Annotated in this window: 55 protein-coding genes and 4 riboswitches (1 of these 59 running past the window's edge); of the genes, 8 read left to right on the forward strand and 47 right to left on the reverse strand. The window is 38.7% G+C overall.

Annotated elements, in window-relative coordinates:
• Positions 1–282 precede the first annotated feature (282 nt).
• Both ACIQVU_RS02405 and ACIQVU_RS02410 read left to right on the forward strand, forming a co-directional pair.
• On the forward strand, positions 283–648 hold the full coding sequence (locus ACIQVU_RS02405) for a BlaI/MecI/CopY family transcriptional regulator (protein ID WP_327037041.1): 366 nt from the start codon (positions 283–285) through the stop codon (positions 646–648).
• Between the two features lie 451 nt (positions 649–1,099).
• Entirely contained in the window at positions 1,100–1,426 is a 327-nt protein-coding gene (locus tag ACIQVU_RS02410) for a hypothetical protein (protein ID WP_340804886.1), read from the forward strand.
• Positions 1,427–1,477: 51 nt separating this feature from the next.
• Here the strand turns inward: ACIQVU_RS02410 and ACIQVU_RS02415 are convergent, their stop codons facing one another.
• Positions 1,478–2,146, reverse strand: a complete 669-nt coding sequence (locus tag ACIQVU_RS02415; RefSeq protein WP_340804885.1) for a hypothetical protein — start codon at positions 2,144–2,146, stop codon at positions 1,478–1,480.
• A gap of 505 nt (positions 2,147–2,651) precedes the next feature.
• Here ACIQVU_RS02415 and ACIQVU_RS02420 point away from each other — a divergent pair.
• On the forward strand, positions 2,652–3,131 hold the full coding sequence (locus ACIQVU_RS02420) for a JAB domain-containing protein (RefSeq protein WP_402893693.1): 480 nt from the start codon (positions 2,652–2,654) through the stop codon (positions 3,129–3,131).
• A gap of 121 nt (positions 3,132–3,252) precedes the next feature.
• Here the strand turns inward: ACIQVU_RS02420 and ACIQVU_RS02425 are convergent, their stop codons facing one another.
• The 3 genes from ACIQVU_RS02425 to ACIQVU_RS02435 all read right to left on the reverse strand — a co-directional run bounded on the left by ACIQVU_RS02425 (position 3,253) and on the right by ACIQVU_RS02435 (position 6,588).
• Complete coding sequence (locus tag ACIQVU_RS02425) at positions 3,253–5,328, reverse strand: InlB B-repeat-containing protein (RefSeq protein WP_402893696.1); 2,076 nt, start codon at positions 5,326–5,328, stop codon at positions 3,253–3,255.
• Positions 5,312–6,049, reverse strand: a complete 738-nt coding sequence (locus tag ACIQVU_RS02430; protein ID WP_402893699.1) for a hypothetical protein — start codon at positions 6,047–6,049, stop codon at positions 5,312–5,314. The genes ACIQVU_RS02425 and ACIQVU_RS02430 overlap by 17 nt, the downstream gene beginning before the upstream one ends.
• A gap of 380 nt (positions 6,050–6,429) precedes the next feature.
• Positions 6,430–6,588 (reverse strand): hypothetical protein, encoded by a 159-nt coding sequence (locus ACIQVU_RS02435; RefSeq protein WP_402893702.1) that lies wholly within the window; start codon positions 6,586–6,588, stop codon positions 6,430–6,432.
• On the opposite strand from ACIQVU_RS02435, the gene ACIQVU_RS02440 reads away from it, so the two are divergent.
• The 3 genes from ACIQVU_RS02440 to ACIQVU_RS02450 are packed head-to-tail and all read left to right on the forward strand — an operon-like array spanning position 6,539 to position 7,905.
• On the forward strand, positions 6,539–6,847 hold the full coding sequence (locus ACIQVU_RS02440; protein ID WP_402894095.1) for a hypothetical protein: 309 nt from the start codon (positions 6,539–6,541) through the stop codon (positions 6,845–6,847). The two genes, ACIQVU_RS02435 and ACIQVU_RS02440, sit on opposite strands and share 50 nt — an antisense overlap.
• 2 nt (positions 6,848–6,849) lie before the next feature.
• Positions 6,850–7,149 carry a hypothetical protein gene (locus tag ACIQVU_RS02445; RefSeq protein ID WP_340804880.1) on the forward strand — a complete coding sequence of 100 codons (300 nt, stop codon included), beginning with the start codon at positions 6,850–6,852 and terminating at the stop codon, positions 7,147–7,149.
• Positions 7,150–7,209: 60 nt separating this feature from the next.
• Positions 7,210–7,905, forward strand: coding sequence for a hypothetical protein (locus ACIQVU_RS02450; protein ID WP_340804878.1), 696 nt, complete (start codon positions 7,210–7,212; stop codon positions 7,903–7,905).
• Positions 7,906–8,041: 136 nt separating this feature from the next.
• On the opposite strand, the gene ACIQVU_RS02455 is transcribed toward ACIQVU_RS02450, so the two are convergent.
• From ACIQVU_RS02455 to ACIQVU_RS02515, 12 genes are all read right to left on the reverse strand, one after another.
• On the reverse strand, positions 8,042–9,115 hold the full coding sequence (locus ACIQVU_RS02455; RefSeq protein WP_340804877.1) for a PQQ-dependent sugar dehydrogenase: 1,074 nt from the start codon (positions 9,113–9,115) through the stop codon (positions 8,042–8,044).
• A 449-nt stretch (positions 9,116–9,564) separates the two neighbouring features.
• Positions 9,565–10,029, reverse strand: a complete 465-nt coding sequence (ribH, locus tag ACIQVU_RS02460; protein WP_340804875.1) for a 6,7-dimethyl-8-ribityllumazine synthase — start codon at positions 10,027–10,029, stop codon at positions 9,565–9,567.
• A gap of 12 nt (positions 10,030–10,041) precedes the next feature.
• A complete protein-coding gene (locus ACIQVU_RS02465) occupies positions 10,042–11,229 on the reverse strand; it encodes a bifunctional 3,4-dihydroxy-2-butanone-4-phosphate synthase/GTP cyclohydrolase II (RefSeq protein ID WP_340804872.1) in 1,188 nt (395 codons plus the stop codon).
• A 12-nt stretch (positions 11,230–11,241) separates the two neighbouring features.
• A complete protein-coding gene (ribE, locus tag ACIQVU_RS02470; protein WP_340804871.1) occupies positions 11,242–11,874 on the reverse strand; it encodes a riboflavin synthase in 633 nt (210 codons plus the stop codon).
• 9 nt (positions 11,875–11,883) lie between these two features.
• Positions 11,884–12,915, reverse strand: coding sequence for a bifunctional diaminohydroxyphosphoribosylaminopyrimidine deaminase/5-amino-6-(5-phosphoribosylamino)uracil reductase RibD (ribD, locus tag ACIQVU_RS02475; RefSeq protein WP_340804869.1), 1,032 nt, complete (start codon positions 12,913–12,915; stop codon positions 11,884–11,886).
• 96 nt (positions 12,916–13,011) lie between these two features.
• A riboswitch (FMN riboswitch) is annotated at positions 13,012–13,129 on the reverse strand.
• Between the two features lie 84 nt (positions 13,130–13,213).
• Positions 13,214–13,331: riboswitch (FMN riboswitch) on the reverse strand.
• A gap of 83 nt (positions 13,332–13,414) precedes the next feature.
• Positions 13,415–13,532: riboswitch (FMN riboswitch) on the reverse strand.
• Positions 13,533–13,768: 236 nt separating this feature from the next.
• A complete protein-coding gene (locus ACIQVU_RS02480) occupies positions 13,769–14,695 on the reverse strand; it encodes a CAP domain-containing protein (protein WP_340804867.1) in 927 nt (308 codons plus the stop codon).
• A 126-nt stretch (positions 14,696–14,821) separates the two neighbouring features.
• A complete protein-coding gene (locus ACIQVU_RS02485; protein ID WP_402893707.1) occupies positions 14,822–16,177 on the reverse strand; it encodes a YjiH family protein in 1,356 nt (451 codons plus the stop codon).
• Positions 16,178–17,015: 838 nt separating this feature from the next.
• Positions 17,016–17,348: a hypothetical protein gene (locus tag ACIQVU_RS02495; RefSeq protein ID WP_340804863.1), complete on the reverse strand. Its 333-nt coding sequence runs from the start codon at positions 17,346–17,348 to the stop codon at positions 17,016–17,018.
• Positions 17,345–18,172, reverse strand: a complete 828-nt coding sequence (locus ACIQVU_RS02500) for an ABC transporter ATP-binding protein (protein WP_340804861.1) — start codon at positions 18,170–18,172, stop codon at positions 17,345–17,347. The genes ACIQVU_RS02495 and ACIQVU_RS02500 overlap by 4 nt, the downstream gene beginning before the upstream one ends.
• 39 nt (positions 18,173–18,211) lie before the next feature.
• The gene (locus ACIQVU_RS02505; protein WP_340804859.1) at positions 18,212–19,252 is read right to left on the reverse strand and encodes a FecCD family ABC transporter permease; all 1,041 of its coding nucleotides are present in this window, start codon (positions 19,250–19,252) and stop codon (positions 18,212–18,214) included.
• Positions 19,245–20,261, reverse strand: coding sequence for a FecCD family ABC transporter permease (locus ACIQVU_RS02510; protein ID WP_340804858.1), 1,017 nt, complete (start codon positions 20,259–20,261; stop codon positions 19,245–19,247). The genes ACIQVU_RS02505 and ACIQVU_RS02510 overlap by 8 nt, the downstream gene beginning before the upstream one ends.
• A 126-nt stretch (positions 20,262–20,387) precedes the next feature.
• Complete coding sequence (locus tag ACIQVU_RS02515) at positions 20,388–21,392, reverse strand: ABC transporter substrate-binding protein (protein WP_340804856.1); 1,005 nt, start codon at positions 21,390–21,392, stop codon at positions 20,388–20,390.
• Between the two features lie 413 nt (positions 21,393–21,805).
• On the opposite strand from ACIQVU_RS02515, the gene ACIQVU_RS02520 reads away from it, so the two are divergent.
• Positions 21,806–22,117, forward strand: a complete 312-nt coding sequence (locus ACIQVU_RS02520) for a CotD family spore coat protein (protein ID WP_340804854.1) — start codon at positions 21,806–21,808, stop codon at positions 22,115–22,117.
• A gap of 63 nt (positions 22,118–22,180) precedes the next feature.
• On the opposite strand, the gene glnA is transcribed toward ACIQVU_RS02520, so the two are convergent.
• From glnA to ACIQVU_RS02535, 3 genes are all read right to left on the reverse strand, one after another.
• Complete coding sequence (gene glnA, locus ACIQVU_RS02525; protein ID WP_340804852.1) at positions 22,181–23,515, reverse strand: type I glutamate--ammonia ligase; 1,335 nt, start codon at positions 23,513–23,515, stop codon at positions 22,181–22,183.
• Between the two features lie 55 nt (positions 23,516–23,570).
• A complete protein-coding gene (locus tag ACIQVU_RS02530) occupies positions 23,571–23,948 on the reverse strand; it encodes a MerR family transcriptional regulator (protein ID WP_340804851.1) in 378 nt (125 codons plus the stop codon).
• A gap of 153 nt (positions 23,949–24,101) precedes the next feature.
• Entirely contained in the window at positions 24,102–25,355 is a 1,254-nt protein-coding gene (locus ACIQVU_RS02535; protein WP_340804849.1) for a methionine gamma-lyase family protein, read from the reverse strand.
• A gap of 212 nt (positions 25,356–25,567) precedes the next feature.
• On the opposite strand from ACIQVU_RS02535, the gene ACIQVU_RS02540 reads away from it, so the two are divergent.
• Complete coding sequence (locus ACIQVU_RS02540) at positions 25,568–26,173, forward strand: trimeric intracellular cation channel family protein (protein ID WP_402893716.1); 606 nt, start codon at positions 25,568–25,570, stop codon at positions 26,171–26,173.
• A gap of 46 nt (positions 26,174–26,219) precedes the next feature.
• Here the strand turns inward: ACIQVU_RS02540 and cobT are convergent, their stop codons facing one another.
• From cobT to ACIQVU_RS02680, 28 genes are all read right to left on the reverse strand, one after another.
• Positions 26,220–27,284: a nicotinate-nucleotide--dimethylbenzimidazole phosphoribosyltransferase gene (gene cobT, locus ACIQVU_RS02545; protein WP_402893718.1), complete on the reverse strand. Its 1,065-nt coding sequence runs from the start codon at positions 27,282–27,284 to the stop codon at positions 26,220–26,222.
• Between the two features lie 83 nt (positions 27,285–27,367).
• A riboswitch (cobalamin riboswitch) is annotated at positions 27,368–27,544 on the reverse strand.
• 106 nt (positions 27,545–27,650) lie between these two features.
• Positions 27,651–27,953, reverse strand: a complete 303-nt coding sequence (locus ACIQVU_RS02550) for a rhodanese-like domain-containing protein (RefSeq protein ID WP_340804846.1) — start codon at positions 27,951–27,953, stop codon at positions 27,651–27,653.
• Between the two features lie 98 nt (positions 27,954–28,051).
• Positions 28,052–28,279, reverse strand: coding sequence for an RNA chaperone Hfq (gene hfq / locus ACIQVU_RS02555; protein ID WP_340804844.1), 228 nt, complete (start codon positions 28,277–28,279; stop codon positions 28,052–28,054).
• A gap of 79 nt (positions 28,280–28,358) precedes the next feature.
• Positions 28,359–29,261 (reverse strand): tRNA (adenosine(37)-N6)-dimethylallyltransferase MiaA, encoded by a 903-nt coding sequence (gene miaA / locus ACIQVU_RS02560; RefSeq protein WP_340804843.1) that lies wholly within the window; start codon positions 29,259–29,261, stop codon positions 28,359–28,361.
• Positions 29,248–30,165: an alpha/beta fold hydrolase gene (locus tag ACIQVU_RS02565; RefSeq protein WP_340804841.1), complete on the reverse strand. Its 918-nt coding sequence runs from the start codon at positions 30,163–30,165 to the stop codon at positions 29,248–29,250. Before ACIQVU_RS02565 ends, miaA begins: the two co-directional genes overlap by 14 nt.
• A gap of 3 nt (positions 30,166–30,168) precedes the next feature.
• Complete coding sequence (locus ACIQVU_RS02570) at positions 30,169–31,815, reverse strand: glycerol-3-phosphate dehydrogenase/oxidase (protein WP_402893723.1); 1,647 nt, start codon at positions 31,813–31,815, stop codon at positions 30,169–30,171.
• 680 nt (positions 31,816–32,495) lie between these two features.
• Positions 32,496–34,340 carry a DNA mismatch repair endonuclease MutL gene (gene mutL, locus ACIQVU_RS02575; protein WP_402893726.1) on the reverse strand — a complete coding sequence of 615 codons (1,845 nt, stop codon included), beginning with the start codon at positions 34,338–34,340 and terminating at the stop codon, positions 32,496–32,498.
• 15 nt (positions 34,341–34,355) lie between these two features.
• Positions 34,356–36,926, reverse strand: a complete 2,571-nt coding sequence (gene mutS / locus ACIQVU_RS02580; protein WP_340804836.1) for a DNA mismatch repair protein MutS — start codon at positions 36,924–36,926, stop codon at positions 34,356–34,358.
• Positions 36,927–37,054: 128 nt separating this feature from the next.
• Positions 37,055–37,705: an outer spore coat protein CotE gene (gene cotE, locus ACIQVU_RS02585; protein WP_340804834.1), complete on the reverse strand. Its 651-nt coding sequence runs from the start codon at positions 37,703–37,705 to the stop codon at positions 37,055–37,057.
• Positions 37,706–37,805: 100 nt separating this feature from the next.
• Positions 37,806–38,243, reverse strand: a complete 438-nt coding sequence (locus ACIQVU_RS02590) for a YlbF/YmcA family competence regulator (RefSeq protein WP_340804832.1) — start codon at positions 38,241–38,243, stop codon at positions 37,806–37,808.
• Complete coding sequence (miaB, locus tag ACIQVU_RS02595; protein WP_340804831.1) at positions 38,244–39,788, reverse strand: tRNA (N6-isopentenyl adenosine(37)-C2)-methylthiotransferase MiaB; 1,545 nt, start codon at positions 39,786–39,788, stop codon at positions 38,244–38,246.
• A 250-nt stretch (positions 39,789–40,038) separates the two neighbouring features.
• Positions 40,039–40,416 (reverse strand): 2-oxoglutarate ferredoxin oxidoreductase subunit beta, encoded by a 378-nt coding sequence (locus ACIQVU_RS02600; RefSeq protein ID WP_340804829.1) that lies wholly within the window; start codon positions 40,414–40,416, stop codon positions 40,039–40,041.
• 260 nt (positions 40,417–40,676) lie between these two features.
• Positions 40,677–41,543, reverse strand: a complete 867-nt coding sequence (locus tag ACIQVU_RS02605) for a 2-oxoacid:ferredoxin oxidoreductase subunit beta (RefSeq protein WP_340804828.1) — start codon at positions 41,541–41,543, stop codon at positions 40,677–40,679.
• On the reverse strand, positions 41,543–43,282 hold the full coding sequence (locus ACIQVU_RS02610; protein ID WP_402893733.1) for a 2-oxoacid:acceptor oxidoreductase subunit alpha: 1,740 nt from the start codon (positions 43,280–43,282) through the stop codon (positions 41,543–41,545). Before ACIQVU_RS02610 ends, ACIQVU_RS02605 begins: the two co-directional genes overlap by 1 nt.
• A 261-nt stretch (positions 43,283–43,543) precedes the next feature.
• Positions 43,544–43,810 carry a stage V sporulation protein S gene (locus ACIQVU_RS02615; protein ID WP_004224903.1) on the reverse strand — a complete coding sequence of 89 codons (267 nt, stop codon included), beginning with the start codon at positions 43,808–43,810 and terminating at the stop codon, positions 43,544–43,546.
• Between the two features lie 168 nt (positions 43,811–43,978).
• Entirely contained in the window at positions 43,979–44,776 is a 798-nt protein-coding gene (locus ACIQVU_RS02620) for a TIGR00282 family metallophosphoesterase (RefSeq protein WP_340804818.1), read from the reverse strand.
• A gap of 176 nt (positions 44,777–44,952) precedes the next feature.
• Complete coding sequence (rny, locus tag ACIQVU_RS02625; RefSeq protein WP_340804817.1) at positions 44,953–46,512, reverse strand: ribonuclease Y; 1,560 nt, start codon at positions 46,510–46,512, stop codon at positions 44,953–44,955.
• A gap of 645 nt (positions 46,513–47,157) precedes the next feature.
• Positions 47,158–48,219: a recombinase RecA gene (gene recA, locus ACIQVU_RS02630; protein WP_340804816.1), complete on the reverse strand. Its 1,062-nt coding sequence runs from the start codon at positions 48,217–48,219 to the stop codon at positions 47,158–47,160.
• Between the two features lie 163 nt (positions 48,220–48,382).
• On the reverse strand, positions 48,383–49,642 hold the full coding sequence (locus tag ACIQVU_RS02635; RefSeq protein ID WP_340804815.1) for a competence/damage-inducible protein A: 1,260 nt from the start codon (positions 49,640–49,642) through the stop codon (positions 48,383–48,385).
• A 17-nt stretch (positions 49,643–49,659) separates the two neighbouring features.
• Complete coding sequence (pgsA, locus tag ACIQVU_RS02640) at positions 49,660–50,238, reverse strand: CDP-diacylglycerol--glycerol-3-phosphate 3-phosphatidyltransferase (protein WP_340804814.1); 579 nt, start codon at positions 50,236–50,238, stop codon at positions 49,660–49,662.
• Positions 50,239–50,285: 47 nt separating this feature from the next.
• Complete coding sequence (locus tag ACIQVU_RS02645) at positions 50,286–51,212, reverse strand: helix-turn-helix domain-containing protein (protein WP_340804813.1); 927 nt, start codon at positions 51,210–51,212, stop codon at positions 50,286–50,288.
• Between the two features lie 16 nt (positions 51,213–51,228).
• The gene (locus ACIQVU_RS02650; protein ID WP_340808539.1) at positions 51,229–52,014 is read right to left on the reverse strand and encodes a DUF3388 domain-containing protein; all 786 of its coding nucleotides are present in this window, start codon (positions 52,012–52,014) and stop codon (positions 51,229–51,231) included.
• A gap of 217 nt (positions 52,015–52,231) precedes the next feature.
• A complete protein-coding gene (locus ACIQVU_RS02655) occupies positions 52,232–52,489 on the reverse strand; it encodes a DUF3243 domain-containing protein (RefSeq protein ID WP_340804812.1) in 258 nt (85 codons plus the stop codon).
• 44 nt (positions 52,490–52,533) lie between these two features.
• The gene (gene ymfI, locus ACIQVU_RS02660) at positions 52,534–53,262 is read right to left on the reverse strand and encodes an elongation factor P 5-aminopentanone reductase (protein ID WP_340804810.1); all 729 of its coding nucleotides are present in this window, start codon (positions 53,260–53,262) and stop codon (positions 52,534–52,536) included.
• Positions 53,259–54,560: an EF-P 5-aminopentanol modification-associated protein YfmH gene (gene yfmH / locus ACIQVU_RS02665; RefSeq protein ID WP_340804809.1), complete on the reverse strand. Its 1,302-nt coding sequence runs from the start codon at positions 54,558–54,560 to the stop codon at positions 53,259–53,261. Before yfmH ends, ymfI begins: the two co-directional genes overlap by 4 nt.
• Positions 54,557–55,828: an EF-P 5-aminopentanol modification-associated protein YfmF gene (yfmF, locus tag ACIQVU_RS02670; protein WP_340804807.1), complete on the reverse strand. Its 1,272-nt coding sequence runs from the start codon at positions 55,826–55,828 to the stop codon at positions 54,557–54,559. The genes yfmH and yfmF overlap by 4 nt, the downstream gene beginning before the upstream one ends.
• Before the next feature lie 179 nt (positions 55,829–56,007).
• Positions 56,008–56,967 (reverse strand): ABC transporter permease, encoded by a 960-nt coding sequence (locus tag ACIQVU_RS02675; RefSeq protein ID WP_340804806.1) that lies wholly within the window; start codon positions 56,965–56,967, stop codon positions 56,008–56,010.
• A 1-nt stretch (position 56,968) separates the two neighbouring features.
• Positions 56,969–57,671 carry the 3' portion of an ABC transporter permease gene (locus tag ACIQVU_RS02680; RefSeq protein WP_340804804.1) on the reverse strand. 344 nt of this gene lie beyond the right edge of the window, so only the last 703 of its 1,047 coding nucleotides appear in the window; the start codon falls outside the window, past its right edge — the gene reads right to left on this strand; the stop codon is at positions 56,969–56,971.

Consider the following 57,671-nt stretch of genomic DNA (forward strand, 5'->3'; position numbering starts at 1 on the left):
CGTCAGATGGAAAAGAAACTTCGAAAAAAGATGGTAACGGTAATAGCATTTTGATAAACTTGGAGTACAAAGCGAAAACTCCTCTCGTGGTTTGTTTCGACAACAATTACGATACGTGAGTTTTCGCTTTTCTTCTATAGAAAATATGAAATTATTGAATTAATAGGAAGTCAACCACAAGTTATGGTGAAGAACCAAAACTATGAAGTTATAGTAATATTTACCATATCATTGAAGTTTATAAAATAAAGGGTTCATAGAAAAGAGGTGAATTATTTGTCTGTGTTCCATAAATTAACGAATACCGAAATGGAAATTATGCAAATCATTTGGGAACTGAATCGTTCTGTTACATCAAGTGAATTATTAGAAATCTTTGTAGAAAAAGCTTGGAAAGGACAAACCATCAATACCTTTTTATCTCAATTAGTTGATAAAGGATTATTATCTGTAACAAGAGGAAAATGGCGCATGAATCATTATAGCCCTTGTATAACATTTAGAGAATACAAGAAAAGGGAAGCTAAAAGTATATTAGATACAATGTATCAAGGGTCTGTGAAAACCTTTTTAACGACACTCTACGGTGAGAGAGTAGTAGATGATGAATTGGAACAATGGCTTTCAGAGAAGCAGGTGAATAGATAGGTTAATGATAGGACTATAGGGCACTTCTCATATTATCACTATTTTGCCTGCGTTTTCGTAATAGTTAAATTTTCTTGGTCATCCTAAATCCACCATTTTCTTAAGGTGAAATAATTAATAGAATAGCTTTAATAAATGGTATATTTCACAAGTTATTTAACAATAATATTTATTGAATAATTTAGAAATTAATGATAAATTAGGAATATGTATTTGCAAAGAAAAAATACATAGTATTGCAATTACACAATGTTTTAACTTGACATGGAGCCTCTGTGGTTATGAGTACCAAGCTAAAAAGCTAGCTATATCAATGGCTGGCTTTGCCGAACAAGGCTATCATATGCCTACCACTCCAAGTAAAGTCACAACGCCAAGTTAGATTGCAATACTCTGCACTTTTATTTTGCAATACACAAATATATAGAATAAGGAGGTATTCAAGAGATTTATGAGCGATTCTAAATATTTGAGTGAAAGTGAAATTACAGAAATATTAGAAAGTAGACCTAGAAACATAGAAGGATTTGTGCAAAAAATAGAGGTTACTGATAGAGTTGCTTTAAGAGAATCATTAGAAAAAACACTAGAGGTATTTAAATTAGAAGAAAATTTTAATCGTATTGAGTTTTTTAATAATGTATTGAATAATTTTGAAAACACAACTTTTTTTATAGATTTTGCAGAGGGTAATTTTATGTTTTATTCTTTTGAAACGGTTAAAAATTCTACACACTACGAAATAAAAGACACTGGTTTTTTTAAACTTCCAAAATAATATAAAACATCTTATGAATGAATAGTTCATAAGATGTTTTATTAACATTATTTATTTTATACCAAGGAAGGTAACACCAGCAGGGGTAGGCGTAACAGTTTTGCTTCCATCTCTTACTACATATTCAGCCATAAATGAGGCTTTATTTTTGTAGTGAGGAATATTGTAATCTCCTATTTTTCTGTCTATAAATGGTTTGATACTTGTTTCATTAAAAAATTGTTTAACAACTGGTGTATAATAATTCGTATTTGGTAATATTGCATAACCATAAAGATTGCCACCTATTTGGTCAATGCTATCTACACCAATATTTCTAGCGTACAGTGTAGCATAGAAAAGTGTATCAGAATGGCTAACATTACGGAACATTACCATACCAGCGTTAGGTAAAAATGGTTGAATACTAGTAGCATTTATTAACGGCTCGATTTCTTCGGCAGGTATTACTTCAACATCTTCTAAATCTAATTTTTTTAATACCTCTTCAATGTTTTCAACTTTTGCATTAGCATTTTCTTCAAAGTAATTGTCTATTATCTCCAATTCTTCAAGAGTAGTAACTCTATTTGTTGTTGATAATATACCTTCATTTTCTAAGATGCTCTCTATTTCTTGCTGGCTAAGGTTATCTGATGTTTTAGCAAGTCCAGAAATAGGTAAAAAAGTGAAGATTGTTAACATCAATACCGCTAATAAAATGGATATTTTTTTCTTCATGTTATATTTCCTCCTTTAATGTAATTATATGTATTATATAATCGCTTATATGTCGAATTTTGTAAAATTATGAAGTGATAAAAAGTTTTTTTGTTTTCTGTAACATTTTAGACACATCCTAATATAATTATTAAATACATTGATAGTAAATCATTTATGCAAAAAAAGAAAAGATGAGAGGAATGCGTCAAGCATTCCTTTTATTATGAGAATTTATTCGATTTCTTTCGCCACTGTAAATTCGGCAGTTCAACTAAGAAAAGAACATGTCAGATTCTGCCTAACACGTCCTTTTCTAAGTTTCACCCACTACATGGCAAGAACCATCAAAATTTTTTGTCAACAGGCTATCGCCACAAAAATTTTTGAGTTATTGTTCCACAATTTCTTGCCATGTAGTGGATGCCGAATTTCTGTGGTCTACCAAGAAATCGGAAAAAATTCAGCCTTCCGACTTCGAGATTGCGGCTTCAAGCAATCGAAAAAATTCGAGGAGGGAAAGAAAATGACAGAAAAACAATTATTCCAACCTATCTATGAAATCATTCGATTAAGGGCAGAAAGACGCAAGTTACCAAAGAAATACCTTGCTGAGCAGTTAAATCAGCATACGGTAAGAAGTCCAGAAGATTTTGCGAGTAGTGCTATCAAGTTTATGAGTGATGAGGGGAGAGAAATATTTTTAGTGGCTTGTCTGTCTACTCAAAATGAATTGTTATCTTTGCATCGCTGTCACATAGGTACACTCGATATGAACCTTGTATCACCAAGAGAAGTCTTTAAAACAGCAATAATGCAAAATGCGGCGTCTATCATCGTGGCACATAATCATGTGCGTTCCAATTGTACGCCAAGTCCAGAGGATGAAGTAGTGACAGAACGCTTGCAACAAGCAGGGGAAATAATAGGGGTGGAATTACTCGACCATTTAATCGTGACAAGTAATCAGTTTATCTCGCTAAAAGAAAAAAGCTACTTCTACTAGACAAATAAACAATCTTTTCACTTGATTGAAAATGCTTAACAAGTGAAAATACGGCACATGTTCATGCCATCCTCCTCCATGAACATGTGACGATAATTATTCAGGTTTTCTTATGAAATGGTTATTTTTCTATTCGCATAATCCGATATAAAAAGGCAACAAACTGCGCTCTTGTAACAGGTTCATTTAGGCGGAAATTGCCATTATCGCCTAATGCAATGCCTTCACGCTCTAACACCGCAATATAGCCTGCACTCCAATGTTGGCTATCTACATCTTTAAATGAACTTGTGCCTTGTGGTGTTAGCCCTAGTACGCCCACAAGGACTTTCGCTAATTGTGCTCTTGTCATATTTTCGGTTGGATGGAACGCACCATTTGCCCCATCGACAATGCCTGCTTGTTGTAATGTCGCAATTGCCTCATAGTAAGGATGATTTTTCGGTACATCTGAGAAATTCTCAGCGGTTCTTACTGTTTCGAGGGAAAAGGCTCTCGTCAATAACACTGCCACATGCATACGACTAATCGGTGCGTTTGGACGGAAAGACCCATCCTCATAGCCTTGGATAATACTGCGTGCTGCCAGTTCCTCAATCATGTCTTTTGCCCAATGGCTTTCTACATCATGAAATGTCACGTTTGGCTTTGGTAATGGCGGTTCTTGTGGCTGCTTCGGCTCTTCCACAGGCAATGCTGTCCACTTCGCATAAAGCGTACTATTTTCTCGCACAACCATTTCCTCTGTCAACGGCTTTGTCAGTGCTTCATCTTGATACCAACCATCAAAACGATAGCCTTCTCTTGTTGGGCGAGGTATCTCACTTATTTTTGTGTTGTAGGGTATTTCGATTGGTTGTAAAGCTGTGCCACCGTTCGTTTGCAAGGTGATGGTTACTTTTGTTGGTGGTGAGTAGTCGTTGTCATTCGATACAGATGATGGATTACTGCCTCCGCCTGTTGCGGGTGGGTTCGCTGTCCACTCGGCATACAGTGTCACATTGGTTTTTCCCATTAGAAATGTTGCATTTTCAGCATAGGATGTTCCTTTACCATCTGCTTGCGTGTTCCAACCCTTGAATATATAGCCTGTTCTGACGAGCTGACCGCTATTGCCTTGTACGGTTACATGGTCATTTTCTTCGTAGACTCCATTGTCTTTTGGCACAGTACCGCCTGTTGCGCCATTTTTATCGTAGGTCACTGTATAGGTTGGGTTTGTTGTCCATTTTGCATAGAATGTCTGATTTTGTGCGTTCATTGTGAAAGAGGCATTTTCAGCATAGTCCTGTCCTTGACCATCTGCTTGTGTATTCCAGCCTGTAAATGTAAAACCTGTTCTTGCTAAGTTGCCACGATTTTGTATGTTTACAGCACCGCCTTGTTTATAAGTCAGTTTATCAACAGGTATATCACCTGTTGCGCCATTTGCTTCATACATTACATGGTAAGCGAATTCCGATTCATACGCGCCTAAATCGATGAAGCTACCTTGCCTACGTGGGTTGCCTAAAAGGTCAGTCGATTGTGTATTGAGCGCATTGTTTCCTTTATTAATCGCGGGCGACCCTGCTCGTAGTTGATAATCTTGCTGATTTGGGTCAATGAAAATAGCGTCTGGTGTGTACGTATCAGGTTGTATATCCGTTGTTGACTGATGAAATTTGGCTAGCACCTGCCCATTTTCTTCTACATCCAATAAGCTATTTTCAATCGTACCACTATAGTTAGCAAGTGCTGGGTTGCCAGCATTACCTACGATAATACTATTGTGAATTTTACTGTTTGCACTGCCGCCATAAATAGCGTTTGTGCCTTTATTGCCAATCATTGTGACGTTTGTTAGGGTGGGGCTACTACTATAGGAATTGTACATGCCCCCTCCAAAAGCTGCGGCATTGCGATCAAACGTCACATTTGTGAGAGAGGGGCTACTATTAACATTGTACATGCCCCCACCTACGCTATAAGATGCGGTATTGCTACTGAACATCACATTCGTGAGAGAGGGGCTACTATTAGCATTGTACATGCCCCCGCCACCGCTGAGGACAGAAGATACGGTATTGTTACTAAACGTCACATTCGTGAGAGAAGGGTTACTATTAGCATTATACATGCCACCTCCATAAGATAATGCGGCATTGCTACTGAACATCACATTTGTGAGAGAGGGGCTACTATAAGTATTGTACATGCCCTCCATAATAAGATGCGGTATTGCTACTGAATATCACATTCGTAAGTGAAGGGCTACTATTAGCATTGTACATACCGCCCCCATTCCTTTCTGGAGTATCTGGATGATCCGCATTTCCTCCTGTAATGGTTACACCATCTAAAATCGCCGTATCATTTAAATTCAAGCCAGATGGATGATAAAAGACACGATAAGCATTTCCTGTATTATCCGTTGGGGTATTATCAATATCCCCACTTAACATCGTTTTATGATTCTTCCAATCTCGTTCTGTAACAGTGGTTTCTGTGCCATTAAAGCCCCCGTAAATCGCAACATTATTTTGCATTTGGAAGGTATTATAACGGTCTGTTGTTCCACCAACTTTTTCCGATGGTATATACGTCCCTTGTGCCAGCCAAATTTGTACAGTTGTTGCTCCTGCTGTTAATTTAGTGGATGCTTCGTCAAGTGCTGACTGTAAATCGCCAAAGGCATTTGCCCAGCTTGTACCATCTCCACTTGCTCCTTGTTTCACATAAATCACCGCACTATCCGCTGTCGTTGTCTGTTGTGTGATGGCTGCACTATCTGCGGAGGTCGTAGGTATTTGTGTGACGATAGAGCTTATTGTATTATTCTCATCTATCGCCATTACTGGTAGACTACCAAATAGCATTTGCATGAATAAGACCATTATTGCTAGAAAAGCAAGGGGTTGTTTGGTTTTTCGTTGCATGTGCATGGTTCCTTTCCATTGATTTTGTTTTACGTGGATAAATTATACAGAGCGAAGGTTAAAATTAGGTTAAACAATAAAAATTAATCTAAAAAAGGTTGATTAACTTAGCTCAATACATATAAGACTGTTCTCAAAATAAAATAGTAGGGTAGCTATTAAAAAGGAAAAACGGAAAGTTCGTTATCTCTGTGTCAGGCAAAACGAAATAGTCAGTCACCCATTCTATTATTTGTGCTTCCAATTCATGGTTTCTCAGAACAATCTACGTCTATTCATTTTGTTTGGTCAAAGAAAATGACCACTTAAAAACGCCATCTGTCGGTAACATACCGTTCAAATGACACTTTATGTGTGATTATAGATGTGTTTAATTGTCTTTAGATTTCTATAAAGCCTTGTATATCAAGGGTTTCAAACGGTTGTCTATATGTACATGCTCCGAATGGCGCTGGTAAAACGACCTTTTTAAATCTTTTAGCAGGACTTATTGCCCCAACAAACGGCACAATTTTAGTCAATGGGGACAATGTTTTCAACGCCCCTTCTACTTTACGTGATATTTACTTTATCGCTGAGAGCGGCAACTTTCAAGAAGATATGACCATTGCGCAAGCATTAAAGGCAAACAGCTTTTTCTATCCAAAATGGGATGAGGAGCTTGCACATGAATTGCTGCAAGCATTTGCGCTAAATCCAAAGGATAAAGTGCGGAGCCTATCAAAGGGTATGGTATCTGCACTTGGCATTATTACAGGCTTTGCAAGCAATGCAGCCATTAGCCCTATATTGGCTTAGATGTGGCAGCACGTAGTATGTTTTATGATTTGCTAATCGACCAGCAAATTGATAATCCACGATTATATATTTTATCGACACATTTAACTGACGAAGCTAGTGAATTATTTGAGGAATTTTTTATTTTACAAGAAGGGCAGCTATTACTTCAAAAAACGGCTGATGAATGGTATCAGCATATTGTTGCGGTTAAGGTTAATGCTACTGATGTTGTAGCGGCCATTGGTGAATTAGCCATTATCCATCAACATATGTTTATGCAAGAAATGGTTGCAATTGTCCATACAAAATGTCAAGCTTGAATCGGTTTCTCTACAAGATATGCTGGTGTATTTAAGTAAACAGAAGGCGAGGTCAGGAAAATGACAACATTAAAGGGTAGCTTTTATATTCTCATTCAAAGCTATAAGAAAAATATTATTATTTTTTGGGGCATTTTATGTTCCATTATACTATTGGCATTTTTTATAGATGCATTTTTTGGTCAATATGTAACATTTGCTATGACGATATCCATTCCCGTCTATATTTTCTATAGTTCAATGGCAGCTAAGTTTTTAAATAAAACTTTACCTTATTTTTTAAAGCTTGATGTTAGCCGCCAGCAATATATGTTGAATATTGGACTATTTTTTATTAGCTGGAGCCTTATAGGTGTGTTTATCATTGCTTGTGCACATAAAATTATTTCTTACGTTTCAAGCTTATTACATGTCAAAGATGTACTTATTATCCATCCAATTTTATTTTTTGGTACATCCCCTTCATTTTTACAAATGATGGCTTTGGATACTGTTTTACTATTATTCTGCCTTAGCTCTGGTCTTCTTTTAAATGTTGTGTTTTATCGTTTAGGGATATTAGGCGGCTATAGTTTTCTTGGCTTGCTTGCGTTTATTCCGATTTTAATGGTGATTTTCGAGTGGTATTCCCCATTGTTTGACTTCCTAACAGCATCATCCATTGCAACACTTATTAGCGGGCTACTTCTTTTTAGCATCTTACTGTATCTTATTATTGCAGCCAGTATGCGTAAAGTTTCGGTAAATCCTGCATAAAAAATAATAGACAAAGTCGATTTTTTCGATTTTGTCTATTATATTTAAATTAGGTTGCTATAAACCCAATTTTTTTAGATTTTAGCTTGCTGCTACTCTGTGGCTAGGGCAATATTTTGATGCCTCAGCCTTATTATTACTCCAATGCAGACAGTGGAATACGATAGAGCTTATCATCATGCTCTTGTGGATTTCCCCGACCATCCGAATTATTGCTAATAAAATAAAGAAAGTCATCTTCAATCAAGACATCCCGAATTCTACCTAAGTTCGTGATGACCTTATGTATTTCTTTCGTATCTAAATTAAATTGTAGGACGGCTGTCCCTCTTAATGCCGCTACATATAAATGACCATTATAATAAGCCATACCAGATGGTGCCCAAGTTGTATCGCTTCCTGAAGTAAACAGTGGTGCAATTAAATTTTCTTGTGCCTCCTTGCCTTCAATAATCGGCCAGCCGTAATTTTGACCCGCATGAATTACATTAACCTCATCATTCGCCTGGTTTCCATGTTCACTTGCATACATTGTTTCATCTGTTGACCAAGTAAGCCCTTGAGGGTTGCGGTGTCCATAGCTATAAATAAAGGATTCTGGAATAGGATTATCACTTGGAATGGTTCCATCCAAATTCATTCTTAAAATTTTCCCACCTAATGATGCAAGATTTTGTGCAATATCGCGATTAGATGCATCTCCCGTTGTTGCATAAAGCTTTTCATCTGGTCCTATTTTCAATCTTCCTCCATGATGATAAGTACCACTTGGAATTTGATCTACAAGCACGCTTTCTTCTATCCACCTATTATCCTCAAGCTGTAACGTAACAATGCGATTAAATTGACCGTCAGCATCTTCATACGTATAGTACGCATACGCTTTATTGGACGTTAAAAAATCTGGTGCTACAACAAAGCCAAGCAGCCCCGCCTCTGATGCTGTTGATAGCTCTTTGTCAAGCTTTACACTTTGTCGTTGTACTTTTTCTCCCTCTATTTTGACAATACTACCTGATCTCTCTGTTAGATAAAATGTATTGTCGATTTTATGAATGGACCAAGGTGCATCTAAATTTTCTGCAATCACCTCTATCTTCTCATCAGATAGCTGTTGCTCCTTTTCTGTATCATTTGCTTGTGGCGTATTTGCAGAACAACCTACGAGTAAAGCGATTATCAGCAAGTAGAGTGCTAATGTCTTTTTCATCGTTATCCTCCCTAAGCTTTTCAATTTTTTCTACTATATCCTAAATCAATGCTACAATCATCCTACCAAACCTCTCTTAAGGCGATTATAGAATGGGATGGTAAGGTTAGCAAATACCTATATCGAATAAATATCTATAGCAAATAAGCATAGAAAGCAGACCATATGCTATATTCTTGTAGTGGCAACGCAAGAGCCTATGTCTGCTACAGCTAATCCATTGCATTGATCGTAGCCTACATGATTAAGACAATGAACAAATCTTACAGAAGAAGAGCATCAGGCAATATTAGTAGTGAGCTTTGCTTTCAACCATTTAACCTTATGCTAAAGGCTGTGTTTTCAAGTTCAGCAAACATTTTTTATAATTTACAAGAGCGTATTTTTCTATAGGTAGGAGAAGCTCCATTCATGAAGCTGGGGTTTCTCTCTAAACTATGAGCTAATAGCTATAACATTTTCGTTAAATTTGCCATCTCAATAGCAGCAATAGCAGCATCATAGCCTTTATTGCCTGCCTTTGTACCAGCTCGCTCGATGGCTTGCTCAATCGTTTCTGTTGTGACAATGCCAAAAATCGTTGGTACACCTGTTTGTAAGCCTACGTTAGCAATACCTTTTGCTGATTCATTACATACATAATCATAGTGTGTTGTTGCTCCACGGATAACCGTACCAAGCCCAATAACAGCATCATATTTTTTAGACTCTGCCATTTTTTTCGCTATAAAGGGCACTTCAAATGCGCCCGGCACCCAAGCAACTTCAATAGCATCGTCCTCTACACCGTGACGCTTTAAGCCATCAATGGCACCTGCCAATAATTTATCATTAATAAACTCATTAAAACGTCCAACAACAATCCCTATTGTTAATCCAGTACCTACCAGCTGTGCTTCCAATGTTTTAACCATACTTCATTCCTCCTATAATAAATGCGCCATTTTTTCTTTTTTTGTATCCATATAATGAGCATTTTCTGCTACTAAACCAGCGATAAGTGGTACACGCTCCACCACTGTAATACCATATCGTTCAAGCTGTGCTACTTTATCAGGATTGTTCGTCATTAAACGAATAGATGTGACACCTAAATCTTTTAGCATTTGTGCACATAAGCTGTAATCACGCAGCTCACTCGCATAGCCAAGCATTTCATTTGCCTCTACTGTATCGTAGCCTTGCTCCTGTAATTCATAGGCTTTTAGTTTATTGAATAAGCCTATACCTCGTCCTTCCTGTCGCATATAAAGAACTGCCCCTACCCCTTCCTGCTCAATCGTAGCAAGCGCTGTTTGTAGCTGCGCACCGCAATCACAGCGTTTGGAGCCAAAAACATCACCTGTTAAGCATTCTGAGTGAATACGAATAAGTGGTGCTGTGACATGCTGTAAATCTCCTTTAATAATGGCAACATGCTCCTTAGCATCAATAGCGTTCGCGTAGCCAATCATTGTAAAGTCACCATAATGAGATGGTAATTGAATGCTCGCTTCGCGTGAGATAATTTGCTCTGTTGCAAGGCGATAATGGATTAAGCTTTCAATTGTTATAAGCTTCATTTGAAAGCGTTGAGCAAGCTCTTTTAATTGCGGTAGACGAGCCATCGTACCGTCCTCATTCATAATTTCGCAAATAACACCCGCTTGCTTACTGCCACAAAGCATGGCTAAATCAACGGCTGCTTCTGTATGTCCAGGTCTTGCAAGAACGCCATTGTCCTGTGCAATTAATGGAAAAATATGCCCCGGGCGGCGAAAATGCAATGGCTGTGCATGTTCATCCAGCATTTTTTCAATCGTTAATGCCCGTTGAAATGCACTAATCCCTGTAGTTGTATCAATATGATCAATGCTTACTGTAAAGGCAGTTTGATGATGATCAGTATTATGCTGAACCATTGGCGCTAGCTTTAGCAATTGCGCTATTTGTGTACTAACAGGGGTACAAATTAGCCCTTTTCCATATGTAGCCATAAAATTAATAACCTCTGGTGTTGCATATTCCGCTAATACAACAAAATCTCCTTCATTTTCGCGATTCTCATCATCGACAACAATAATTACTTTTCCCTGCTTTAAGTCAGCTAGTGCTTCTTCAATTGTGTTAAACATACTATCCCACCTTTAAAATCCATGTTGTTGTAAAAACTCTGCCGTTAATGTTGTTGATTTTGCCTGTAGCTGTTTCGCAATATACTTTCCTAGCACATCTGTTTCGATATTTACAAGGTCCCCTTCCCGCTTAAAGCCCAGTGTTGTTTCATGGATTGTATGAGGAATAATAGATACTGTCACAAGCTCCTTTTGTAACCCAAAAATCGTTAAACTAATACCATCAATTGCAATTGAGCCACGGGGTATGCATAACGCACTTGCCTCTTGAGAAACTCTTATATCAAAATAAACTGCATTGGCAAACGGACGTTTACGCAAAATCGTGCCTACTTCATCAATATGTCCCGATACAAAATGTCCACCAAATCGACCATTGGCACTCATCGCACGCTCTATGTTAACCGTAGCACCTATTTGTAATTGTGAAAGGGCTGTTGCACGTATTGTTTCTGGCATTACATCAGCTGTAAATTGCATATTCGTAAAGCTTGTTACCGTTAAACATACGCCATTAACAGCAATGCTATCGCCGATTTTTAAATCGTGCGTAATCTTTTGAACACCAATCGTCAAAGCAATGGATTCTTGCCCTTTTGCCATTTGCTTAATCGTCCCAAGCTCCTCAATAATTCCTGTAAACAAATGCTCACCTCATTTCATTGTTAGCGTTAATTTAATATCCTCACCTATTTTTTCAACTTCAGTAAAAGTAAATGCTCCTGCTAAAGCCTCTGTTGCCATTGAAAGTGCCTCAGCGCCCAATAATTTCGGAGCGATATACACTATCATTTTTTGGACAAGCCGTTGCTGTAAAAAGGCATCTGCCATTTGACAGCCAGCTTCAACATATACTGTCATAATGCCTTCAGCTGCCAGTATTCTTAAAATATTGCGCAAGGAGCAATCTGCTATTACAAATGTACGAACTCCTGCAAAATAACGTGGCTTTGCTGTAAAAAGCCATGTTGGAGCTATATTGTCATTCAATACTTTCGCCGAACTTGGAACTTTCCCCTCTCGATCAATCACAACTCGAATCGGCTGCTTCATTGATGTACCTAACCGATTTGTTAAACTTGGATCATCTATACAAACAGTGTTTGAGCCAACTAAAATAGCATCATGCACTGCACGCGCATTATGAACATCTTCTTGAACTTGTCGACCTGTAATGGCTGTTTGCTTCCCCTTTTCAGCAGTAATTTTGCCATCTAATGAAATAGCTTGCTTTAATGTCACATAGGGTAAGCGCTGTGAGATATAGTAGAAAAATGCTTCATTTAATGCTCTTGCTTCATGCTCACATAATCCCACACTTACTGTAATACCTGCCTCCTCTAACCTTTGGACACCTCGTCCAGCAACAAGTGGATTCGGATCAAGCGTGGCAATAAAAACATGTGTTACCTGTGCTTGAATAAGTGCCTCTACACAGGGACCAGTTTGTCCAATATGGCTACAAGGCTCAAGCGTGACATACACAGTTGCCCCTTGCGCTTTCTCACCTGCAATTTTTAACGCATTGATTTCTGCATGTGCCTCACCTGCCTTAAGATGTGCTCCAAAGCCTATAATCTCCTGATCTTTTGTAATAACACAGCCCACTAATGGATTGGGAGCGGTTTGATTGCTTCCTGATTTCGCCAAATCTATAGCAAATTGCATAATTTGTTTGTCATTCATTTCCTCACCTCCTTTAAAAATAAAAAGCCACCTTAAAATAAGGGGCTTTTACGGAAAAGGCATCACTAAATAAACCAGCATAATTGCTAGCTTTTTGCCTACCTTCTCTCATCCAGACTGTTACTGTCGGCTTCGGAATTTCACCGAATCCTGCTTATTTAAGCTCGCGGGCTTTACCGCCGATTGGGACTTGCACCCGACCCCGAAGGACTTTTATTCAATTAAAAAATGACCCTACATTCTACTGCGGGGTCATTTTTGGCATTGTCAAATAAAGCCACATCTCTGTCGCTTTTTTGCCTACCTTCTCTCATCCAGACTATTACTGTCGGCCTCGGAATCTCACCGAATCCTGCTTATTTAAGCTCGCGGGCTTTACCGCCGATTGGGACTTGCACCCGACCCCGAAGGACTTTTATTCAATTAAAAATGACCTCACATTCTACTGCGGGGTCAAAATAAGCATCATCAAATAAAGCCACATCTCTGTCGCTTTTTTGCCTACCTTCTCTCATCCAGACTATTACTGTCGGCCTCGGAATTTCACCGAATCCTGCTTATTTAAGCTCGCGGGCTTTACCGCCGATTGGGATTTGCACCCGACCCCGAAGGTACTATTCATATTGCGTCTAATTATACAGCAATCATTAAAAAAATCTAGCCATTTTCTAAAAATACTTTATAGCTAAAAAGTTATTGCTGCTCTAAACTTTACAAAGTAAGCCTTCAATTAGTGAAAGTTTCCTTCATCCTATACTGATTCATACAGAATAAAAAAGCACTGAACTATTGAATGAGAACAAGGCACTTTCCTTCTCAGCCCTTTCTTTTTTCAATAAGTTCAGTGCTTTATTTACCTAGGTGTATAAAATCCAATTGTGTAGTATGGAATATTTTTATTTGAGAATTGTACACCTACAAATGCATGCGTAAATTTAGCCTGTAAAATATTTTGACGATGTCCTAATGAGTTCATTAGTGCTTCATGTGCATAAATAGCACTATATTGACCATATGCAATATTTTCACCCGCATAGGAATATTCTATACCGCCAGCCTTCATACGATCCCAAGGCTCTTGCCCTTTCAGATTTGTATGATCAAAATACTGATTAGTAACCATATCAAGGCTATGAAGACGACCAATCTGATTATACTGTGATGCGTAGGAAAGTGCAGCTATGCCTTCTGATACACGTGCTTGATTCATCAAATGTACTGTTAATTCCTCAAAGCTTTTTTGACGTGCTTGGGATGCTTGTGCGTAGAAGCCATTTTTCGATAGTTCTATTTCCTTCGTTACCCATAAAATCGAACGAACCGTATTTTTAGCATGTACATCATAGAAAAATGTTACATATTTACCATCAATAAGATATGTACCGTGTGTTGTTTGACCATACGCATCTTTATAAGATTTCGTATACTTAGTCATACCCTTTAAAATAGCGTCCACTGGTGTACCATATTTTTTCGTCACAGTTGTGCTTGATTCACCAATTTTAATGCCAAACAAAGACTGACCTTTACGTGTATCATAGCCACCAACAATTTTATTATTTTTACGACCAACTAAATAAAATTGCCGATAGTTTTTAGATGCCATTTCCCATTCCATATCATATTCTGATGCAAATGTTCTATATGGCTTTTTCTGAATTACCGACTTTTTTATCGCTGCAACCGCTGTATCCCCACTTGCACTAGCATGCGTTATAGGCGTTAAGACAGGAAATATTAGTAACACTATCGCAAATATAGCAAACCATTTTTTTAGCATAAGTAACACCCTCCTTGTCCATTTATAGTTATTCTTACCCTAATTTTACTATTTAATTTTCTATGAATCTATAGTCGAATATATATATTAGACAAGGAAGGTATCGTAATATCTTGATCATTTTTATTAAAATAGCAAGTGCCCCACCGCTGCTGCAATTGGTAATGAAATCAATGTACGTAATATAAATAAAATAACTAGGTCAAAAAATTTCAGTGGAATTTTTGTTCCTAAAATAAGACCACCTACTTCTGACATATAAATGAGCTGTGATACAGAAACAACCGCAATCACAAATCTTGTTACTTCTGACTCAATACCTGCACCTAAAATTGAAGGTAGGAACATATCTGCAAAACCTACAACCATTGTTTGTGCTGCCTCTGCTGCCTCTGGTAAACCAAGCACTGTTAAAATCGGCTCAAATGGTTTCCCTAAGACAGAGAAAATACTTGTAAACTCAGCTAGCATTAAGGCAGTTGTACCAAAAGCCATAACAATCGGTGCAACACCAATCCATAAATCAATAACATTTCTTGAGCCATCCTTTACAAATTGGCGTGGATCACGATTTGCCTGTGCAACAGCAAGTGCATGTTCTAAACCATGCGATGCAGCACTATAGCCCTCTGGTAACTTCTCACGTGAATAGTCTACCGGTGTACCATCAATATAAGTATCTTCTTTCTGAGCAAGTGGATAAATTCGTGGCATAATAATGGCTAGCACAAGACCACAAAGAACAACTGTTAAATAGTATGGGATAAAATAGTTTGCTAAACCTACTGTTTCCAATACAACAATACAAAATGTAATAGATACAACAGAGAAGCTTGTTGCAATAATAGCCGCTTCTTTTTTTGTGTAGTTCCCCATCTCATATTGCTTACTTGTCATTAATACCCCAATTGTTCCATCACCAACCCATGATGTAAGGGCATCAATGGATGAACGTCCTGGGCTTTTAAAAAGAGGTCGCATAATACGAACCATCATTGTACCGAAAAACTCAAGCAGTCCGAAATTTGTTAAAAAAGGTAGAAGGAACCCTGCGAATAAAAATATGGTAAATAAAAACGTCACAAGTCCACCATTTGGGTCCATTAGCAAGCCACCTGTATTTTCATTATTAATAGCAGCAGGCCCAAAATTAAAAACGACCATTGATGCAAACACTAAACCAAGACAGCGTACAATCGTCCAAAACCAATTCACATAAAATAATGTATCTAAAATACTGGGCTCTTTAGCATTTCTACGAGGAATAAATTTCGCAATAAGCGCTCCAATGGCAGAAATGGCGAACATTATAACAGTGAAATAACTTATTATAGGTGCAACTATACCTGCAAATTGATTCGCTAAAATAGCTATTGGTACTTTCCAGACACCATCTGATAAAACTGGTGTCATAAATAAAAATATACCGATTAAAGATGGAATAATAAAATAAAAATACGTGGAAGTAGCATACTTTTTCATTTTTGACAAAACCTCATTTCTTGTTTTACTAGTACAAATTTTTGCTAAACAATTACAATCGACATTATATGGAAAATAACTACTTTATTATCATATTCCTTCTATGTGGTACAAACTGTCTAAACATGCCCCCTTTGTTTATGATAAAAAATATCGGTTACAATCATCCCTTTTCATTCAATACAGCATTCCTCCCGCTATTATAAAACTTTTACAAAAACTTTGAAGTTTAATGTTTAATCCAGAAAAAAACTAACTTCATTCATGTTTTTATAACAAATCTACTTTGTAGAACTATTGTAAACGCTAACATAAGCTCGGTTCAACCTCACATTTTTATGCATATTTATGCATTCATATTTCTCATGATATTTAACGGAAATGATAGTGGGAAAAAGAAAAGTGAATAAACGGAACCGTCTATTCACTTTGGGGAGTTGTAAATACTTCATGGGGTTAACTTGGCATTTTTATTTTCGGGCAGGAGATACAAAAGTCATTCGCTTCTTCAGAGGTGTGATAATAAAAACAGCATGTTTTGCTCAAGCGTATTGGTTGCTCCAATTCTTTGATTGTCACTTTAGGTCTACAATAGTTCGTTAAAGGATTCTTTCTTTCACCAAAAAGGGAGCCTGGCGCTTCGTTTACAATATACTGATAATCCTCTTGTATACGAGCTATTTCTTGCTCACTGGTTCCTTCTTTTATTTTTGTTTTATAGAGCCAATTTACATAAATCGTTGTATTTTCCCATAGGATTGTTTTTGGAACTTTACTTATTGCCGTTAATGATTGTCACACCTTCGCTAAATTATTTGCAAAGATTTCTTTGAGAACCTCATTCACAATCTTCTACTAGTACTGACACCGTGCTATCTATTAGCCGAATATTATTAATTCTACAATGTAGCCTTTTATCGTATTTTGACATAACGTAGAATGCTGAGGTCATCGTTAGGACGCTATAGCGCTTCGCAAATAACGATGCTGTCACTAATGTAGATAGTAACTGAAAGAAGTGAGCAATTTTTTGTAAATATGCTAGAGCTTGTTCATTGTCCAATAAATTTTTGGCACATAGAGAGTAAGTAGTATCTTCAGTTGGCTCTATCGTTAAGCGATAATCTCGTAGCAAAACTGATATTTCTTCAGCTGACAGTGTTAAGCTCAACTAATCCCTACCTGCTCTAATTCCTCCGTTTGGACGGTTCGTCCCTTGCCATGTGGAACACATAATGGTGTACCGAATAGCGGGTCGTTAATAATTGTACAATCCATACGAAAAACTGCTTGTACCATTTCAGCTGTCACTACCTCCTCTGGCCTACCTTGCGCATAAACCTGTTTATTACGCACCGCCACAATATGATGGGCATAGCGACAGGCCAAGTTTAAATCATGTAATACCATAACGACTGTACGTCCTTCATTTTCATTTAACTCAAATAGTAAATCTAAAATTTCTACTTGATGAGCCATATCTAAATAGGTTGTAGGCTCATCTAGTAAAATAAGGTCTGTTTTTTGAGCTAATGTCATGGCAATCCATACACGTTGCCGCTGACCGCCTGATAATGCATCTACTGGTCGATCAGCAAATTCAGTCATCTGTGTTACCTCAAGTGCATTGTTTACAATTTTTTCATCCTCTGTAGACCATTGCTTTAACCAGCTTTGATGAGGATAGCGACCTTGTTTAATCAATTGCTGAACGGTTAATCCTTCTGGCGCAACAGGACCCTGCGGTAAAATAGCTAAACGTTTTGCCACCTCTTTAGTTGGAATGGCATCGAGTTTATTATCATCTAAGAAAATTTCACCTGACTGTGCTTTTTGTAGTCGTGCAAATGTTCGAAGTAGTGTGGATTTCCCACAACCGTTAGCCCCTACTAATACTGTAATTTTGCCTTTTGGTATTTGAAGATTCAAATCCTCCAAAATAAAATTTTCACCATAGCTTACATGTAAATTTTGTGCTTCTAAGATATTTTTCAAAATTCTGTCACCCTCTTCTCACCCTTTTATCCTATAGCTTTATTGATTACGTGTTCTAAATAGTAAATAAATAAAGAACGGTGCGCCAATGGCAGCTGTAAATACGCCTGTTGGTAAATCCTTCGGTAAAAAGGCTGTTCGTGCCACAATATCAGCTACAATAACAATGATTCCACCTATAATAGCTGTCACAGGAATTAATCCTGCAAAGGAACGCCCGACAAGCATTCTGCTCATATGAGGGGCCACTAATCCAACAAAGGCAATGCCACCAGCAAAAGCGACAGCAGAGCCAGCTAGCATCACACTAATGAGTAGAAAAAGCAAACGATACACTTGCACTTTTACACCTAGCCCTATCGCTATGTCATCTCCTAACTCCTTTACATTCACTGTTCTTGCCAAAATAAACGTTAGTGGCAATAAAATAACTAGCCATGGTAATAGCAAATAGACATCCTGCATATTCGCCCCATACAAACTACCTGTCAGCCATAAATAGGCCTTTGTTGTTGCGGCTACTTCACTGATGACAAGGAGCATGGTCACAACTGCCTTGGCTAAGGCAGAAATCCCGATACCAATAAGCACCATCCGAATAGGTGTGACCCCTTTTCTCCATGATAGGAGATAAATAATAAAGGAGATAATGGCAGCACCTAAAATAGCAGCTAAAGGTAAAAACTGAATGCTGACAGACCCCATAAAATATACGATAAAGACAATCGCACCCATTGACGCTCCACTCGTTACACCAATAATGTCTGGAGCAGCAAGAGGATTACGAATAATTCCTTGTAAAATTAAACCAGCAACCCCTAACGCAGCACCAACTAATAGTGCCATTAATACACGTGGCAGCCTTAATGTATGTAAGACAAAATCGTAATCTTCATTCCCATAGCCTAATAATTCTTTCACCACTGTGATAGGGTGGATAAACTCACTGCCTACAGATAAACTAAGAATCGTAATAATCACTAATAATAAGCTTAATAGTAATAGAATCCAGCAAGTTCTTTTGGCAATTTGAAACGATATACGATTAGATTTTGTCCGTACCGTCATATAATTAGGCATTTTTCGCTAACCCCTTTCGTGCAATATAGATGAAGAAGGGAGCTCCGATTAAGGCAGTCATGACGCCAATCGGCATTTCTAATGGCATAATTACATATCTCGCTGCTATATCAGCTAATAGTAGCAATATTGCTCCCAATACGGCACTATACGGAATAATCCAGCGATAATCCATCCCAACAAGATGAATGGCAAGATGAGGGACAATCAAACCAATAAAGCCGATTGAACCTGCAACAGCTACTGAACTGCCTGCAAGTATAATAATTATTATACCTAGTGTAATTTTCGTAATCATTGTTCGTTGTCCTAATCCTTTGGCAATATCATCACCTGATTGTAGAATATTGATAGAACGTCCCATAAATATTGCTACGACTGTGACCACCAAAATAAACGGTAGGACAGGTACAAGCATGTCAATGCTACGACCCGATACAGAACCTGCTAGCCAAAACAAGACGCTTTGTAAACCCTGTTCATCAATAACTAAAAGCCCTTGCGTAAACGAGATAAATAGAGCTGTAATCGCTGCACCAGCTAATACTATCTTAATCGGTGTTAAACCATCTCGTCCTAATGAGCCAAGGAAAAATACCATAGCACCCGCTACACCTGCCCCTAAAAAGGCAATCCACATATAGCTCATTAAAGAACTAATGGAAAATAGCGTAATCGCGCTGACAATAAAAAATATAGCTCCTGCATTAATACCTAAAATATCAGGGGCTGCTAGAGGATTTCTTGTTAATGCTCGCATTAACGCCCCTGCTATAGCAAGACCTGCGCCAACTACTGTAGCAATCACAGCTCTTGTAAATCTAGATGTTCGAATAATAACATGCTCCTTGTTAGTAGCATCAAAATGAAAAATGGCATCATAGATTGACGAGAAAGGTATGGACGTTTGACCAATAGCTGTGCTGATGATAAATGCCAGCAAAAGAATCAAACAACTGATGAATAAGCCTATTTGTTTCATCGAGGTACTAGAAAGAATAATTCTCATTTTACGCCAACTTTCTTGCTCTACAATTTATCTTACGCATATAGTTGTAGGTTTCAAAAATGCTCAAACACTACAATAAGAGGGCTGTGTTAAGCATGCTCTCACACTTTAAACAGCCCTTATTTACTATCTTTCTAATTCAAATTTGTCATAAATATCATCTAACATTAAATTAGCACTAATGATTCCACCAGCTAGATTCCAATTAATTTCATCTACCTGATAAACCTGATTTGCCTTCACAGCATCCAGCTCTTTCCATAGTGGATGGCTTGTCCATTCCTCGTAAGTTTTTTTGACTGTGTTATCATTTTCCATAAACATATAAATAACATCTGCATTCATTTGTGTGATGCTTTCCTTGTCAGTTAGCTTCACAATTTCTAAAGAATCATCTGTTAAATTTTTAGGACCTTGGAAGCCAAGCTCAGATAAAATAGAACCTGCATACCCTGTTACATAAATACGAGCATGGTCTGCTCTAAAGTTAACAACAGAAACATGGAATGGCCATTTATCGCCAAGCTTCTCTTTGATTTTTGTTTGGAAATCAGCAACTCGTGTATCCCAATCTTCTAATAACACTTTGACCTTGTCTTCCTGCTGCATTGCTTGTCCCATCATTTCAGCCGTCCCTTTGAAATCAAATACTGTTTCATGAGCTACTGTTGGTGCAATTTGTGATAACTGATCATAAATTTCCTCATGACGTACTTTCGAAGCAATAATTAAATCTGGTTTAAGCTTTGCAATTTCTTCAAGGTTTGGTTGTGTTTCTTGTCCAACAATCGCAACGCCATCAAGATCATTTTTTAAATAATTATAAACAGGCGCTTCAGCCCAAGATTCTACTACCCCAACTGGCTTAATGCCCATTGCTACTGCAACATCTGTAGCACCTTGATATAGTGTAACAATTTTTGTAGGTGTGCCTTCAATCGTTGTAGTACCCATTGCATGTGTAATTTCACGACTAGAAGATTCTGTATTACTTTCTTCTGCTGTATCATTTTGTTGTGTACTACTGGAATTCGATGTTTTCTCCCCACACCCGACTAATAATAACGCGAAGGTTAATAGCAGCGTGAAAAGTACAAAAAAATTGTTTTTTTGTAGTGGTAATTTTGACATACATATCCTCCTAAGAAGTAATCGACAACGATAATCATTATCAATTAAAGAGTATACTGTACGATTGTTTTATTGACAATATCAATTTTTTAAAAAACATGCTTTTTTAATCAATCGCTGATGCTCTTCGCTTTTGATACAAAAAGAATTTGCTGAGCCTAGATAAAAATTTATTTTAAATTAAACATTCATGGCATTTAACCAATTCGATTGCTCTATACAATAAGCTTATGACTCTACAAAGAGCGTTTTAAAAAAACGTTCATTTCATTCAAAGGTGTAGATAAGTTTTCTATTATTTTAGTTACTTATTAGATTTACCTATGTATTAGTAGGCAAATAAATAGTCCCCACTCAAACAGATTTCATATGTTAGTAATGAACTACAACTTATCAAAACAGGAGGTAATAACATGTTTCAACGAAGACGCCATTCGGCAAAAGGTCCACACTGCTGTCCACCACAAATGATGCCAACGCAATTTGATCCACCACAAGTTTTACCAACAGAACAATATGTACGTACAAATTATATTCATACAGTTGTGCCACATGTACAACCTGCACATATTACAACAGTAAACAAACATATGATTGACCATCAATACTATTTCCCATATACAGAATCAGTTGTCAATGAATGCTGTGAAAACCATACGCTTTGCGGCACACCACATAACCACTGCCATATGCCACCATGCCATCATAGATCTAAAGGCTATTAACTAAAACCGAGCCAATAGAAAAAGGGCGACTCAAAGTTATATTTGAGTCACCCTTTTGAATGATTAATACATTTTTAAATACTGATCGCGCTCCCACTGATGGACAGTTGTGCGGTACATATCGAATTCGATTTCTTTTGCTTCTTTAAAGTTTGCGTAAATATGCTCACCTAAAGCTGCTTGTGCTACTTTATCTTTTGCAAGTAATGCTAAAGCATCGTCAAGTGCTGGTGGTAAGTTTTCAATACCATTCGCTTTACGCTCTTCCTCTGACATTACATAGATATTGCGGTTAATCGCTGCTGGTGGTGTTAATTGTTGACGGATACCTTCTAGACCCGCTTCTAAAATAACAGCCATCGCTAAATATGGATTTGCAGATGGGTCCACAGAACGTACCTCAACACGAGTAGAAAGACCACGTGCTGATGGGATACGAATTAATGGTGAACGGTTTTGTGCAGACCATGCTACATAACATGGTGCTTCATAACCAGGTACTAGACGTTTATAAGAGTTAACTGTTGGATTTGTGACAGCTGTAAAGCCTTGAACATGTGCAAGAACGCCTGCCATAAACTGCATAGCTGTTTCAGAAAGTCCTAATTCAGTAGATGCATCGTAGAATGCATTTTCCTTACCTCTAAATAATGACACATTAAAGTGCATACCAGAACCAGCTTCGCCAAATAAAGGCTTCGGCATAAATGTAGCATGCAAGCCGTGCTTACGTGCAATTGTTTTTACAACAAGCTTAAATGTTTGGATATTGTCACAAGCTGTTATAGCATCTGCATATTTAAAGTCGATTTCATGCTGCCCAGGTGCTACCTCATGGTGAGATGCTTCGATTTCAAAACCCATTTCTTCCAACTCTAATACAATATCACGACGGCAGTTTTCACCAAGGTCAGTTGGCGCTAAATCGAAGTAACCGCCATGGTCATTTACTTCTAATGTTGGTTCGCCTTTTGCATCTAATTTGAATAAGAAGAATTCTGGCTCAGGCCCTAAATTGAAGCTTGAGAAGCCCATTTCTTCCATTTTTTTCAGAATTCGTTTCAGGTTATTACGTGGGTCACCAGCAAACGGTTCGCCTTTAGCTGTATATACATCACAAATAAAACGTGCAACTTTTCCTTTTTCAGAAGTCCAAGGGAATACTACGAAAGAATCAAGATCAGGATATAAATACATATCTGATTCTTCAATGCGAACGAAGCCTTCAATAGATGAGCCATCAAACATCATTTTATTATCTAATGCTTTGTCTAGTTGACTTACAGGAATCTCAACGTTTTTGATTGTGCCAAGAATATCTGTAAATTGTAAACGAATAAAGCTTACATGTTTTTCTTCGATAAGACGTTTAATGTCCTCTTTTGTGTATTTACCCACAGTTTTCCACACTCCTATAATTTGTCTAGCTTATATGTTTACTCACTCCTATTAATTAATAGAAACGAGATAAATCCCCGCGTCGGATGGATGCTTTTTGCATGCGCTGTGCTTGACGCATTTCCTCACGCATAATCTTGCGTAATTCTGAATCACTTAAATCTTGTTCATCAATCGTTGCAGCAGGATTGTTCTTTTTCGCAAAAATCTTTTTAATTTTTGCCATATTCATACCCTGCTCTAAATAATCTTTAATTTCAAGCAATGTGTCGACATCGTTTAATGAAAACATGCGACGGTTGCCCTCTGTTCGGTGCGGCTCAATTAAATGGTGTTCTTCATAATAACGAATTTGTCGTGCCGAAAGTTCTGTTAATTGCATCACAATACTCATCGATAATAACGGCATCGTTCGTCTAATTTCACGACTCATTTAAGTCCTCCTCCAATACCCGCTAATCATATAACGAAATTTTTGCACTGTCAACCAATCATGTAAGGTTACCTAACATGATTGGTTATATTTTTTAAAAACCGATGAAAAATTGTAAAAAACTATTCAATTTTATAGTTTATAACGTTTTATTTAGCTATTTTGAATCGCCTGCACCGCACTGCAAATGGCAAATTTTACATGCTCATACGTTAATCCTCCTTGGATAAACGCTGTAAATGGTGGGCGTATTGGGCCATCTGCTGTTAGCTCAATGCTGGAGCCTTGTATAAATGTGCCTGCTGCCATAATGACATCATCCTCATAGCCCGGCATATAGGCTGGTTCAGGTGCATAGTGGGCATTAATCGGTGAATTTGCTTGGATTTCACGACAAAAGGCAATCATTTGCTCAGCTGTTTGGAATGAGACCGATTGAATTAAATCTGTACGACTTGCATTGTAGCTTGGCGAGGTGCTCATTCCAATTTCCTCTAGCATCGCTGCGGTAAAAATAGCACCCTTTAATGATTGTGATACCACATGTGGCGCTAAGAAAAACCCTTGATAAAAATCAGCCAATGTATTTAAGGTAGCGCCCGCTTCTGCCCCAATCCCTGGAGATGTCATACGATAAGCACATTTTTCCACTAAATCTGCACGCCCTGCAATATAGCCACCGATTTTTGCTAAGCCACCACCTGGATTTTTAATAAGTGAGCCTGCCATTAAATCAGCCCCAACCTCTGTTGGCTCCTGTGCCTCTACAAACTCACCATAACAATTATCAACAAAAATAACAGCGTGTGGTGCTAATTTACGCACTGTCGCACACATATCCGCAATATCAGCAACTGTAAAAGATGGACGTGTCGCATAGCCCTTAGAGCGTTGAATAGCAATCATTTTCGTGCGCTCGGTAATGGCTGCTGCTACTCCGTCCCAATCAATGGCTTGATTATCCAATAAATCAACATGTCGATAGCCAATATTGTAATCCTTTAATGAGCCGGTATCTCGGTCACCACCATCGACAATGGCTTGCAATGTATCATATGGCTGACCTGAAATATACAGCAGTTCATCGCCAGGTCGTAGTACACCGAATAGACTAAGTGTAATCGCATGTGTTCCTGAAATAATTTGTGGTCGTACAATGGCTGCCTCTGCGCCAAATACCTCCGCATAAACACGCTCTAAATTATCGCGCCCCTCATCATCGTAGCCATAGCCATTTGATGGATGTAGATGATAGTCGCTCACCTGATGCTTACGAAAAGCCCCTAATACTTTTTGCTGATTATAAAATGCCATTTCCTCCACTTTTGCATGATAGGGTTGAACTTTTCCCTCTATTTTTGCCGCTAATGCTAGCGTTTGTGCTGATAAATTTGTCGTAAACGTCATTCTTTTCTTCTCCATTTCACAGTTGTCCCGTATATTTACGCTGACGGATGTTTTACTTTATTCCAATATTATCTTAACAATTTGTTTGTCTACCTGCAAAACTTGCCTATTGTTTCTTTGCGCAATTTACGCTAAGCTAATGTGCGGACTATTTAGCAGCTAAATTTTGCTAGAAAATTCATATATTTTGTTACTAAGAAGGGATGAAGGAGATGGCTTGGGAAGTTTTTAGTATTATTGGAACAATTGCCTTTGCTATTTCAGGAGCAATTATTGCAATGGAAGAGGAGTACGATTTATTCGGTGTTTATATATTGGGAATTGTGACAGCCTTTGGGGGCGGAGCTATCCGAAATTTATTGATTGGTCTGCCTGTTACAACATTATGGGGGCAAGATATGATGTTCCAAATTGCACTTGCAGCCATTACAATCTTTTTTATTTTTCCGCATCACCTTATCCAGCACTGGCATCGCTGGGGTAATTTCACAGATGCCATTGGTTTATCCGCATTTGCAATTCAGGGTGCGCTCTATGCGGTCAAACTCGATATGCCCATCAGTGCCGTTATTGTCGCTGCTGTTTTAACAGGCTCAGGTGGAGGCATTGTGCGCGATTTATTAGCACGACGAAAGCCTTTAGTGCTTCGTGATGAAGTCTATGGCGTATGGGCTGCACTTGCAGGTCTAATTATTGGGCTTGAAATGTTTGCAGGAGATATTTTTCTCTATATTTTATTTGCTATCATTACAGCATTACGTATTCTTTCTTATATGTTGAAATGGCGTTTACCCTTACGTAAATTAAACAGAGCATAATTTTCCTATTAGCTATCCGTCACTAATAAAAAACCAAACAATGCTATCACACATTGTTTGGTTTTTCTAATTTCATCGTTTCCTCTAATGTCGCCATATTTTTCATCATTGAGCAAGCCGCATCCAAAATCGGGAAGGCTAAGGCTGCGCCAGAGCCTTCTCCTAAGCGCATATTCATATGTAGCATCGGCTCAATGCCAAGCAATTCAGCAGCCATTTTAGCACCCGGCTCCTCTGAGGCATGAGAAGGAATCATATAATCCTTTACTTTCGGCTCAAGCTTATAGGCAATAAGTGCAGCAATAGTCGAAATAAAACCATCAATTACAACAGGCTTACGATGTGCAGCAGCAGCAAGTATAACACCAGCCATCGCTCCTATCTCTAGCCCTCCAACTTTAGCCAGTACATCAATTATATCTTTAGGATTTGGTTGATTAATCGCAATGGCTTTTTTAATAACAGCTACTTTATGTACAATGCCCCCTTGACCAACACCTGCACCAAACCCTGTAACATCAATAGGATCACAGCCCGTCAAAACAGCTAATATAGCAGCGCTTGGTGTTGTATTACCAATCCCCATTTCCCCTGTTCCAAGTACAGTAGCTCCCTGTGCTATTTCCTCCATTGCCACATGAATCCCGACTTCAATAGATTGAATCGCTTCCTCTCTGGACATAGCAGAACCTCTTGCCATATTAGCAGTGCCATATTTAATTTTCTGCATTATAACACCAGCATCAGGCGGAATATCCCCTTTAACACCAACATCTACTGTGACAACCTTTGTATTCGTTATACGGGCAATCGCACAAACACCTGTACCACCCTTCGGAAAATTTAATGTTTGAAGGAGCGTAACATCTTGTGGATTGGATGTAACACCCTCCTCACAAACACCATGATCTGCCGCACAAACAATCATGACCTTTTGTTCAAGGCTTGGCACTAACTGTTCTGTTATTCCAGCAAGCTGTACAGCAATGGACTCCAGTTTCCCTAAACTTCCCGGAGGCTTACATAGTGTATCGATTCGCATTTTTGCTTGCTCCATCATCTCCTTCTGAACACCCTGAATGTTATGAATTGTACTTTGTAATAATTGCATCATTATTTCTCCCTTCATTTAAACAAAAAAGTCTGTAGTTTATTGTCATGACAAATAAACTACAGACTTTTCCATCATCTATATCTTCCCAAAGCAAGCAGGCAGGTCTTCTGGCTCAAGTTCAACATTTCATAACACCTTCCCAGCTATTCACCAGTGGTATTCGCTATGAAACTCCCTTATACAGTGGCGGGTCCGCTAAAGCTTTTCACTTTATTCCCTATTCTCCCGTAATGGGCACCTAATGCTTTTATATAATTGAAACTTCTATTTCTACCTTCTATCCATCAGTTCGGTCACTCTATCCGTCACTTTTTGGATTCTATCCGCCATTTTGGCTGTTCTATCCGTTTTCTTTGAAAGAGGTTATTTAAACTCCAACTCACCATCATATGCAAGCATGCCGCCTTCAAGGTTTGTTACATCGAATCCATGTGCCTCTAAGTAAGCGCAGGCATTGGCAGAGCGTCCTCCTGCCTTACAAACAATAATATATGGCTTTGTGACATCTAATTCTTCTAGGCGCTCAGGGATTGTAGCAAGAGCAATATGCTGTGCGCCAGGGATCATGCCGTGTGCAACCTCATCGTCTTCACGTACATCAATAATATATAAATCTTCATTTGCATCCAATAGTTCTAATAATTGTGTTGTTTCCATTGATTTCATTATTATAGCCTCCAAAATAGCAATTTCCTCTATCATTATAGCTTGAAGTCTAAAAAACAGCTAGTGCGAAGAACGCATTAGCTGTTTTATAACCTTTATCATTCAGTTTCTAACAACTCTACGTGCTTGGCTGGAACGAATGTAGAAATAGCGTGCTTGTAGATAAGATGTTGCTTATGTTCAACATCCATTAATAAAACGGTAAAATTATCATAGGATTTCACTGTTCCCTTTAGCTGAAATCCATTTAACAAAAAGACAGTGACAAAAATACTGTTTTTACGTAATTGATTTAAAAACGCATCTTGCAAATTAATTGATTTCATCCAATAGCCTCCCTACCAACTTTCTACCTCTTCATTCCTATAGTAGCATGTTCTACCAATTTATCAATGAGTAATTTATCTATAATTGCTCATCGGCTGTTAAAAAATAAACGTCCATTTTATTACGAAAATAAGTTAGCTGCCTTTTCGCATAGCGGCGTGAATTTTGTTTTAAGCTATCAATCGCTTCCTCTAATGAGCATTTGCCATCTAAGTAATCATATAATTCCTTGTAGCCAATTGCTTGAATGGACTGCACACCTCGAATATTCTGCTGCCATAGACCTTTTACTTCGTCTAAAAGCCCTTGCTCCATCATGATATCGACACGACGGTTAATACGGTCATATAGCACTTCACGGGACATATTTTGCCCTAGCCCAATAATAACATGCTTATACAGCGGTACTTGTCCACGATTTTGGGCTTCAGCCGCTTTTGATACACCACTTAACTCCAGCATTTCCAATGCGCGAATCACACGGCGTGTATTATTAGGATGAATGGTTGCGGCTGTTTTAGGGTCTAGCTTTTGTAGCTTATGATGCATTGCCTCTGGGCCGAGTGCTGCTAGCTCATCATAGTAAGCTTTACGTGTCGCTTCATCTACTCGTTCTTCAGTAAATTGGAAATCATAAAGTACGGCTTGGATGTATAAGCCTGAGCCACCAACTATGATGGGAAGCTTCTGTCTGGCTTGAATTTCTGCAATTTTGTCCCGTACTAGCCTTTGGTAATCTGCCACAGAAAAAGCTTCCGTTGGCTCTAAAAAGCTAAGTAAATGATGGGGAATTCCCTCCATCTCCTGCTCTGTAATTTTAGCTGTACCAATATCTAGCCCCTTATAAATTTGCATGGAATCACCGTTAATAATTTCTCCATTATATTTTTTGGCTAATTCAATGCTTAACGCTGTTTTACCAGAGGCAGTGGGACCAACGATGGCTACCACTTCAGCCTGCTCTATACTACTTTGTATCATATTTTTCTAACCACCGTAATAAAACTTGAAAAACTGCTTGTTGATTATCTTCATTTAAAATTTCATGACGTTTATCCTCAAATAAATAAACCGTTACATCCTGTACACCTGCTGCTGCGAATTGCTCAGCAACTGTGTAAACACCTAAGCCCTGTTCACCAACAGGGTCCTTGCTGCCGCTTATCAAAAGAATCGGCAAATCCTTCCTCACTTTAGCGATTTCCTTTTTGCGATTCAATGTTGTAAAGCCTGTTGTTAAATCAACGAAAAATTGATTTGTTGGAATAAAGCCACAATACGGATCATCAATATATTTTTGAACCTCTTGCTGGACAGAAGTTAGCCAGTCGTAAGCCGTTTTGGGATTTGGGAATTGCTTATTAAAGCTGCCAAAGCTGAGCTGATTTAATAGCTGACTCTCTGTTTCTTTACCAAGTCCTTTTGCTAATGCCCTAGCAAGAAGATTTCCTACCGCATGTAATGCTGTAACATTGCCTGTTCCACATAAAATCACTCTATCCACATTATTGCTATATAGTTGAATATAGCGTCTTGTAATAAATGAACCCATACTATGACCAAAAAGTATTAATGGCACATCAGCAAACTGCTTGTGTAGCTGTGTAATAATCTCATGAGCATCTTTCACAACACGCTCAAAGCCATGATGTTCAGCGAAAAAGCCTAAAGTGCCATTATAGGCAGCCGTTTCGCCATGTCCACGATGATCATGCATTGTTACAGCATAGCCTGCTGCATTCAGTGTTTGTGCAAATGAAAGGTAACGACCACTATGCTCTGCCATACCATGTAAAATATGAATATGACCAATGCATGGTGCCTTTGGCTGTAATGTGCGAGTGAAAATAAAATGTTGATCTGACATTTGAATATAGCGTGTCATTTGTTACTCTCCCTCTTTCGCAAAATATGTCGCATCCATAATCGCTTGATCAAGCTGTGTGATATAGGCATTTTTTTGTGCCTCTGTATAATTTAAACGCTGCTGCATCACTTGTACAACCTGCTGCTTATAGAGCTTAACGGCTTCAATATCAAAGTATAATAAACCTGTACGACGAATAAAGAAGTCACTTGGTGTGTAGACCATTTCTGCTTCAATGCCATACAGTAACATTGCATGTAAGGCAAGGGGCATTGTGCTACCGTGTTCATGCAAATATTTGACACGGTCAAATAACGCATCGACATTTGTACCATACTTTTGGACAAGCTGCTTTGCTTCATCATAGTTTAAGCCGTATTGTACACCTTCTCGCGCTTTATAGGCGATATAGTCAGGGAAATTAATCGCATTGATGCCCTTTGCACCAGAAAGTGAGAGCTCACGTGTTAGACAGGGGCCTGCATGCTTATAGCGACGAAGCTTCACAATTTTATCCACAATGGTTTCTGCCATTTGACGATAGCCTGTTAGTTTACCACCTGCAATCGTCATTAACCCACTTGGTGCTATCCAAATTTCATCCTTTCTGGAGATTTCAGAGGGATCCTTGCCTTTTTCATAGATAAGCGGACGTACTCCTGCCCATGTCGATTCAATTGTATCCTTGGTAATCGTAGCCGTTGGAAATACTTTTTTCGCTGCCTCTATTAAATAATCGACATCTTTCTTTGTTGCAACAGGATGTATTGGGTCACCCTCAAAAACTGTATCTGTTGTGCCAATATAGGCTTTTCCATCACGTGGAATCGCAAAAGCCATTCGCCCATCCACAATATCAAAATAAACAGCCTGCTTCAGCGGAAAATATTTTTGGCTTACAACAATATGAACGCCCTTTGTTAAACGTAGTTGCTTATTATCCGTGACTTTATCCTTTTGTCGTATTACATCCACCCAAGGACCTGCTGCATTGACAATTTGTGCGGCATGAACATCAAAGATTCTGCCTGTTACATGATCCTTTACCTTAATGCCAACGAGCTTTTTCCTGTCATAAATAAACGCTGTCATCTCAGCATAATTAACGCAAAGTGCTCCATGCTCTGCGGCTTTTTTTAATACTTCAATGGTAAGTCGTGCATCATCTGTACGATACTCTACATAATAGCCACCACCAACAAGTCCATCTGGGTTTAGTAAAGGCTCTAATGCAAGCGTTTCCTCTGCGCTTAGCATTGTTCGACGCTCCTGCTTTTTTACACCCGCCAAACGGTCATACACCTTTAATGCTAGCGATGTTGTGAGCGGACTAAGGGAGCCCTTTTTATATAAGGGCAAGAGCATTTTTTCAGGTGTTGTAACATGAACGGCATTATCATAAACAATTTCACGCTCACGTCCTACTTCCGCTACTACGCCAACATCGAATTGCTTTAAATAACGTAAACCCCCGTGAATCAGCTTTGTTGAACGACTCGATGTACCTGCTGAAAAATCTTGCATATCAATTAAGGCAACAGATAGCCCCCTTGATGCAGCATCTAGTGCAATGCCTGCTCCTGTAATACCTCCACCAATAACGAGTACATCAAAACTATAGTGCTCTAAATAGTGTAAAATTTTAGGACGCTGCTCAAATGAAAACATACTTTTCTCCCCCAATAGCTATAATTTAAAAATTGTTGTCGCCTCTACAGCCTTTATACAGTGCTGTAGCTTAGTTTTCCTTCATTTGTGGCTGATAGATTTTCCTACTTGTCCAAAGTGCAGATAGTTCATCTTGATTTTGCCAAAAACCTGTGGCAAGCCCTGCTAAATAGGCTGCTCCTAGTGCTGTAGATTCATTCAGCTTTACCTGTAAAATATTACTTCCGTATGTTCCACTTTTTTCGAATACATTTCTAAATTCTTAGCAGTACGAAGCCATTGGATAGCTGAAACACATTGCCCTCTAATGTATAGGTAACGTTGTCAGATTGAACTACCTGTTGCTCTGTATTTAATAGTATAAAGCAGCCAATGCCATACGTGTTTTTTGCCATGTCCTTTGTAAAGCAAGCTTGCCCAAAAGAGCTGCTTGCTGATCACCAGCAATGCCTGCAATCGGAATTTTTTTGCCAAAGAAAATATTTGGTGCTATTGCTGTGTAAATTTCTTACCTCAGGCAGCATTGACATGAGAATATTTAATAGCTAACAAGGCTCCTGATTCCATTGCAATTCGTCAATATGATAGAGCATTGTACGCGCTGCAACGGAGTAATCAGTAATATAAGCCTATCCCTTTGATAATCACCAAACAATAAATCTTCATTTTCATCCCTTGCACTACATCACTCGCTTAAACATTTTTTCTACTTCATAGGTTGTAAAATGAATAAGCACTGGACGTCCATGTGGGCATGTAAATGGATTTTCTGCCTTGCGTAAATCTCGCAGCAATGCCTCCATTTGCTCCTTTGTTAAATAATGATTAGCTTTAATGGATTTTTTACAGCTCATCATAATAGCAGCGTCCTCACGTAATTTTTTAACATCTGCTTTTTTCGTTGTCAGCACTTGCTCAATTAAATCCTCGATAATTTCCTGTTCCTCACCTTTAGGAAACCAGCTTGGATGCTCCCGTATGACAAAGGAGGATTGTCCAAATTCCTCTAAAAACACCCCTACAGCTTCTAACTCATGCTTATTTTCCCGTAAAATAAGCGCTTCATCGGCTGCATAGTGGAAGGTAAGCGGCAGCAATAATGCCTGACGCTCCTGTGGATTGACCTGACCAACCTTTTCACGGAAAAACTCATATTTAATGCGCTCCTGTGCGGCATGCTGATCAATTAAATAAAAGCCATCCTCCATTTGTGCAACAATATAGGTGCCATGAATTTGTCCAACAACCTCAAGCGCTGGAAATGGTTCCTTAGCGGGCGGCTGTGCTACGTCTAGCACCTCTTCAGCCGCTGCTGCCTCCTGCTGTGGCATTGGTTGCCAGCTATCCTCCATCATCGTAGCAATAGGCTCCGGCTCTACGCTATTATCAAGCTCAGACTCCTTGACGGTTTGAACATTGTATAACTTTTCTACAATGGTGTTCATTTTTTCAACATCCATTTTAGGTGCTGGCTTCCATATATTTAATTGCTCCGTAGCAGGCTTTTGGACTTTTTCCTTTTTCTCCATTTGTGGCACACGCATGACTGAACGGAGCGCCTCTCGTACTGTTTCCCCAATCAATGTTAAAAGCTCAGGTTCTTTACTTAAACGGATTTGATGTTTGGCAGGATGGACGTTTACATCTGTTAAATAGGGGTCGCCCTCTATATAAAGCACAACAATTGGAAAGCGCTCAATCGGTAAATACGTATGGTATGCATCCACAATCGTTTTTTGCACTAAATAATGCTTTACCCAACGCCCATTCACAAAGATGGACATATAATTTTTCGAAGCACGCGTTATTTCTGGTAAGGATAAAAAGCCCGAAATTTTATAATCATGTGACTCGCCTTGGAACGACACCATTTTCTTGGCGTTATGGACACCATAAATCGCAGCAAGCACTTGCTGCACATCGCCTCGTCCATTTGTTTGCAGCAATTGTTGACCATTGTGCAATAAGCGAAACGCAATTTGTGGATTGCCAAGGGCTAGTCGATTAATAAGGTCAATTGTATGCCCAAGCTCTGTTTGAATGGTTTTCATATATTTTAAACGAGCAGGTGTATTAAAAAATAGCTGTGATACGGTAATATCTGTTCCTTTGCGTAAAGGACCAGGCTTGTGTGTCATCATATGTCCACCCTCAAGCTCTAAATATGTACCCGATTCACCATTGGATGTAATAAGCGTCATTTTAGAAACAGCAGCAATGGATGCCAAGGCCTCTCCGCGAAAGCCAAGTGTACGAATGCGAAATAAATCATGCTCCTGATAGATTTTACTCGTTGCATGGCGAGAAAATGATTTTAAAGCATCCTCTTCATCCATCCCACTACCATTATCAATTACTTGAATAGAAGTAAGACCTGCTTCTAGTAAAAAAACATCAATGGATGTACTACCAGCATCAATCGCATTTTCAACAAGCTCTTTAACAACAGAGGCTGGTCGTTCTACTACTTCCCCTGCTGCAATTTTATTGGAGAGCCATTCGTCCATAATTTGTATGTTTCCCATGCTCGTATCACTCCTTTATTTTTTAGCATTTAGTAACTCTTGCTGTAGCTCATATAAAATATTGATCGCCTGCATTGGTGATGTGCCTAAAATATTGAGCTTTTCTAATTTTTTAAGCACCTCTGCTTTGGCTGGCGAAAGAGGTTCCTCCTCTGCAAATAATGACATCTGTACAGGCTGCTCCGCTACTTGCTGCACTTCAGCCACTACCTCTTTACCTGCCTCAAAATCTTCAAGTAAAACACGCGCTCTTATTAAAATCTCCTCTGGCAATTGAGCAAGCTGTGCTACATGTATACCGTAGGATTTATCAGCCGCGCCTTTTTTCACCTTATGCAGAAAGACAACTGTACCATTTTTTTCAGTGGCAGACACATGCACATTCTGTAAGCGTGGCAAATCCTTTTCAAGCGCTGTTAATTCATGATAATGCGTAGAGAACAATGTGTTTGCTCCAATTTTGTCATGAATATATTCCATCATCGATTGTGCCAAGCTCATGCCATCATAAGTCGATGTTCCACGCCCGATTTCATCAAATAGCATCAAACTGTTTTTCGTTGCATGCATAATAGCATGCTGTGATTCAAGCATCTCCACCATAAATGTCGATTGTCCTGCTGCTAAATCGTCTGCTGCACCAATACGTGTAAAAATTTGATCAGTGATCGGCAGCTTTGCCCTTTCAGCAGGTACATAGCAGCCCATTTGTGCCATCACAACAATTAATGCTACCTGACGCATATAAGTGCTTTTACCAGACATATTAGGTCCTGTAATGAGCATCATATTATTGGCTTCCTCAAGAATACAATCGTTTGGTACATACATTTGTTTATTGAGCATTTTTTCCACAACAGGATGTCGTCCCTCAATAATCTCAAGCGCACGCCCCTTATGAAATTCTGGCTTTGTAAAACGATATTTTTCGGAAACACTTGCAAAGCTTAATAGTACATCTAATTCGCTAATGCTTGCTGCTAGCGCTTGTACACGTGGAATAAATACCTTTAATGCATCGCGAATTTCCACAAATAGGTTGTATTCTAATGTTAAGCTTTCTTCCTCTGCATTTAAAATTAATGCTTCCTTTTCTTTTAATTCCTGCGTAATATAACGCTCAGCGTTTGCTAATGTTTGCTTGCGCTCATAGCGTGTTAAATCTGCTAAATGAATATTGGATTTTGTAATTTCAATATAGTAACCAAAAATACGGTTATAGCCAATTTTTAAGTTTTTAATTCCTGTTTTCGCACGCTCCTCCTGCTCAAGCTGGGCAATCCAATCCTTGCCATTGCGAGCGGCATAGCGTAGCTCGTCTAAGCGCTCATTATAGCCATCACGAATCACATCCCCCTCTTTAATGGTAATAGGTGGATTATCCGTAATAGCTCGTGCTAGTAATGCCTCAACATCTGCACAAGTATCGAGTGCCGCGCCTAATCGTTGAAGTGTTTCCTTATTAGCGTCCAGTAGCTGCTGCTGAATCGTCGGCACTTGTCGTAATGAGTCGCGCAGCTGTGCTAAATCACGCCCACCTACATTGCCAAAAGCAACACGACCAGCCAAGCGCTCTAGATCATATACTTGTTTTAGAGAGGCTTGTAGCTCTGTTCGTACAAAATATTCTTCTAATAAATCTGTGACAATCGCCAATCTAGCTTCAATTGCTGAACGTGTTGCAAGCGGCTGATGTAGCCATTGCTTTAATTTACGCCCACCCATTGCTGTTACTGTATCATCCAGCAACCATAGCAGTGTGCCCTTTTGATCGCCGCCACGGATCGATTGAATCAGCTCTAGATTACGTTTAGAGCTTGAATCAATGCGTAAATAATTTTTAAGCTCATTAAATGTAAATGCTTGAATATGCGATAATGAGCGCATTTGTGTTTTATCGATATAGGCAAGCAAGCGTAAGCATGGAATTTGTAATGCTTGTGGTACAGCCTCTACATAGCTTGCTGCCTGTTCCATGGTCATTTCATCTTCTTCAATCGAAAGAACAATTCCTGCATTCACTGCATGCTCAGCCAATAATAGTTGTAAGCTTTCTGTCACAATTAGCTCACGAATACCATAAGCCTGCATTTGCATTAATAATGCCTTACCATCACCTTCAAGCGAAGAAGCGACCGCTTCACCTGTCGATAAATCCAAATAAGCGTAGCCAAATGTTTGAGCATCTAGTTGCTCAGCCGCTCCAATAAAATGATTCGATTTACCGTCAAGCGTCTTGCCTTCCATAATAGTACCCGGTGTAATTAACTGTACAACTTCACGCTTGACTACACCTTTTGCTTGCTTTGGGTCTTCTGTTTGCTCACAAATTGCCACTTTGTAGCCCTTTTGCACAAGTGTTTCAATATAATTTTTAGCCGAATGATGCGGCACACCACACATTGGAATTCTTTCTTTTGCGCCAGCATCTCGGCTTGTTAGTGTAATCTCTAAAATTTGCGAGGCATTAATCGCATCCTCAAAAAACATTTCATAAAAGTCGCCTAATCTAAAAAATAAAAAGGCATCTTTATATTCTTCTTTTACCTGTAGATACTGTTGCATCATTGGAGTATATGTCGTCATATTAAAAATTCCCTCACTCTTGCCTAATAGATACTTTTATTATAACAAAAGATACATGCGAAACGCTTTTTTCACCTTTTTTAAGATGCTAGCATTTCGCATGTATCAAAAAATGATGTTTGGTTAATTTATCTTGATCGTTCATCAGGAAACGATGAGGACTCTAACACATACCTACCTTCTCCCTCAGAGCTTGAAGATGAACTTGAACTAGAGCTGGATGAGGATGATGAACTTTCATCACTAAAGCTCCAATCTTCTTCATAGTCTAGTGGATGGACACTAATACAAATTGTTGTTTCACCCATTACTTCAACAATGACTTCACGCTCTACAACAATTTCAAATTTTGTACCACATGGAGAGATGATAGCTTCAATACAATTTGGCTCTTGCAGTACACGAACTCGAACATCATCACCGACACTAATTTCACCATCACGATAGTGCAGCTTTACTTTGTCTTTATAATGAACTGTTTCGGAAAATACCGCTGTCTTTGAGTGATTACTATAGGCATACCACACGTTGACATCAAATTTTCCTGTTACCTCCACAAACTTTCCGACTTTTTTCGCGGAGCATGTATGATTAATCACCCAGCATCCTAAAATACTTGTCGGTTTATTTGTTGGCGATAATACTACACGCTCTTCCGTTCTTTTCTTCCCCTTGGCAACTACTGCTTTCGTCACGATTTGTCGTAAACGTTTCAGCGCAATTCCTCCTTCGACTCTTTTCACTTCATCATATGCAGGTAGCGCCCATTGGGTGAACATATATTTTTAGACAATACGAAGTTGCTTTCGACAATATTGAAAAAGCACAAGAAATCAATGTTTGAAAAATTGATTTCTTGTGCTTTTCTAGTCATGACCTTTATGAACAGCTACCTGGCTGAGAGTTAGCTACCTGTGAACCTGTTTCACCACGCAGCACATCACCACCTGTTGAACGAATAATTTCATTTGTTACATTGTTGGCGATTGTATTCGATACTAATTGTAGTAAAGAATTAACCTCACCTTGTGACTCTTTAAATTGCTGTACAACAGGAATATCATTAATTTCCTCTTCGATTTTAGCAATTTTCTCTTCAATCATTTTTAACGCTTTTTCTTTTCCTAGGTGCTGGAAATTCACCGCTTGCTTTTGTAAACTTTTTAAGCTAGCAATACGTTCACGCACAAGCTGGTTTTCATTAATTTGTGCCTCTGCTTTTTTGAAAAATTCAACCTCTGGTGTATTGGCAATCATATGTGCAATTTCATGTGATTTTTTAATTAAATCTTCTTTTGTATATAAAACTTGTGTCATTTACGCTTCCACCTTTTCATTTTTTACAACTTCCATAAATTCACCTGTTAATGAATAAGAAGATGTTTCGACTATTTTTACCTTAACTAGCTGCCCGATCATTTCTGCTGGTGCTTTAAAGTTAACAAGACGATTTTTACGTGTGTAGCCTGCTAAAACATCGTCGCGTTTTTTACTTGTACCCTCGACTAAAACTTCAACAACTTCACCCTTCAAGCGTTCCAATGCTTTGCGTGAATATTCACCAACAACTTCATTTAAACGTTGAAGGCGCTCTTTTTTCACCTCTTCAGGGACATTGTCAGTCATTTTTGCAGCTGGCGTGCCCTCACGAGGAGAGTAAATATACGTAAATGCTGATTCAAAGCCTACTTCACGGTATAAGGATAATGTTTCCTCAAATTGTTCCTCTGTTTCATTTGGATAGCCTACAATAATATCTGTTGTTAATGTAACATCAGGAATCGCTGCTTTAATTTTCGCTACTAATGCAAGGAAATGTTCACGTGTATATTTACGTGCCATAATTTTCAAAATGTCATTAGAGCCAGATTGTACTGGTAAATGAATATGTTCCACTAAATTGCCACGTTTTGCAAGCACTTCAATCAAATGATCATCGAAATCACGCGGATGGCTTGTTGTAAATCGAATACGTGGAATATCAATTTTGCGCAATTCATCCATTAAATCACCGAGACGATAGTCACTATCCTCAAAATCCTTGCCATAAGCGTTGACATTTTGCCCCAGCAGCATGATTTCTTTGTAGCCCGCTGCTGCTAGCTCACGCACTTCTGCAATGATCTCCTCTGGACGTCGACTGCGCTCCTTTCCACGTGTGTATGGCACGATACAATACGTACAGAACTTATCACAGCCATACATAATATTGACCCAAGCCTTAATGGAACCAAGACGTTTTTTTGGCAGGTTTTCAATGACATCGCCCTCTTTAGACCAAACCTCTACAACCATTTCCTTCGACATATACGCTTCTTTTAAAATATTTGGCAGACGATGAATATTGTGTGTGCCAAATACCATATCCACATGCGGGTAGCTTCTTAAAATTTTATTAACAACAGATTCCTCTTGCGACATACAGCCACAAACACCAATAAGCATTTCTGGATTTTTGCGCTTATATTTTAACAGAAAGCCAAGTTCTCCAAATACTTTGTTTTCTGCATTTTCACGAATGGCACATGTGTTTAATAATACAACATCCGCTTCGTCAATTATTTCTGTTGGTGTATAGCCAAGCTGCATAAAAATCCCAGCCATTACTTCTGTGTCATGCTCATTCATTTGACAGCCATACGTACGAATGTAGAAGGTACGATCTTTCCCCATGCCAGCAAATTCTTCGGCAATGCTAAAGTCTTTATGGTATTTAACCGCTTCTTTCCCACGCTTTTTAGCATCCTTTAACGAAGGTGCTGTAAAAACCTTCTCAAAATATTTACTATAATCCTTTTCAGGCTTGTCTTCTTTTTTTGGTTGATTGACTTGCTGATTAGCTAAGCGTTGTTCCTCATTCATTGCAATCAGGTAACTCCTTTCAAACGAAATCCATGCACTTGAATTCCCATTTTACTATTATACTGAATAGTTGCTATATCCTACAAGGTTTGTGCATGAAATGTCGTGTTTTCGACTTAAATATGGTTGGTTGGCTATCCGTCTATTATGTGGTTCTATCCGTCAAAGTGGACATGCTATCCCTCAGTTTTTCCATTCTATCCATCATTCCATAGATAAAGAAAATCTAGGTATGCGCTATCTACCTAGATTATGTGGAAAGACCTAAAAATTGAGCATATGTATGTGGCTCATTTTCCTTTAAAATTGTTAAAAATGTAAATGCCAACTGAACCACTGACCACCATTTCATATTGTAGATCATTTCAAAGCGTGTAGGCTCTAATGAAAATACATCCTGAAAAATAGCAATCGGCTCTATTTGCGCATCCTTTAAAATGGATAAAAAGCCAAGAAATAATGTGTGGTCCTTCACTTCAATTAGCCTATCCTCTACAAGCGCATCAATATTTTCTGGTTGCTGAAAATTACACTGTGTAGCCACATAACGCTCCAAATCTTGAGCGCGCTGCCTTTCCTCACGTTCCCTTTTCTTTGCAATAAAATCAATGACGTTATTCACAGTCATCGCCTCTTTTTTCTTTTATTGTAGCATTTTTTGAAGAAGCTTCGCTTGTATAGACTCCATCTATTTTTCTAGCAATACATTCACCTGCGATTTGTCATGATGCTGGGCGTTTCGTTTACCCGCCTTTCAGTGCATTATACCTGCGAAGTTTAGACATTTACCCGTGATTCCATGCGTAATACTCACGAATTTTAGGCTGTTACCCACGATTTAAGCAAAAAAGCATTTGAGATACGATGATCCCAAATGCTCTTTCTATTTTACATAAACTCTTTTACTAATTCATTAAAATCGTTTTCGCTCATTTTAATATCGATATCTGTTAGTGGTAGCTCTGAGTAGCCTGTTACTTTCTCCTGATAAGAAGTTGTTTCTGTATCATGATAAATAATGCCTGTTACTAAGCCCTCATGCTCCATCACTGTACGCATTGCCATGCCGCGATCTGAATTATCATAGCCTTCAATATCAGCAAGCTTTGTTAAGTTCTCTTTAAACCAATCATATGTGTTTACTTTATTGTATGTGACACATGGTGAAAAGACATTGATAAAGGAGAAGCCTTTATGATTAATACCCGCTTCAATTAAAGCTGTTAATTCTTTAATATCTGTAGAGAAGCCTTGTGCCACAAATGTAGCGCCACTTGTCAATGCTACCTCTAATGGTTTTAATGATGGTTCAATCGCTCCACCTGGTGTCGATTTTGTAATAAAGCCTGCTGCAGAGCGTGGCGATGTTTGCCCTTTTGTTAAGCCATAAATTTGGTTGTCCATAACAATATACGTAATATCAATATTACGGCGAATGGCATGAATCGTGTGCCCCATACCGATGGCAAACCCATCACCATCACCACCAGAGGCGATAACATGTAAATCACGATTTGCCATTTTTAAGCCTTGTGCAATTGGTAATGCACGGCCATGGATGCCATGGAAACCATAGGAATTAATATAGCCTGAAATACGTCCAGAGCAGCCAATCCCTGAAATAACAGCAAGCTCATTTGGCTCAATGCCTACATTTGCAGCAGCACGCTGAATGGCTGCCTGTACAGAGAAGTCACCACAGCCTGGGCACCAGTTTGGCTTCACCGTATTACGAAAATCCTTAAATGTTGCCATTAGCGAGTCAACTCCTTCACACGATTTTCTAATTCACCTGGCAAGAATGGTGTACCATTATATTTTGTAATTGTCGTAATTTTATCGTGACCGCCAACATTCATTTTCATAATATTGGCTAGTTGACCTGTGTAGTTATTTTCTACAACGATCACTTTTTTCGCCTGCGCTACAAGTGGTGCTACTTCCGCAGATGGGAATGGATGAATTAAACGAATATGGGCATGGTTAACCTTGATGCCCTGTGCAATTAATCGTTCCTGCACCTCTTCAATCGCTCCGCGTGTTGAGTTAAAGCCGACTAACAAAATATCCGCCTCATCATATGGTGCATTTGTATAAACAGGTTGTTCAAATTTTAAATGTGCAAGCTTACGGAAGCGTTTGTCCATTTGTATTTGGCGATTGCCTGTTGCTTCAGAGGGCTTTCCTGTTTCATCATGCTCAACCCCCGTCACATGGTGAATACCATGTAATGTACCAGGAAGTACACGAGGAGAAATGCCATCGTCTGTATTTTCATAACGCTTGAAATAAGCTTTATCTGCCGCTTCTTCCAACTCATCTGTCACAATCTTACCACGGCGAATCTCAATTTTACTGTAATCAAATGGCTCTACAGATTGTTTCCCTAATGATAATTGTAAATCGGTCATTAAAATAACAGGGAGCTGTAATTCCTCAGCAATATTAAACGCTTGGATTGTATCAAAAAATGCTTCCTCCATTGTTGAAGGTGCAATAACTACTTTAGGGATTTCTCCATGTGTGCCATAAAGCATTGCCATTAAATCAGATTGCTCTTGCTTTGTTGGTAAGCCTGTTGAAGGACCACCACGCTGCGTATCCACAACAACAAGTGGCTGCTCTGTCATGCCCGAAAGACCGATTGCCTCCATCATTAATGACAAACCAGGACCTGCCGAAGCTGTAAAGGAACGAACACCACCAAAGTTAGCACCAATCGCCATTGTTGCTGCGGCAATTTCATCCTCTGTTTGAATAACCGTACCACCGAATTTTGGTAATTTTTTAATTAAGTATTCCATAATTTCAGAGGCTGGTGTAATTGGATATGCTGCCATAAAGCGTGTACCAGCAGCTATTGCACCCAGTGCTATTGCATCGTTGCCAATCATAAACATACGGCGTTTGCCATCTGCTGGTGCAAGCTCCCATTCCCCAACGCGATCACCTAAAAGCTCATTCATCATTTGATGGCCGCGCGCAATCGCCTCCATATTTTTTTGAACAACCTCTTCACCTTTTTTACCGAAAATATCATCGACAACATTTTGGAACACTGCATCATCTAAATTAAGCAATGAAGCTGTTGCCCCAATTGCTACCATATTTTTCATCAATGAAGTGCCAAGCTCTGCTGCTATTTCAGTAAATGGCACAGCAAATAATGGTGCCTGTGAATCTTCTGGTTTTATAGGATCAAATTTTGCATCCGCTAAAATAACACCTGTATTTGTTAGCTCTTGATAATTGACGTCGATTGTTTCTTGGTCAAACGCCACTAAAATATCTAAATCATCCGCAATTGCACGTACTTCTGTTGGACGAACTGTAATCTTATTATTCGTATGGCCACCTTTAATTCGAGAAGAGAAGTGACGATAACCGTATAGGAAATATCCTAAACGATTCATTGCCATTGAGAAAATTTCACCTGTACTCTCAATCCCTTCACCCTGTTGCCCACCGACTTTCCACGAAAGCTGATGTAACATGTCAACAACTCCTTAAATCCAATGTATACTATTATTTTTCCTTCATAAGTTTAACACGAAGAAACCCTTCTGTACTATTGTTTCTCAATGATTTAGGCGAAAATCAGACCTTTGACTGAAAATTTTTTCAAAAAGTTGTAATTTTCAAATCTAAGCAAAATCACGCCTCTATTGCAAGTGACATCTATCATATGTAAAGAAAAAACGAAAAAATGCCTCGCCACATTATTATGTGACAAGGCATTTTACTTCATTACTTTTTTATCGAATGCGTTTTTCCACTAGCAGCTTTAAGGCTGTACGTTCTTCGCCAGCAATTAAAATATCAGCAAACGCTGGCGCGCAAATTAAATCTGTGCCACTTGGCGCTACAAATCCGCGTGCAATGGCCACTGCTTTCACGGCTTGGTTAAGTGCACCTGCCCCGACTGCCTGCATTTCTGCTTGCCCTTTTTCTCTGATTACCGCGACTAATGCACCTGCAACTGAATTTGGATTAGAGCGTGATGATACTTTTAATGAATCCACAATTATTCCTCCCCGTTTCGCGAATAGTGTTTACGCTCAACAACTCATGTCCCCCTTTTTGGACCTCAAGTTATTGTCCGTAGCACATTTTATGCTCCACAAGAAGGAAATAGACTAAGAATCCTGTATCCCACTAAAAGAGTTGTAAACCAACAAACTTCGACTTATTTATCCTTGAAACGGATAGTCGTCATTTATATAAATACGTTCACAGTGACTAGCCTTCCCTGTTTTATCATCAATCTCTACAAAGAAGCCACTTAATACCTCACGTCCTTTTTTCGGCACTTCAAAGCGAGTTGGCATATTTGTTTGGAATTTAGAAATCACACTATCCTTCGTCATGCCTAAAATTTCATCATACGGACCTGTCATGCCGACATCTGTAATATACGCTGTACCATTTGGATAAATTCTTGCATCGGCTGTTTGCACATGTGTATGTGTGCCAACAACTGCCGAAGCCTTACCATCTAAATGCCAGCCAAGCGCAATCTTTTCACTTGTCGCTTCTGCATGAAAGTCCACAAAGACAAGTGGTGATGTTCGGCGAGCTTCCTCGATCAACAAATCAGCCATCGCAAATGGGTCTTCATGTGGAGGTAAAAAGACACGACCATGTAAATTAATCACCGATAATGTCACACCGTTTTTAGCAATTTGCACCATGCCCTTCCCTGGAGCCTCGCTCGAAAAATTAGCAGGGCGTATTAAATAATCTGCGTCATCAATAAAATCAAAAATATCTTTATTGTCCCATGTATGATTGCCCATTGTAATCACATCTACACCCATTTGTAAAAGGCTGTTGTAAATATTATGAGTAATGCCACGCCCTGCCGCTGCATTTTCACCGTTTGCAATGACCACATCAGCATTGTATTTCTTTTTTAAGCGAGGTAAATATTTTTCCACTGCATCTCGACCAATTGAACCAACAATATCACCAATAAATAAAACCTTCATTTTTTAACCACTCTTTCTTTCCCTTATGCCTTTTTCCATCAGCAAGGCTTATTTCATAACCGGCTTCAAATAACATCCTTAATTGTAACGTTAGGCAGTTTATTAAGCAATTAAGCTTTTCCAGTAAAAAAGAGGCTCTCCAGATATTTATCTAAAGAAACCTCTAACTTTCAATATTATTTCGCGTACTCCACAGCACGTGTTTCACGAATGACTGTCACTTTAATATGACCTGGATAGTCCAATTCTTCCTCAATGCGTTTGCGAATATCACGTGCAAGTCGATGGGAAGCTAGGTCATCAATTTTTTCAGGTTGTACAATAATACGGATTTCACGACCAGCCTGAATCGCATAAGATTTTTCTACGCCATCATAGCTTTCTGAAATTTCCTCTAACTTTTCCAGTCTGCGGATATAATTTTCAAGTGTTTCGCTTCGTGCACCTGGACGAGCTGCTGATAATGCATCAGCTGCAGCCACTAATACTGCAATAACAGAGGTTGCCTCTGTATCGCCATGATGCGAAGCAATACTGTTAATAACGACAGGATGTTCCTTATATTTCGTTGCTAATTCTACACCAATCTCAACATGGCTACCTTCAACCTCATGGTCAATTGCTTTACCGATATCATGTAATAAGCCTGCACGACGAGCTAACGCTACATCCTCGCCAAGTTCAGCAGCAAGTAAGCCTGCTAAATATGCGACTTCAATTGAATGTTTTAAAACATTTTGTCCGTAGCTTGTACGATATTTCATACGACCTAAAATTTTCATTAAATCAGGATGTAAGTTATGAATACCAATTTCAAATGTTGTTTGCTCACCTGTTTCGCGAATTTGTTCATCCACTTCACGACGAGCTTTTTCCACCATTTCCTCTATGCGAGCAGGGTGAATACGGCCATCTTGTACAAGCTTTTCAAGTGCAAGTCGAGCTGTTTCACGACGAATTGGGTCAAAGCCTGATAAAATAACCGCCTCTGGAGTATCATCAATAATTAAATCAATCCCTGTTAATGTTTCCAATGTACGGATATTACGGCCTTCCCGACCAATAATACGGCCTTTCATTTCATCGTTTGGCAAGTTCACGACAGATACCGTTGTTTCTGCTACATGATCTGCTGCAAAACGTTGTAATGCCAACGATAAAATTTCACGTGCTTTTTTATCGGACTCTTCCTTCGCACGTGTTTCAGCTTCCTTCGTCATCACTGCAATATCAGTCGCTAGCTCTTTTTCTACCTCATTTAAGATAATTGTTTTTGCTTCATCTCTTGTTAAAGCAGAAATACGTTCTAGCTCTGTTTTTTGTGATGCAACGAGCTCGTCCACTTTGCTCTCCATCTGTTCAATATGCTGTTGTCTTTCAGCTAGAGCATGTTCTTTACGCTCTAAGCCTGCTTCTCTCTTATTTAGAGCATCATCCTTGCGGTCAAGATTCTCTTCTCTTTGCAATAAACGGTTCTCTTGTTTTTGAAGTTCTAAACGACGTTCACGAATGTCATTTTCTGCTTCAATACGAAATTTGTGAGTTTCATCTTTGGCTTCAAGTAGTGCTTCTTTTTTCATTGCCTCCGCTTCTCGTTTTCCTTCTTCAACGATTGTTTCAGCAACATGTTTAGCACCAGTGATTTTTGAGTCATTCACTTTTTTCATGTAGATATAGCTAACAGCGGCACCAACGATGAGTCCAAGCAAAGCGGAGATGATAGTAATTCCATCCATATGAACACCTCCTCTTGCTATTTGGGTAATACAGTTTCAGTCGGCGCATACATCAATATAAGCCTTGTGAACAACAAGGAACTTTTGTTCATCCATTCTATTCACAAAGGGTGTATCTTCATCCAGCAGAATAGAGCCATCCACTGGAAAGGAATTACAACAATGGTCACTTCACTAGGAAGCTTTGAAAGTTGTAATATCGCTTTCATGAAAGATAGTTATTTAATGAAGATATAATCAAATGTATTGCCTATTTAAAGTCATAATTCAGAAATTATACATATTTTATTGTATAACTAGCCTTAAGCGCTGTCAAGGAGAGTCAGGTGTCTATTCACCTGCCAACTAAAAAAAGTAAGTCCTATCCATCAAGTGAATATTTTGCCTAATACTTTTACACTAGAAAATATTTTATGTTTACTAGCATTTCGTTAAAACCAGTACATAAGAAATATTTTCTTACAAGCTCGTGTAGTTGTTGAATTTGCAGCTAACTCGTATTTTAGTGTTGCTTCTACTATATTCTACGCAAAAATTCAGCAATATAGACAACATCACCTTTCAATAGAACGATTATATCGCTACAAATTTTTCACAAAAAAAATACATTGCTCCTGCTTTTTCGTGCAAGAGCAATGCATTAGCTTATTCTTCTTCAAGAAGTGACATTAATTCTTCATCCATTTCTTCTTCGTCATGCGCGGCAATTGTATAAGAAGCAGCAGCAATACCGTAAGAAGAGCGAATTTTATTTGCAATTTCCTCCATCACAGCAGCATTTTCTTTTAAATATTGCTTCGCATTTTCGCGTCCTTGACCTAGGCGCTCATCACCATATGCATACCAAGAACCACTTTTTTGTACAATATCTAATTCTACCCCTAAATCGACTGTTTCACCTTCTTTAGAAATCCCTTCTCCATACATAATATCTACTTCAGCTGTACGGAATGGTGGTGCTACTTTATTTTTTACAATTTTAACCTTTGTGCGGTTCCCTACAATATCATTCCCTTGCTTAATTGCCTCTGCACGACGAACTTCTAAACGCACGGAGCTGTAGAATTTAAGCGCACGCCCACCAGGTGTTGTTTCTGGATTGCCAAACATCACACCAATTTTTTCACGGACTTGGTTAATGAAAATAGCAATTGTTTTGGATTTATTGATCGCTCCTGAAAGCTTACGTAAAGCTTGGGACATTAAACGTGCTTGTAAGCCGACATGAGAGTCACCCATATCTCCTTCAATTTCAGCTTTTGGTACTAATGCTGCAACAGAGTCAATAACGATAATATCAATGGCTCCACTACGTACTAATGCTTCTGCAATTTCAAGTGCTTGCTCACCTGTATCTGGCTGCGATAATAATAGCTCATCAATATTAACCCCTAATTTTTGTGCATACACTGGGTCTAATGCATGCTCTGCGTCAATAAACGCTGCCTGTCCACCCGTTGCCTGTACTTCAGCAATAGCATGTAGTGCAACAGTTGTTTTACCTGATGATTCAGGACCATATACTTCAATAATACGTCCACGTGGATAACCACCTACACCTAATGCAGCATCAAGTGCTAATGAGCCACTTGAAGATGTGGCAATTTCTAAATCCGTTTTTTCACCAAGCTTCATGATGGAACCTTTACCAAAATTCTTTTCAATTTGTTTTAACGCCTGTTCTAAGGCTGCTTTACGATCACTCATTTATTTTCCTCCTTCAAAAACTGTTCATTAGTTATTATCTATCTCTACTATACTTGCTTTTGAGAAATCGCGCAAGAAAAAAGCGAACATTTATTCGATTTTTCTTCAAAATAAAAATTTGAGCAGTTTTTCTCTACTCAAATTCCTATTTGTTAGTTTATTTTTAATAACGCTTTGTATAGCCACGCTCTTCTAATAACTGCATTAAATAATGGCATGCAAACTTCACTGCACGCAGTCGATTTGTATTCCGCATACCAGATAGATGTAGCAAGTATGTAAGAGGCTCCTCATCGTTAATCGCAATACCAATCCATACTGTGCCTACTGGCTGATGGTCATGTGCTGTAGGACCAGCTTCTCCTGTTAAACCAATCCCAATATTTGTAGCGAATTTTTCCCGCACAGCACTTGCCATTGCCGCTGCACATTCACTACTGACAACACCATGTGTATCAATTAGCGCTTTTGAAATACCAAGCTGTTTTACTTTCGCATCAGCTGTATAGGTAACAACGCCTCCGATTAATGCATTGCCCACCCCAGGAATTTCCGCAAGCTCTGATTGAAATAATCCAGCTGTTAAACTTTCCGCAGCTGCAATTGTTAGCTTATTATCCAGTAGCATTTCAACTGTTTTAGAGGCAAGCGAATCATCATTGACACCATATTGATAGTCGCCAACAAGTGCCTGTATCTCTGCAACTTTGGCGTCAATTAGCTGTTGTGCCTGCTGCTCTGTTGGTGCTTTAGCTGTGACGCGTAATGTTACCTCACCGTCTGAGGCAAGCGGTGCAACAGTTGGATTTGTTTGAGCATCTAAAATATCTTGAACGCGTACTTCAAGCTCCGCCTCACCAATACCATAAAAACGCATAACATGAGAGGCGATTGTTCCCCCATCATTTAACATAGCTGCAAGCTTTGGCTTTGCCTCAAATTGGAACATTGGCTCTAGCTCTTTTGGTGGTCCCGGCAGTAAAATATAAGTGCGATGATCCTTTTTAAAAATCATACCTGGTGCCATGCCATGATGATTGGCAAGCACTTCACTGCCTGCTAATACTAATGCTTGTTTACGGTTATTGTCCGTCATTGGACGACCTCGTTTGGCAAAAAATTGCTCAATATATGTTAAAGCAACCTCATCCAGCTCAAGTGGCACGCCAAGATGACGAGCAATTGTTTCCTTTGTTAAATCATCCTTTGTAGGACCAAGTCCACCTGAAAAAATAATTAAATCTGCACGAGATTCTGCAACTGCAATCGCTTGCTCTAAACGCTGTGCATTATCACCCACTACAGTATGATAAAAAACATTTATACCTAGCTCTGATAATTGATTGGAGATAAATCTCGCATTTGTATTTGTAATTTGACCTAATAATAATTCTGAGCCAACCGCAAGAATTTCAGCATTCATGATACACAAGACCTTTCTTATTTAGACTCAAGTAATACACGTCGATTTAGATAGAAATAATCCCAGCCAGACCAAAGTGTAAAGAACAATGCAATATAAAGCATAATGATATCAAATGGAATACCAATAAGTGTAAAGATGGTATTGTGTAAAAGAGCCGCTGCAATCGCTACAATTTGTGCCCATGTTTTTATTTTGCCAAGCTGATTGGCTGCAACGACCTCTCCTTCACCTGCCAAAATTAGTCGTAAGCCCGTTACTGCAAATTCACGGCTAATAATAAGAATGATGATCCAAGCTGGTGCCATCTTTAGTTCTACCATTAAAATAAAAGCTGCTGATACAAGCAATTTATCAGCGAGCGGGTCTAAAAATTTCCCAAATGTTGTGACAAGGTTATATTTACGTGCATAGTAACCATCCACCCAGTCAGTTGTAGAAGCAAGAATAAAAATAAGCGCTCCAACAAAATGATGGACTGGCATCTCTGCACCAAATAGTGTCAATGTTCCCCAACCAAAATCAAACATCATAACAATAACAAAGAATGGAATAAGTAAAATTCGAGAGATGGTAATTTTATTTGGAATGTTCATTTTTCTAACACCTTTCATGATGAAAGAAAGTAGTCACCATAGGATGACTACTGTTCTTTATTGAAATTGATGACGATATTTTGCGTGACAACTTGCTGTGCATACGTTAATGGCTCGTCATTAATAAAGATTTTAGCCTGCGTTGAATTACCAAGGCGAATACGCACATAGCTTTCAGCAGTAGCATCAAACTCTACTACTTCTCCAGCATTATAAACACGCGTATCTGCTAATAATTCTTGTTGCTGCTGGTTACGAATCCCAACAAATGTAGGACCTGAAACTTCAATGCGAAGTTTCAATGTATCTGTACCTGTTAACGTATAAGAGGTTGTTGCTCCATCTGCTTCAACAGTACCCGCGGAAATTGTTTGCTTCGTTTCTTCATCTTCAGGTTGTTCTTCATCAGCTGGTGTTTCTTCTTTAGCATCTGTATCCTGTTTGTCATCTGTTTGCGTATCTTCATTTTTGTTGTCTTTTTTATCTTTTTCACTATCAATTGGTTTAACATTTGTATCGTACTCCATTTCAGGAGTCGAATTGTCAACCTCATTTGGTTGTGCATTATTTTTGGATTGCCATAGCACCCATATAATAACAATAATAACAATAATAAATAAAGCGACAATAATTTTTGGCATAGCCTCCATCATTTTATTGGAAGGGCCTTTTGTTACCTTACGTCTACTAGGACTATTTGTTATTGATTGGCTTACTTGATCATTTGGTGTACTTGGCAGCTCATTCTTATATGTTTCTAAAATTTCCTCTGCGTTTAGACCAACAGCCTCTGCATATTGCTTAATAAAAGCTCGTACATAAAACGAACCGGGCATAATGGAATAATTGCCTTCTTCAATTCCTACTAAATAACGTTTTTGAATTTTCGTTATTTCTTGTAAATCGTCTAAACTGTAGCCTTTAGACAGTCTCGCCTCTTTCAGTCGAGTCCCTAATTCTGCCACTAATAACACCTACTTTAACATCAAATTAAAAATTAAATCCTCCAAATGAATCAGATTCGGACATATGATTTTTTTCCATTATTTCATAAGTAATTTCTTCATCAACGTGATGACGTAGTTCAATAATATAATCAAAATCTTCTATTTTATATTCTGAATGCTGAACAAACATATCAGGATGCTCTACAACTTTGATGCACGGCATATTCATCATTTCACGCACCAATTGCATATGCCGCTCATCAGATGAACGACGTGTTACAATCCCATCTAATATAAAAATATTGTTACTACTAAATTCATCCCCCACAAGTTTATTACGAACGGTTTGCTTGATCATTGTGGATGATAAGAAAATCCACTTTTTATTGGCACAAACACTTGCTGCAACAACAGACTCGGTCTTCCCTACACGGGGCATACCACGTATACCAATCAACTTATGTCCCTCTTTTTTAAAGAGCTCTGCCATAAAATCGACTAAAATTCCCAGTTCATCTCGCACAAAGTGGAATGTATTTTTTTCGTCTGCATCTCGAGGAATATAATGACCATGTCTAAGCGCTAGTCGGTCACGAAGTTTTGGTTGTCGAAATTTGGTTACGTTAATATGTTCCATTGTCGAAACAATTGTACGAAAACGCTCAATCGCTTCATCATTGTCTGTATGCACTAACATACCTCGTCGATCCTTATCGACACCATTTATTGAAATAATATTGACACGAAGCATCCCTAAAAGTGAAGCAATATCTCCTAATAATCCAGGGCGATTCACCTGAATTTCATATTCAAAGTACCAATCGCTCAAACACACTCGTTCCCTTCCTATTAGTTAACGTAAAAAATCCTTTATAAGTTCCATCATAGCCGATTTTTTATGTAATGGAAAGTTAGAATGCACGGAATTATAGCGTTATTTTTAAAAACTTACTAATTTTTTTAGATGCATAGCTGATATGCTTACATACGTTCTCGTTTTCAGTGAAATTGTATAGAAAAAAGAGGAGATAGGCTCTCCTCTTTTGTTATTGCACATGCTTATTTTGTACAAGCTTTACGACACAATTCGCCAGCGCATGCTTTTCATCTTCAGAGGCAACGCCCCATAAATCCGACAAAACACGCTCTTGCTCATTTTTAGGATCGACATTTGTCGCCAAATATTCACCGATTTGTACGGCAGCTTGTTGAATCATTTTCTTTGGCATACCGCTCGATTCCGCTTGCATGACATTTTGTCCTAAAAACGATGTCCATTTTTGCCAGTTTTCTAAAATCGTCATATGTTCCTCCTCCTTTACACATGTAGTATGTGCAAAAGAGAATATTATATGTACCAACCACCATTTAATCGGATAATTTGTCCTGTTACATAATCAGCCTTGCCTGATAAATAAAAGCGCACCATTTCAGCTACATCCTTTGTTTGCCCAATTTCGCCTAGTGGAATATCTTCCAAAATATAATTGAGCTCCTGTTGACTTAAATGGCTGTTCATAGCTGTATTAATAAAGCCTGGAGCAATTGCATTGACCCGAATACGAGATAATGCCGCTTCCTTGGCAAAGGACTTAACAAAGGCATGCTGCGCTCCCTTAACAGTGGCATACAATGTTTCCCCTGCTGAGCCAGCTTCACCCCAAATGGAGCCAATAAATAGCACATAGCTAACATTATGCTTGCGAAGCTTTGCGGACAATAAAGCCGTTAATCGCATTGGATTTTGCACATGGACACGCCATAATGCATCCATATCCTCCACAGCTGTATCTTCAAGCAGTGCATAATGCGCTTGCCCATTTGCAAAAACAATTGCCTGCACATGAAAAATTTGTGCTGCCATGCTATCAGCACCAGTGGATGTTGAAAAATCCCCCTGTACAAGCATAAACTCCTGTGCAGGGAAATCTTTAGAGAGGGATTGATATAACGTCTGTGCCGCTTGCACGTTATGGGAATAATGCAGATAGATAGACCAGCCATCTTCTGCTAAACTTCGACAAATAGCATGCCCAATCTCACCTGATGCACCTAATATAAGCGCAAATTTTTTCATTGTACATCCTGCTTCGTTGGTAAAATTTTAAATATTGTTTGTTGAGATTCGCCTTGAATCGAAGCAAATGCCTTATACAAATCGTCAATTGTTAACGCTTCAAGCACTGGCACGACATCGAATAAATTCATGTCATTAAATGAATAACGTGTAAATTGGTTCGCAATAAACTCAATTGAATTGAGCGCACGTAAGAAGAAGCCGATTTTTTTACGCTTTATTCGCTCTAAATCAGCGCTTTCAAACTTAGCATCTTTCTCATATTTTGCTAATTCTGCTATGATCGTTTGTGCTAATTGGTCTGGCTCCGTGGAATCAGAACCAATCATGGCAAAGCCAAAGCCCTTTTCTAAGGTAAAATCAAAGGCATATGTTTCATCAATTAAGCCTGCCTCATAAACGTGCTCATAAAAATGAGAGGTACGCCCAAATATAAGCTCAAGCGCAATTTGAACAGCTAGCTCATGCTTTAGCATTTCTTGACCTGATAGATTTGTGTCTTTTGCTTTCAAGCCAATATATACCTTAGGCTTTTGCACATCCATCTTTAATGTACGTTCCTTAATCGCCACATCTGTTGGCTCTTTATCAAAGAAGCGTTGAATTGGTGTAGGCTCTGGGAATTCTTTTTTTCCTTGATTGTCACGAATAAAAGTCATCATTTCCTCTGGCTCCACTGCGCCGATCACAAATAGTAACATATTGGATGGATGGTAAAATGTATTGTAGCATGTATATAAATGGTCTGCTGTAATCCCATCAATGGATTCAATTGTCCCTGCAATATCAATTTTTACTGGATGGTGATGGTACATATTTTCGATTGTCCCAAAATATAAACGCCAATCAGGCTGGTCATCATACATCGTAATTTCCTGCCCAATAATACCCTTTTCCTTGTTAACAGTCGCTTCTGTAAAGTATGGCTCCTGCACAAAATTTAATAATGTTTCTGTACTTTTATAAATATTGTCAGTCGATGAAAATAAATAAGCCGTGCGTGTAAATGATGTAAAGGCATTGGCAGAGGCACCGTACTCGCTAAACTTTTGGAAAACATCTCCATCTTCTTTTTCAAACATTTTATGCTCTAAAAAATGGGCAATACCATCTGGTACTGTCACACTTTCTGTTTCACCAATCGGTACAAATGTACGATCGACAGAGCCATATTTAGTTGTAAATGTGACAAATGTTTTGGAAAAGCCTTTCTTCGGTAAAATATAAACATCTAACCCATTCGCTAGCTTTTCATAATAAAGTGTTTCATCTAATTGCTTAAATTCAATTGTTTTCATTGTGCGGCTTGCTCCTTTCCATATAAGAAATAGACCGCTTCAAGCTGCACTGTTTTTGCCATTTCCACAACATCTTCCTTCGTCACAGCTTTCCACTTATTTGCCCAAGCTTCCACAGAGAACTCCTCAGGTAAATTTTTATATTGATCGAAAATTTCAATTTGTCCACGCGCAGAATCTAAAGACTCTTTTAATTGATTTGTGAGCATTGCCTTTGTTTGCTCCAGCTCTAAATTGGAAATATCTCCTGCCTGTATAGCTGCTAATTGTTCTTTAATTAATGTCAATGCTTTTTCTTCATTTTTCGGCTCAATGCCAGAAACAACGAAAATTAAGCCATAATGTGAGGCATAGGCACTTGATGCATAATAAGCAAGGCTCTCTTTTTCACGAACATTCATAAATAATTTAGCATGTGGATAACCACCAAAGATACCATTAAAAATTTGCATTTTAGCGAAATCTGGATCGCCAAATTTAACGGATGTACTAAAGCCAATATGCAATTTCCCTTGCTTCATCTCATGCTGCTCTCGAACATAGTCTTGCTCGGGATGCTTTTGTGGAAGCACTGCTGGCACTTCCTCTGGCGTACGATCTTTAAATGGTAGCGCTTGCTGTAATTTTGCTACAATTTCTGCTTCATTAATATCGCCAGCGACATAAATATCGATTTTATCATTAGCAAGCATTGATTGATATGCTTCAAATAACGAGGCAGGTGTGATTTTTTGAATTTCCTCTACACTACCATTGGCTGAAATAGAGGCTGGCTCATTTGGTCTTAAAATTTGCTGTAAACGAAACTGTGCAAAACGAGATTTATCATCAAAAATGGATTCAATGCGTTGAATAACGGTTTGCTTTTCACGCTCTACAATCGATGCCTTAAAAACGCCATTTTCTAAATTTGGCTCAAAAATGGCTGTGTGCAATAAATCAAGTACATTGTTTAACACACTTGCGTTTGCTAAATAATGCTCGTTCACCGTTTCTACATTCATCAGCACTGTATGTTCATTGCCACGCTTTGATGTATCAAAATATAGCACAGTGCCATACAAGTCATCTAAAAAGCTTCGAAAAGCAGCCGTTGTCTTATATTTAGCATTACTATGCTGTAATACATTTGTTAATACTGTACGCTCTGAGGCACTTTTAGCTGTTAATGCTCTTCTCCATTTAATTGAAAAGTTTACAGTTTTAAATTGGGTCGTTTGTCGGATATGCAAATTGACACCTTTTGCAAAAGGTATTGTTTTAAACATATAAAACCCTCCTATCCTTCTTAATATAACGATGTACTACACATACTATACATGTCTATTGTCTATAATTGCAAAAAGAATCCAAAGTATGTATGGAAAAATTAAAAAATATATGTAATTGGCTAAGTTGACATGGCAAAAAGACTGAGCATTGTTCGCTCAGCCTTTCTTATAATTTCTTAGCGTTTCCCTTTAATATAGGGTTGTCCACTTGCCTTTGGCGCATTCGCTTTACCAATAAAGCCTGCTAACGCAAGGATTGTTAGTACATATGGTAAAATTTGCAGATAGACAGCTGGTACATTTTCGATAATTGGAATTTGACTTCCTGCAATACTTAATGTTTGTGCCAATCCAAAGAATAGAGCTGCACCTAATGCACCAATTGGATGCCATTTCCCGAAAATCATTGCTGCAATTGCCATAAAGCCTTGCCCAGCAATTGTTGCGTGTGAAAAGTCATGTGTAATTGTTTGTGCATAGACTGCACCGCCAAGTCCACCTAATGCCCCAGAAATCACAACAGCAATATAGCGCATTTTATTAACATTAATCCCCATTGTATCTGCTGCCATTGGATGCTCACCAACTGCGCGAAGACGTAAACCAAATGGTGTTTTATAAATAATAAACCATGCACCAATTGCTACTGCAAAGGCTAAAATAGATGTACTATATACATCGCGGAACAATAGCGGACCGAAGAATGGAATATCCTCTAAATAAGGGATACCAAAACGGCCGATTGGTCGCGTAATCATATCTGTTTGACCTTTATCATAAATCATTTTTACTAAAAAGACTGAAACAGCTAAGCCCAATAGGTTGATAGCTACCCCAGATACCGTTTGATCGGCACGGAAGGAGATGGAAGCAACCGCATGGAAAAGTGAGAAAATCCCACCGATTACAACAGCTGCTAGCATTGCTATCCAAGTTGTTGCTGCACCTAGTGATGAAGCATATTCTAAATTAACATAAATACCAATAAAAGCACCGATAATCATTAAGCCTTCTAGCCCGATGTTGACAACACCAGAGCGTTCAGAGAATACACCACCGATAGCAGTAAATATCAAAGGTGTTGCATAAAGAATCGCTGAAGGGATGATGAAATATAACATTTCTAAAAAGCTCATGTTATTGTCCCTCCTTTTTCTTGCTCAGCTTTTGTAAGCCTACTCGAATAATATAGCCTGATGCCACAAAGAAGATAATTAATGCAATAATAATGGATACAATTTCTTCTGGAATACCCGCAGCATTTGGCATATTAAGAGCACCATATTTCAATGAACCGAAAAGAGAAGCTCCGAATATTACCCCTAGTGGTGTATTCGCACCAAGCAAGGCAACAGCGATTCCGTCAAAACCGATTCCTGTAAAGCCTGGTTTAATCGATGCATTTTGGAAAGTACCTAGCGCCTCCATTGCACCACCAAGACCCGCAAACATACCTGAAATTGTCATGGCTAAAATAATATTTTTATTAACACTCATACCTGCATAATCAGCAGCATTTTTATTAAAGCCTACCGCCTTTAGCTCATACCCGCGCGTTGTTTTTTCTAAAATAAACCACATCACTACGACCATTAAAAGTGCAACAATGATCCCATAGTGAAGGCTTGAGTTGTCTGTAAGCTCTCTTAAAAACGGAGAACGCAATGAAGCTGACTCAAGAACACGTTCTGTTTTAAAGCCACCATCCGACAATTTTTTAATGACTGCGTTCGCAATATAAAGCGCAGTATAGTTCAGCATAATTGTCGCAATTACTTCATGGACTTTAAATTTCGCTTTTAAGAAGCCTGCAATAAAGGCCCAAAATGCACCTGCAGCT

The organism is Lysinibacillus sp. NPDC098008 (assembly GCF_044760715.1).
GTDB lineage: Bacteria > Bacillota > Bacilli > Bacillales_A > Planococcaceae > Lysinibacillus.

Bases quoted from the DNA above. Each gene is read 5' to 3' on its own strand.
- ACIQVU_RS02410 (WP_340804886.1), top strand. From the start codon at position 1,100: ATGAGCGATTCTAAATATTTGAGTGAAAGTGAAATTACAGAAATATTA.
- ACIQVU_RS02415 (WP_340804885.1), bottom strand. From the start codon at position 2,146: ATGAAGAAAAAAATATCCATTTTATTAGCGGTATTGATGTTAACAATC.
- ACIQVU_RS02420 (WP_402893693.1), top strand. From the start codon at position 2,652: ATGACAGAAAAACAATTATTCCAACCTATCTATGAAATCATTCGATTA.
- ACIQVU_RS02425 (WP_402893696.1), bottom strand. From the start codon at position 5,328: ATGTACAATACTTATAGTAGCCCCTCTCTCACAAATGTGATGTTCAGT.
- ACIQVU_RS02430 (WP_402893699.1), bottom strand. From the start codon at position 6,049: ATGCAACGAAAAACCAAACAACCCCTTGCTTTTCTAGCAATAATGGTC.
- ACIQVU_RS02450 (WP_340804878.1), top strand. From the start codon at position 7,210: ATGACAACATTAAAGGGTAGCTTTTATATTCTCATTCAAAGCTATAAG.
- ACIQVU_RS02455 (WP_340804877.1), bottom strand. From the start codon at position 9,115: ATGAAAAAGACATTAGCACTCTACTTGCTGATAATCGCTTTACTCGTA.
- ribH (WP_340804875.1), bottom strand. From the start codon at position 10,029: ATGGTTAAAACATTGGAAGCACAGCTGGTAGGTACTGGATTAACAATA.
- ACIQVU_RS02465 (WP_340804872.1), bottom strand. From the start codon at position 11,229: ATGTTTAACACAATTGAAGAAGCACTAGCTGACTTAAAGCAGGGAAAA.
- ribD (WP_340804869.1), bottom strand. From the start codon at position 12,915: ATGAATGACAAACAAATTATGCAATTTGCTATAGATTTGGCGAAATCA.
- ACIQVU_RS02480 (WP_340804867.1), bottom strand. From the start codon at position 14,695: ATGCTAAAAAAATGGTTTGCTATATTTGCGATAGTGTTACTAATATTT.
- ACIQVU_RS02485 (WP_402893707.1), bottom strand. From the start codon at position 16,177: ATGAAAAAGTATGCTACTTCCACGTATTTTTATTTTATTATTCCATCT.
- ACIQVU_RS02505 (WP_340804859.1), bottom strand. From the start codon at position 19,252: ATGCCTAATTATATGACGGTACGGACAAAATCTAATCGTATATCGTTT.
- ACIQVU_RS02510 (WP_340804858.1), bottom strand. From the start codon at position 20,261: ATGAGAATTATTCTTTCTAGTACCTCGATGAAACAAATAGGCTTATTC.
- ACIQVU_RS02515 (WP_340804856.1), bottom strand. From the start codon at position 21,392: ATGTCAAAATTACCACTACAAAAAAACAATTTTTTTGTACTTTTCACG.
- ACIQVU_RS02520 (WP_340804854.1), top strand. From the start codon at position 21,806: ATGTTTCAACGAAGACGCCATTCGGCAAAAGGTCCACACTGCTGTCCA.
- ACIQVU_RS02530 (WP_340804851.1), bottom strand. From the start codon at position 23,948: ATGAGTCGTGAAATTAGACGAACGATGCCGTTATTATCGATGAGTATT.
- ACIQVU_RS02535 (WP_340804849.1), bottom strand. From the start codon at position 25,355: ATGACGTTTACGACAAATTTATCAGCACAAACGCTAGCATTAGCGGCA.
- ACIQVU_RS02540 (WP_402893716.1), top strand. From the start codon at position 25,568: ATGGCTTGGGAAGTTTTTAGTATTATTGGAACAATTGCCTTTGCTATT.
- cobT (WP_402893718.1), bottom strand. From the start codon at position 27,284: ATGCAATTATTACAAAGTACAATTCATAACATTCAGGGTGTTCAGAAG.
- ACIQVU_RS02550 (WP_340804846.1), bottom strand. From the start codon at position 27,953: ATGAAATCAATGGAAACAACACAATTATTAGAACTATTGGATGCAAAT.
- hfq (WP_340804844.1), bottom strand. From the start codon at position 28,279: ATGAAATCAATTAATTTGCAAGATGCGTTTTTAAATCAATTACGTAAA.
- miaA (WP_340804843.1), bottom strand. From the start codon at position 29,261: ATGATACAAAGTAGTATAGAGCAGGCTGAAGTGGTAGCCATCGTTGGT.
- ACIQVU_RS02565 (WP_340804841.1), bottom strand. From the start codon at position 30,165: ATGACACGCTATATTCAAATGTCAGATCAACATTTTATTTTCACTCGC.
- ACIQVU_RS02570 (WP_402893723.1), bottom strand. From the start codon at position 31,815: ATGTTTTCATTTGAGCAGCGTCCTAAAATTTTACACTATTTAGAGCAC.
- mutL (WP_402893726.1), bottom strand. From the start codon at position 34,340: ATGGGAAACATACAAATTATGGACGAATGGCTCTCCAATAAAATTGCA.
- mutS (WP_340804836.1), bottom strand. From the start codon at position 36,926: ATGACGACATATACTCCAATGATGCAACAGTATCTACAGGTAAAAGAA.
- cotE (WP_340804834.1), bottom strand. From the start codon at position 37,705: ATGTTCACCCAATGGGCGCTACCTGCATATGATGAAGTGAAAAGAGTC.
- ACIQVU_RS02590 (WP_340804832.1), bottom strand. From the start codon at position 38,243: ATGACACAAGTTTTATATACAAAAGAAGATTTAATTAAAAAATCACAT.
- miaB (WP_340804831.1), bottom strand. From the start codon at position 39,788: ATGAATGAGGAACAACGCTTAGCTAATCAGCAAGTCAATCAACCAAAA.
- ACIQVU_RS02600 (WP_340804829.1), bottom strand. From the start codon at position 40,416: ATGACTGTGAATAACGTCATTGATTTTATTGCAAAGAAAAGGGAACGT.
- ACIQVU_RS02605 (WP_340804828.1), bottom strand. From the start codon at position 41,543: ATGGCAACATTTAAGGATTTTCGTAATACGGTGAAGCCAAACTGGTGC.
- ACIQVU_RS02610 (WP_402893733.1), bottom strand. From the start codon at position 43,282: ATGTTACATCAGCTTTCGTGGAAAGTCGGTGGGCAACAGGGTGAAGGG.
- ACIQVU_RS02620 (WP_340804818.1), bottom strand. From the start codon at position 44,776: ATGAAGGTTTTATTTATTGGTGATATTGTTGGTTCAATTGGTCGAGAT.
- rny (WP_340804817.1), bottom strand. From the start codon at position 46,512: ATGGATGGAATTACTATCATCTCCGCTTTGCTTGGACTCATCGTTGGT.
- recA (WP_340804816.1), bottom strand. From the start codon at position 48,219: ATGAGTGATCGTAAAGCAGCCTTAGAACAGGCGTTAAAACAAATTGAA.
- ACIQVU_RS02635 (WP_340804815.1), bottom strand. From the start codon at position 49,642: ATGAATGCTGAAATTCTTGCGGTTGGCTCAGAATTATTATTAGGTCAA.
- pgsA (WP_340804814.1), bottom strand. From the start codon at position 50,238: ATGAACATTCCAAATAAAATTACCATCTCTCGAATTTTACTTATTCCA.
- ACIQVU_RS02655 (WP_340804812.1), bottom strand. From the start codon at position 52,489: ATGACGATTTTAGAAAACTGGCAAAAATGGACATCGTTTTTAGGACAA.
- ymfI (WP_340804810.1), bottom strand. From the start codon at position 53,262: ATGAAAAAATTTGCGCTTATATTAGGTGCATCAGGTGAGATTGGGCAT.
- yfmH (WP_340804809.1), bottom strand. From the start codon at position 54,560: ATGAAAACAATTGAATTTAAGCAATTAGATGAAACACTTTATTATGAA.
- yfmF (WP_340804807.1), bottom strand. From the start codon at position 55,828: ATGTTTAAAACAATACCTTTTGCAAAAGGTGTCAATTTGCATATCCGA.
- ACIQVU_RS02675 (WP_340804806.1), bottom strand. From the start codon at position 56,967: ATGAGCTTTTTAGAAATGTTATATTTCATCATCCCTTCAGCGATTCTT.